The following is a 45036-nucleotide window of genomic DNA, read 5'->3' as shown; positions in this document are numbered from 1 at the left end:
ATAGGTATTCCTTTTGGTTTATTTGTAGCAATTATAAATTATAAGGAATACCATCTTTTTTTTAAACTAAAAGTGTGCAATATCTATGGCTCTTAAACATATGTATTAAAAATATATTGAAAAAAAATATATATATGTTAATATTAGGTTAAGGCTGTATCTTATTTTTAGGTATTTTTAATGTATAGAAGTATTATCAAATCCATAATGGAAAATCGTATTGGAGTGATAAAAAAAGACTCTAATCTATTAGAGCTAGTCTCCATTGCATCTAAATCTTCTAACAAAATACTAGCAGTTGTAAATGATTCTGATAAAATTGTAGGTGTTATAAATTGTGATAATATTTTGCTAAATGTTATCAAAGATATATCAAAAAAGAGTTCTAAAAATGCTGTAATTAATAAAGAAGTATCAGCTTTTATGAATAAAAATCTTATAATAGCACATCCTGAAGATGATATACTTATGACTTTTGATATTATGAAAGATAATAAAATAGATTATTTAGTTATCATAAACTCAGACAATTATCCTATAGGCGTTGTAAATATTTACGATTTATTTGAAAATGTAATAAAAATAAAAATGCGTAATATGAGTTTCAGCGTAAATGAAATCGAAAAAAAATCTTCAATAGAAAAAGACAAAGTTATAAAAAAACTTATGAAGGAAATAGATACTCTTCATGCACAGTCTACAATAGATCCTCTGACTGGACTATTTAATGTACGTTATTTTAATAAAATAATAGAAGAAGAAGTTGACAGAGCAAAAAGATACAAATACAGCATTTCTATAATATTTATGGATTTGGATCATTTTAAAGATATTAATGATATATACGGACATGACTGCGGAAATGTGGTTCTTCATGAGATTGGTAAACTTTTAAGCAATGCTTCTGATAATAATATTCATATGCTTAGAAAAAGCGATGTTGCTATACGTTACGGCGGAGAAGAGTTTATAGTAATATGCCCTAATACAAAAAAAGAACAGGCATATATAGTAGCTGAAAGAATACGTAAAACTGTAGAAAAAAAGAGATTTAATTATGAATCTACTATAATAAATGTTACAGTAAGTGTAGGAATAGCAGAACATAAGGGTACATCGAAAAAGCCTATAGCAGACACCATAAAAAATGCTGATTCAGCTATGTATGAAGCTAAACATCTTGGAAGAAATAAGGTTATAATGCATTAATTTTTCAGATATATAAAATTCACTAATTCGACTCTTAATCTTTTCATATTTTTTATATCAATAATAGTAAGATAATGATTAATTTAAGTATTTAAAATGAATACGCACAATTACAAAAAACACAATAAAGAATATTTATCGGCAGAGTTTTAAAATAACTCTAATAATCTTAAATTTACAAAAAAGCCCCAATATTATTAAAATATCAAGACTTTTTATAATTAAAATAAAATTTATTACATAGATTGTAAAGAAGTCAATACTGCCAAATCAGCTATATCCTGAGCAGAACAGCCTCTTGAAAGGTCATTAGCAGGTTTAGCAATACCTTGAAGCATAGGACCTATAGCAGTACATTTACCTACTCTTTGAGCTATTTTATATCCGATATTTCCAGCATTTAATTCTGGGAATACAAGTACATTAGCATTACCTTTAATAGGAGAACCAGGAGCTTTCTGAGCACCTACTTTTTCTACTATAGCAGCGTCAAACTGCATTTCGCCGTCATAAGCAAAATTTACATTACGTGAATCTAATATTTTTTTAGCTTCTATTACTTTATCAACACTTTCATGTTTAGCAGAGCCTTTAGTAGAGAAAGAAAGCAAAGCAACTTTTGGTTCTAAACCAGTCATAATTCTGTAAGATTCAGCAGTAGATTCAGCAATATCAGCAAGCTGTTCAGAAGTAGGATCAGGTATAACAGCACAGTCAGCAAAACAAGCTATACCATTTGTAAATAAAGATTTGTCCGGACTTTCAATAAAGAATGTAGAAGATAAAGTTTTAATACCTTTTTTAAGACCAATTAAAAATAAAGCAGCTCTTAGCATTTCACCAGTAGCATATACTGCTCCTCCTACCATACCGTCAGCATCGTTGGAAGCAAGCATAGCAGCACCAGTATAAACGGAATTGTTAATAATTAAATCTTTAGCCTGATCTTTAGTCATACCTTTTTTTTCTCTGGCTTTAAAAAGCATTTCAATATAGTTTTCTGTTTTAGCATCTTTATTAGGGTCAAAAATTTTAGCAAAATTACCATCTAACTCTAATGCATTTTCTTTTGCCAAAGCTTCTATTTTAGAAGTATCTCCAACTAATATAACTCCTTTAACTAACTGTTCTTTCTTTAAAATAACTGCAGCTTTAACATGTCTTTCATCATATCCTTCAGCCAATATAATAGTTTTAGGATTAGATTTTACTTTTTCTCTCAAATTATCCATAAATGATGCCATAATAAAAAACCTCTTTAAAAATAAAATTACTATCTATATAGTTTAATACATAAATAATATTTTTGCAAACATATACCATGCATGTGTATAATTTTTGTATAATATATATATAATTTTAAATTAATTTTTTCAATATTTAAAACAAATTCATATAAGAATAAAAAAACTATTTATATTTTAATAATTAAAATTTATCATATTTTTAATTATATATAATAAAGGGAGCATTCAATGCCCCCTAGTAAAATTATCAAAAATTATAATTTATAAATCAGCTCCATTTTTTATATGTAACCAAAGTAGGATCTTCAACTTGTTTAGGGAAATAATCCTCACAAGAACCTTCTCTGTAAACATCGGCAGTAGCACAATGCAAACCGCCTCCAAATGGATAAGCATCTCTAAATGGTACTGGTATAACATTCATTCCAAGTTTGTCCATTTGTTCCAACTGATGTACTTCGCTTGCTTCTACCAATACTGTTTTATGGTCTAATACCAAACAGTTCATAGAAAGCCAAACGCTTGAATAACAAAGAGGAGGAGGAGTTTCATGAGCAGGCTGTGCAGCATCTACTATTTCCCAGCCATTAGCTTCAAATATTTTTCTTTGTTCTTCTGGAAGTTTTCTAGTAGGGTTATTAATTATTAAACCAGGTCTTAATGGTACGAATGTAGCGTCAATGTGAATTGGATAAGGGTCTCCAGGGAAGTTTACAGCATGTACTCTGAAATCTGGATACTGTCTTCTTAACCATTCCATAGCTTTTCTGTTTGTTGTTAGTCCATGCTGACAGAATAAATCTTTACCTAATCTCATAACATCAGCAGCATCAAAAAGTATTTCATGTTCAGTAGTTACCATATGAAGTTTAGCAGTTCTTTCAAGTAATACTTCTTCTGTTACATCTCCGTCAAAATAATGCATATCATAACTAGCATCTCCAAGTTCCGGACGAGGTGCTGCTATCCATCTGAAATCAGGGTCTTCATCAAAATATTTTCTAAGTATTGGAGAATAAGCTAAATATTCAAAATATCTTGATCTGAATGACATAGGTGCTGCTATTATATCATTACCTATAGTGAGAAGTACATCTCTAGGAGGCATACATCCGAACATACTTCCAGTCATAAAATGAGGTGTTACAACAGCCTGATTCCATTGAAGAGGAGTTGGTCTGTCAACTTTTACTCCATGCTGCTCCAATATTTTACAAAGATTATCCAACTGAGCATTTGCTTTTTCTACTGTATCCAAAGGTCTTGGACCTGTCATACCTCTCATAGGACTGTTTAAAGGTACTTTAGCTTTAGATGCAGGTTCAGAAGGAGCTATACAGCAGTTATCAGCTCTTCCTACTATAACATGTTTTAATGGGTCAAAATCATTCCACGAATTAACGATTTTCATATTGAGAAATCTCCTTATATTTATTACAGTTTTTTGTTTATTAAACTAATAATATTTAACAAAATAATATTATTATGATACTTGCTTTAGAAAATTAATCGAAATTGTAAAAAGATAAAATCACCTCAATAGAGATGAAATAGGATAAGAAAACTTTTTTGCTTTTAGTTTAAGATTTTTCATTATCAGTACTCCTATTGATTATCAGAAATAAGATATTAAAGAATAATCAATAATTAGAAACATATAAACACATAATATTTATACTGAGGGATTATATATTTTTTATTATTTTTGTCAATAAATAATATAATATTAGTCAGTTTTTTTTATACTGCTTCCAATCTCACATATAAATATAGCGGATATCATACATATACCCCCTATCACAAAATTTATAGTAAGGGGGTCTTTCATAAAAATAATACCGCCCAAAGCTCCTAAAAATGATTCCAAACTCAAAATAATACCAGCCTTATTTGGATTAACATATTTCTGCGATACTGTCTGAAGAAGATATGCTATTCCAGTAGCTCCTATTGCAAGATAAATAATAGAATATATACTTTCTCTTGATACTGCATTTATATCGAATGGTGTTGAAGTGATAATTCCTGCAGATAATGATATTATACCTGCTATGATAAGCTGCAATGAAGCCATTATTATGCCGTCTACATATTCAAGCATTTTATCTATAAGCATTAAATGAACAGCAAATACAACCGCACAAAGCAAAGCAAATAAATCTCCAGCCTTAATACTGCCTAATCCGTCAAATGATGTTAATAAATATAATCCTATAACTGTAATCACAACTGCTATAAATGCTGCAATATGAGGTCTTTTTTTATATAATGCCCAAGCAAGAAACGGTATAAATATAACATAAGAGCCAGTAAAAAATGCCACCTTTGAAGCTGTTATAAATTTAGAACTCATAGTTTGAAGAAAGAAACCCAAAAATAAAGCAGCACCTACAGGTATTGAAAGAAGTATATCTCTCTTTGTTATTTTTTTCATTCTTTTAAAGAAAATTAAAGAAAGAAAAATACCGCCTGCTAAATTCCTAAATCCCACAAGATAAAAAGGTTCTATTTCCTGCACAACAACCTTTACTGCTACAAAACTATATCCCCAAATTAATGCCGTTAAAAATATACCTATAGTACCTAATCTTTCTTTATTATCCATAATGGTGTCCAGAACATAAAAAATATGATGATAGATAATATAATATTTATATTAAAATGTCAAAATGTATTTTACAAAATAAAGGACTATTTATGATTTTAATTTATTTTGAAATAAATCAGCTATGCTGTTATATCCTTTTTCTTTAGCAATGAAATATTCTCTTTCAAATACATTATTAGGATAATTTATTGTATAATATTCAACTAATTTTTCACATATTTCAAAATATCCGTTTGAAGAAGCTATATATAATGCTGTATCTCCATTAGCATTTCTATCTTTTACAGAAGCATTATTTTTAAGTAAATATTCTACAATATCAAGCTTTCCGTTATCAGCTGCAATTATCAAAGGTGTTTCATCAAGTTTGCTTTTTTTATTAATAATATCAGGAGATAACTGAAAAATATATTTTACAATATCAATATAGCCTTTGGCACATGCAAACATAAAAGAATTCCAACCATTAATATCATTTTCTTCTATATCTTCGCCCTTCTCTACTAAATATTTTACAGATTTCAAATTATCATATATAACAGCCCACATTAAGGGGGTAATAGCACCTTCTGCACTATTCAAAGACATTCCATGCATAAGAAGAAGCTCTACTATATCTATATTACCAGCTATAATAGCATGTACTACTGCATTTCTGTCTATGCTGTCATAAACATTGACATCGGCATTATTGTCAAGTAAAGTTTTTACTATCTCAATATTTCCAATATAGCATGCATACATTAAAGGAGTTACGTCATCATCATCAGCCTTATTAACATCAGCACCATACTTAATTAATAAATCTATAATTTCCTTGTTTTCTATTTCTATGGCAGATATTAAAGCAGATTTGCCGTTATCTGTAACACCGTCTAATGGAACTTTATTCATAAGAAAATAATTTACTATATCTTTATGACCTGCTGAAGCGGCTATTGCCAATGCTTTAGGAGCTTTTTTCCTAGAATTATCAAAAAAATATCTCACTACATCTAAATGTCCATTATAAGCTGCTGATATAAATGCACTTGAAAACACATTATGTTTATTTACGCCTAATTTTGAATGTATATAATGAACTAAAGATAAATTACCGCTTATAGCTGCTATTGTAAGAGAGTATTTAGGTATCTCTATATCATTTGTATTAAGTATATATTCTACTATATCAATATTACCGCTTGATATGGCATAAGATAATACAGTCTCTTCGTATATGTCTGTATCATTAATATTGGCATTACTATCTATAAGAAATTTTACCGCATCAAAATTAGATTTCTGACAGGCATACATAAGAGGTGTTACATTAGTATCAGTCTTTGCATTAACATCAGCACCATTTTCTACAAGTATTTTTATAATATCAAAATGATTCTCTGAACAAGCATAATGCAAAGGGGTTTCGCTGTTGCAGTTGCTTAAATTTACTAACGCTCCTCTCTTTATAAGCAAATTTACTATATCTGTATGACCATTGGCACATGCATTCATAAGAGGAGTTATATATAATTGATCCGCCTTATTTACATCAGCACCTGCATCCAAAAGAAGTTCAACTATTTCCTTATATCCTGCTCGGCAGGCATGAGTTAATGGGGTTAGCCCCAATATATTGCTTAAATTTACATCTATATCTTTATTTTTTAGTAAAATTTCTACTGCTAATATATTATTTTTTGCTGAAGCTTCATGCAATTCTATTTCAATTTCTCTCATAAATATTAAACCCCATTATATATTTATAATTTAATATAAAACCTCAAATAGTCAAATATATTTTTATTTGTTAATAAAAATTATTTGTCATTATAAATTATAATATTAATTTAGCAATTTTTTTTAAAAAAAATTTATAAATTAATAAAAAAAATATTACTTAATTAACATTATTTAGTATTATAAAAGCCAAAGTTGCTATAGAACAGTATATTGCTGTACCTATTATATCACATATAGATGTAAGCATAGGAGCACCGCTGATAGCAGGATCTATGTTTAATTTTGTTAATATAAAAGGCAGACAAAGACCTATAATGCTCCCTATAAACACTATGCTAAACATTGATATGCCTACAATGGCAGCTATCTCAAACCCTCCTCGTATAATACCCAATATGTAAGCACCAACAGCCATGCTAAGTCCAAGCATAGAAGATACTATTAATTCTTTTGAAAGCATATAAAACCAATCTTTAAGTACAACATCACCTATGGCAAGAGAACGTATAACTAGTGTAGCAGACTGACTCCCAGCATTACCTCCGCTTCCTATAAGCAGCGGCAGAAATACTACCAATACTATATGTTTTTGAAGCGTATTCTGAAATATACCTATAACTCCGCCTGAAAATATATTAATAAATACTAATATTAATAACCATAATATTCTTTGTTTGTACAAAGTTGCTATAGGTGTGATTTTTAAATTATCATCAAACTGATCCTCACTTGAAGTAATACCAGCCATTTTATGAAAATCATCAGTATATTCTTCTTCAGCTATATCAAGTATATCATCAACTGTAACAATACCAAGCATAGCATGCCTGTCATCAATAACCGCAAGAGAATGAAGATTATACTTTTTTATCACTTCAATAGCATTTTCCTGCTCCTCATAAACTAATATATAAGGACAGCTGCTTGTTATTTCTGATATAAGAGTATTTTTATCAGTAAAAAATAATTTTCTTAGAGGAATAGAACCTATTAATGTACGCCTTTCATCTATAACATATATAGTTGTATAAGTTTCAGCATCTTCTATATTGCTTCTTATATATTCAAAAGCCTCACCCACTGTCCAATCAGGCTTAATACTTATATATTCAGGCGTCATCAAACGTCCTATACTGCCTTCTGGATATGCCAAAAGCCAAGAAGCTATTTCACGGTCCTCACTTCCTAGAAGCTTTAATATATTTTCAGACATTTCCTCTGGTATAGACTCCAAAAAATATGTCCTATCATCTGGATTCATATTCTCCAAAAGCTCTTTAATATCAGCTTCCTGCATGTTTTCTATTATTCTTTGCTGATCTATAGGAACTAACTCTGGAAATACACCCCAATAATAATCTTTGGGAAGTATGCTAAAAACTTTATATTTATCTTCATTTTTTAAAGAAGTTATTAAATTAGCTGTTTCAACTTCCTGCCATAATGGAAGTATATCTCTTAATGCATCCCAGTCTTTTTCTTCTATCAAATCTTCAATTTCAGGCTGTAAAAGTTCTTTAAGCATACACCGCTCCCGCTAAAATATTATAAGCTAATTAAACAAAAATTAGTATCTAGTTCCTACCAAATAAGTACCTATCTGTATACCGAAATCAAATGAATGTATATTATACTTTGAATAATTAGGGTTTTTATAATTCATAGCAAAATCATAATTAAAATAAAGTCCTGCTGCAATAGCTGCAAAACTGCTTAAATTATACTTAAAATCTATGGTAAATTTCAAATACGGTATCACTGCCGTTTCAAATGAGCTTTCTATTTCACTCCTATTTAATTTAACTCCGTAATCAGCGTCCTGAATATCAGCAGCTAATGGTATTTTCACACCAGTTCCTATACCTAATGATAATACCAAAGCTGTAACTCTGAACATAATTCCCGTATTTAAACTGTCAAATGTATATGAAACAACATTTGCATCTTTTGTATTTATATATTTATAAGAACTTCTGTAATATCCGATATCTGCCAAAACATCAAAACCTAATAATCCGCCGAAATCATAAAAATATCCTGGCTGAACTAATACTCCGAAATCAAAAGCACTGCTCGTTTTTAATATATTTAGTTTACTTCCGTCAAGACCTCTTACATCAGCAAAGGCAAAACTTCCAGTCAATGGCACAAATAATGCCACGCCTCCGCCATGTTGGGCAAATAAACCAAAACTAGAAACAATTAAAAATAATAATGATAATACAATTTTTTTCATATGATTCCTACTTTATATTTTTATATATTTTCTATAATATAAAAAAATAATAGAATGTCAATTATTTATTTTAAGCTATATTTATAAAATTAATAAATTTGAAATTTGTATTAAAAATGATAAAATGCCTTATATTATAATTAGCTGGAAAATAAAATGATACTAAATTTAAATAAATTCGGAAAGTTTAAAAATAAATCCTTTGAAATATCTGATAAACTAACCCTATTTTACGGAGAAAATGAATCTGGTAAAACCACAATATTTGATTCTCTTATGCTTTTATTCTCAGAAAATAAAAAAACTTCAGCATTTGCAAAACAAATAAAATCAAGATACGGCGATGATATAGATATTAATATTATACCAGAAATAGACCCTTCAAAAAAAATGCATCCTCAGTCTTATAATAATTTATATTCAATAAGACAAAGCGAAATAATATTTGAAATGTCAGACAGCAAAAAAGATTCCAAAGATTGGGAAAGCGAAATAAAAAAGAAATTATTTGCCTCAGATATAGATGTTGGTAAAATAATATCCGAAGTAAAAGCAGAATACTCTGGAAAATCTCAGTCAGCAATACCTGCTCAATTAAAAAATTTAAAATACAGAAACGAAGAGATAAAAGAAAAGCTTGATAATCTATATAATAAAGCTAACACAGAAGTTAATAAAAAAGATAAATTAAAAGAATTAAACGAACTTCTAAAAGAAAGCGACAATATCATAAAAGAAAAAGTTAATGAATACAATAAATTAAACAGCTTAAGAGAAGAAAAAAATAAATCAAAAGAAAAAAATGCAGCATTAAATATACTTACTATGATAAATGATTTTTATAAAAAAGATAAATTTATAAAAGAAAATCTCTATCTGCAAAATGATCATTCAAAAACAATAAATGATATGGAAAGAAAAATAGATGAATGCAAAAATAATATAGCATATATTAAAGGAAAAATAGAACCTCTTCAAAAATCTGCAGAAGAAAAGAAAAAAACTGATTATGAAAGCATAAGATTAAGAATAGATAAGGCTGTAAAAAAAATAGACGTATTAAGAGAGAAAAATAATAGAATACCAAAGATAGTTTTTTTATCTGCCGTAATTTTAATATCATCACTTTTAAGTTTATATTTTAAAAATCCGTATTGGTTTTTAATAATTCTTCCTTCTATACCTTTTATGTTTATAAAAGAAGGTAAAAACGAAAAATTTATAAATGATATATTGGACTCCCTTCCTGAACTTGATATTAATACTGACAATTTAGAACTATCATCTCTTAAAGATATTCTAAATAAAGAATTAGCTAGAATAGAAATTATACTTTCAAACAATGATGAAGAAGAACTAAACAATTATAAAAAACAGCTTGAAGAAACTATTATTAATTTGGAAAATTATAATAATGAATTAAAAATTTTTTTTAATAAGCTGAACGTAAAAAATAAAGAAAACTACTATGAAATAAAAACTAATTTTGATAATGTTTATAAAAATACAGAAGAATTATTTGCTAAACTCATCACAGAAGCAAAAAAGTTCGGACTTAGAGATATACCTACACTAGAGGCAAACTGCAGCAGAATATTAAAAGAACTTGATGATAAAGGTATTAATCCAGACAGCTTTAATGAAATGGAAATGAAAGCAATAGAAAACAAATTAAAAGAACTAGAAAGAGAAATAAACACTATAAAAGAAAATATGAATAAAGTTATATCAAATGCTTCGTATATTAAGGGTGAACTTAACAGTACAGATAATATACATGACAGCATAATAAATTTTGAAAGTGAGCTTGCAGAAAATAATGAAGAGATAAAAAACTTAAATAAAAGAAAAAAGGCTTTGGAATTATTAGAAAATATGCTCTCAGAAATAAATAAAAAAAATGATGATATATTTAATTCTCTCTCTAATGAAGCTAAAGTATTATACAATCATATCACTGGAAAAAGTTTATCCGATAACGGAATAGAAATGTCTGGATTTGACAAATCAAAAATTATGGTAAAAGATAAACAAAATGAAAGCAGAAACGTAGAATTATTATCCTCAGCTACAAAGGATGCAGTTTATATAGCTATGCGTCTTTCTATACTTACAAAAATACATGAAGCTGGAAGGTTAATACTATTAGATGATCCTTTTATAACATTTGACAATAACAGAACAAAAGAGGCATTATCATTTATAAGAGAATATACCAATAAATATAATATTCCTATAGCAATATTTACTAAAGATGTATTTATACGCGATATAATGAAAGACTATAAAGAAGCTGTAATACATGAACTATCATAAAAATTACATATTGTTTAAATAACACAAATTATCTTTAATAGTATTGTATTTTTATTAATTTTTTATACAATATATCTATATAATCAATAATTAAATAATAGTGATGGCATTATGAAAAAAATAGGTATATATATAGACTTAGAAAATATAAGATATTTAGATTTTCATGTAAATCTTAAATCAATGCTCAAAAATATTTTAGACTATTACAAAGAGCAATTAAAAGATGAAGATATTGTATTTTCTATAAAAAAGGCTTATGGAGATTCAAAATCCATAAAGAAATATGCAAAACATTTAAGAGATTTGCATATTGATATCATTCATTCTGTGCCTTTTAAAAAAGCAAAAAATATGGCAGACATGAAATCATCATTAGATGCCTTTGAAGATTTTATCATATATAAAAAAATAGATATTATAGTATTTGTAACAAAAGATGTTGATTACAGCATTGTTATGGATAAATTAATGAGGCATGGCTGCATAGTATCTATGGTTACAACATCAGACAATTTTGAAAAGAAAATATTTCAAAATGCATGCTGCCATGATCCATTTAAAATAGAAAAATACAGAGATAATGCAGTTAAAGAAAATAATTCAGATAATAAAAATAAGAATAAAAAGACAGTTAATGAAAATAATAACAATGAAATAATCAGAGAAAATATAATTGAGAATAATAAAAAAAATAAGGAAACTAAAAAACGTAAAAAAAATAATGAGAATAAACATAAACAAAATAAAGAAATTGAAAACAATGTTAATAATTTAGAAAATAAACCTGAAAATATTGAACAAAATAATTATAATAATGATAAAGAAAATAAAATAGAAGAAAAAGAGTTTTGGCAATGCTTCTCAGATGAGATAAAAGATTTTTATGATAAAAATAAAAATTTAGAAATATCGAAATCTTATATATGCAATAAAATAAATGATAAGCTCTGCCAAAAAGGAGAAAGTGCCCTAAAATTGGCAGGATATCAAAATATAAATGAAGTTATTGATTTTTTAAATAAAAATGAAATTAAAACAACATCAAATAATTCTTCTTTCACTATAGAAGAAACTATAAAATCATTTGAAAATAAAATGAATGATAATATTTTAAATAAAAATGAAATTAATTATACTGATGAAATAAACGATAAAAACTTTATATATGTATTAAAAAAAGTGCTTTCAGAAGATAAAGAAAATAAGGCTATAACATTATCATCTGTAATGAAAAAAATTAATAAAGAGTTTAATATGGCAAGCGGACAAAGTGCTATAAAACATACAAAGTTTAAAAACATAAAAGAGATAATATTAAAGCTAGGAAAATATACTGAACTAACTGAACAAGGTCGAAAATTTATTATAAAAGATAAAGATAAGACATTAGAAACACTTGACGATATCGCAAAAGAGTTATAAAAATACTAAATATTATTTTAAGGAAAGTTTATGTCTAATATAACAGTAATTGGAATGGGATTAATGGGAGGTTCTTTAATTAAGGCATTAAAGGCAAGTAATGAAAACTACAATATATATGCAGTAGATACCAATAAAGAAAATATAGAATTTGCTTTAAAAGACGGATACATTGAAAAAGGTGCTTCTAATTATGACAATATAGAGGAATATATTGAATGGTCAGATATTATCATGATATGCACTTTGCCTTCTATAGCGATAGATATTATTGATAAGTATAAGCACTTAATAGATAATAAAAAGATACTATCTGATTTTTGCGGTGTAAAAACTGATATTTTTAATAATACTAAAGATAAAAAATATGTAGGTCTTCATACTATGGCTGGAAAAGAAAAAGGAGGATATCAAAACTCATCTGAAAATCTATTTAAAAACTCTAATGCCATTATAGTAAACAATGACAATGCCAATGAAAATGATATAAAAATAATAGAAAAATTAGCTTATGATATAGGTTCAGGAAAAGTTATAATATCAACGTCTAAAAAACATGATGAAATGATAGCTTTTACAAGTCAGCTAATGCATATAATAGCATGCGGTATTGTTAATCATGATCATTTTTTAGCTTCTCTTGGTTTTGAAGGCAACAGTTTATCAGACCATACCAGAGTAGGAACAATAGATGCTAACATGTGGAGCGAATTATTTTTATACAATAGCGAATATCTGTATGAATCATTAGATAAATACATAAAATGCTTGGAAGATTTTAAAAATGCTTTGCATAATAAAGATAGAGAAGCCTTAAAAAACTTGATGAATAATTCCAACAATATAAAAAATGAATGGATTAAAAGAAAAAATTATAAATAATAATATTAATTAGATATTGACAAAACTTTATAATATGTTAGAATATACTAACAAATATTAATAAGAGCTAATAACTTTGTATCTTTTGATACTATTTTTATAACCTTCATTTAATTAAACTTTTTACCCCCATGACTATATGGGGGTATCAAAAATAAATGCTTTCTATAATAAAGAACCGCATTAATGTTAATATGTAAAAAAATCTTATGTTTGACATTATAAATAATACTGCTATAATGAAACTAATATCAAAAAATTAATTAATATAGTCTAGTATAAAACACAGGTAAATTAAAAAACTATGAAAGTAATAAAATTATTAAAAAGAATAAACAAAGAAAAAGAATTAGATATTTCTGCTTATAAAAACAAATATGTAGAAACTAAAAAAGATAAATTACGCTTTGAAAAAATGCTTCAAAAATCTGTATCAATGGGACTGGTAATGAAGAAATCTAATATGCTAAAACTTACAAATGAGGGAAAAGTATATTTAGAAAGAGAATTAAGAAAATCATCTGAAAAAGGAAATACGGCATCAGAAAGTAAAAGAGACAGAAGAAATGCAAAAAATAAAAAATCTGATAGAGAAAATAAAAAGACAAGCATACCAAAACCAGAAATAAAAGTAGATATTAACAATGCCAAAAAAGATGCTGAGATAATAGCAAAAGCATATAATGTACCTACTGATTTCCCAAAAAAATGTTTGGAAGAGGCTAAACTTTTACCAGACAGTATGGAGAATGTAGAACTAGAGTTTGACAGAATAGATTTAAGAAATATAAGAACTGTAACAATAGACGGAGCAGATTCAAAAGATTTTGATGATGCCATAAGTATAGAAAAATTAAATGACGGATATAAATTAGGCATTCATATTGCTGATGTAAGTCATTTCGTAGTAATGGGAAGTGCTTTAGATAGAGAAGCCAGAAAAAGAGGAAACAGTGTTTATTTGATAGATACAGTTTATCCAATGTTTCCGCATGAACTTTCAAACGGCATATGTTCTTTAAATGAAGGTGTAAGCAGATTTACTATGACTGTTTTTGTAACTATAGATAATAATGGGAATGTTAAAGAAAGCACTTTTCATAAAAGCGTCATAAAGCCGAGCAGAAGATTAACATATGACTATGCCCAAGATGTTTTGGACGGTATAGAGCAAGATGAAGATTGGCTTGTAGAATTATTAAAAAATGCTGATGATGTAAAAAAAATACTTCTTCAAAAAAGAATAGAAAACGGCAGTATAGAGTTTAATCTCAATGAGACACAGATAATATTGGATAAAGGCGGCAATCCAAAAGACTTTTTTATTGGTGAGAGAAAAGAAACTCATAAAATAATAGAAGAATTAATGCTTATTGCCAACTGCGAAGTAGCTAAAAAATTAAAAAATATAAAAGGTTCTATTTACAGAGTACATGACAGTCCAGACATGGAAAAGCTTGATACTTTTACAAGGATAGCATTTAACAGAGGATACAGATTAACTAAAGATGCAGACGGTAATTTAGATTTTCATTCATTTATACAATCTATAATGGGAAAGCCAGACGAAAAATTACTTCTTACCCTACTCCTTCGTTCTATGAAACAGGCTATATATGATGTTAATAATATAGGGCATTTTGGGCTTGGTTTTGAATACTACACTCATTTTACTTCACCTATAAGAAGATATACTGACCTGCTTACTCATAGACTTTTAAAACTTTCATTAGAAAGTATAAATAATTTAAAACCTACTATGCAGCAGTTTTATACCAATTCTGCACAGTGGTGCTCAAAAACAGAAAGAGTTGCAGTTGAATGTGAGAGAAGTTTGGCAAAAGTAAAAGCTGCAAGATTTATGAAGGACAAAGTAGGAAATGAATATAACGGAATAATAAGCGGAATTACAAACTTCGGTATATTCGTTGAAATAGAAGACAGAGGAATAGAAGGCTTAATAAGATATGCTGTATTAAAATCGCATTACAGATATGATGAAAATGAACAGGCAGCATATAGCGAAAAAGATGCCAAATGGTACACATTGGGCGACAGAATAAGAATAGTAGTTTATAAAGTAGATATTAAAGAATTATTCATTGACTTTATACCTGCAAGCGAATTTGATAATAGTTTTGATGACAGAGATATAATAGACAGCAGAGATTTCTTAAAGAAGAAGAAAAACAAAAAAGAAATATATTCAAAGAAATCTCATAAATCATCTAAAGATAGAAAAAGAGGTTCAAAAGATAGAAGAGATAGAAAAGAAAGAAAAAAATCTAAAAAGAGAAGATAATATAAAAATATATACTAAAAATTTTTAAATTTGTCAATTTTTAGCTTTTAATTTTATTGTTTGTATCGGCTTTGCTGCGAGGCACACAGCCGTGCCACACCCCCAGTTCTTTTTGTGACCAAAAGAACCAAAAAGACTGCATTTTAAGCAAAACATAGTTGTTATAATACATTTTAAACCTATTTTATTAATACATAATAGACTTGTTTCAAAACTCAATTTATTAATATTTATAGTTTTTTAATTTAATATTTTTTTGATTATAGTTGGGGCTTTGCTGCGAAGCACACAGCCGTACCAAACCCCACTTCTTTTGTGACGCCTGTCCGTGCCGTAGGCAGGTGTGGCACAAAGAAGCAAAAAGACTGCATATTTATATATTAACAAAGAAGCAAAAAGACTGCATATTTATATATTAAAATGATAAATCATACAACATGTAAAACATATGATTTATTTAATAATTAATATTATATAATATAGTATAAAATAACAAATTCATAAAATTATTTGTCAAGTAGTTTTGAAACAAGTCTAATAATATTTCATACTATTTATAAACTTATAATTGCATTTATTAATAACTAAAAATTGGCAAGCTATATTTGTTTAGGTATATACTGGAACAACTTTATTTTGTCAAGTGATGCACTTTATACAGAATTATCAACTTTTTTGCCGCACACACCATACTTAATGCTACTTGGTCTCAGGCGGGCTTAGCCAAAAGTTTTTATCCTTCGGATACGCTTCATGAAAAACGCAGCTGCTAGAACTTTATATTTAAAAAATACGTATTAAATGTAGACAACCTAAATTTGAGTATACCTTGCCAAAGGCACGCAGAATGAGACATACAGCATATAAAATAACTTGTGGGTATAAAGTAAGGCTAGTCCCAACAAATAATTACAATTTGAAAATATATTTTTTACGAACTTAAAATTTCAGTATAAAATTATTTTATTTATAAAAATGCTGTCCTATATGTTGTATAATTAACTATCTACTCTTTAACTAAAAAATATCATTTAATTTATAGAGTAAAATCTTTAGGATTTTCAAAGTATTTAATTAAACTAAATATCATAAGGCTTTTAAGAGTTGGCGATATAGATTCATCTACATTAGTCATAAATAGCTTAACTTTTAGAGACTGAAGACTTTTGTATAATTTAAGCATTTTAGCTATTCCAGCACTATTTATTTCTTTAACATTTTTCATATCAAGAACAACTAAAGGCATTCTGATATTGCATGCTTCTTCTGAGTCTTCAATGAACTGTTTAATTTCTTCAGGAGCAGAAAGATTAGCTTCCATAACTATAGATATATATTCGTTATTAAATTCTATAGCCAAAATTAAGACCTCTTAATTTAAGAAAAGTATTCGTAAAAAAGAATGTGGGCAGGGAGGGATTCGCACCCCCGTAGACTCACGTCGGCAGATTTACAGTCTGCTGCCATTGACTGCTCGGCCACCTACCCATATTAATTTGAAAACGTATAAAGAATAATAGCATGCATACAGAAAAATGTCAATAGCAAATATGATTTTTTTAATATATTTTTATTTATATTGGTATCTTTTTATTAGATAATGATGTATAATGATTCTATAGTTCATTAATAATGAGGTATGATATAATGAGAAACGCTACTGCTGTTATGATATTATTATTTATTCTTTTTTCGTGCAATGCTCAGAAATATAAACTTGAAAAAAAGTCTTATAATAATAAATCTTTTGACAGTGCTCAAAAAATAAATAAAGACGGGATTATAGGGCAGTTTGAAGGGCTTAATACTGATTACTATTATTTTACTATAGATGATAATACAAAAACAGCGAATTTTTATATATCCAATTCTACATACTCTCCAATTATTATGACTTTGTATGATTATAATACCAATATTATAAAAGTGATAAATGAACCAGAGATTAATTATACTAATGAAAATACAAATGCCTCCCCTGATACAAATGAAAATATATATTCCTATCAGGTTATGAGAGACATATATCTGCCTTACTCTCAAAACAATGAAGAAAATAAATATTATATATCTGTATCTCCTAAAGAAACAGTAAAAGAAAATATTGATTATACATTGATAGTAGAAAAAAGAGATTATAAAGAATCAGATGAAAAAGAGCCTAATGATAAAATTTCTGCAGCACAAATAATAGATGTTAATAGCGACAATAGACTTTATACTATAGACGGATATTACAGTCAAACTTTTAACCCTACTCTAAAAACAGGCGATTTAAAAAATATGGAGATAGACGCATATAAGATAACAAATAGTTCGTTTAATACATATTCTATTTCTATAGAGCTTTCAGGTGTTCCAGCCATTGATGCTAGTATAAGGCTTTATGATCAAAAAGGAAACTGGATAACAATGAAAGATATCAATAATACTGGAGACGGTGAAACAGTTGATAAATTAATACTATATCCTTATATGTCATATTATTTTATATTGGCAGCTACAAATGCCGTTATAAATATACCATACAGAGTAAGCATTATAGCCAAACCATTCGATAAATATACAGAGCATGAACCTAATAATAAACCATCAGAAGCACAGACTATAGAGTTTAATCAAACTTATAAAGGTGCAATTGACTATTCATATGACAGAGATTATTATAATTTCAGCGTACCTATCAAATCAAGCGTAAAACTTTCATATTTCCTTATAGATTCTCAGGCTATTAATATAAGTATTTCAAATGATACCTTAGGTAAAATAGCTTCTATGCCCCAAACAGATGATGAACAGATTATAAGTCTGCCTCAAGGAAGATATTATCTTATATTTGAAAGAGATTTAACTAAAGAAAAATGGATTAAAGGCTCTTCAAAGGCTAGAAATTATGAGTTTAGTATGAGCATTTCAAATGAGATAAGCGGCGATTATAATTACGGATATTATGATGATCTATATAATAATACAAATGCTTATGAAACTGATTATTATAATTACAGTAATAATTACTATGAAAATAATATTCCAGAAGAACAATTTGAAGAAAGTCTTGAAAGCAATTTTAATAATACAAACAATATTATAATAATAAGACCTGAAGATTATAATTCTGATTATTACTATTACAGCAACGAAGAAAACACTAATGATTATATTGAGCATAATGAATACAATAATAGTGAATATTATTATGAAAATTAATTTAGGTATTGATAAAGAATATATTATATAATATACTACTTTATAAGTGTAAATTTGTTTTATATACATGTAAAATTTTATTTAAAAGATGGTTTTTATATGATAAAAAAATTTTTTAAGAAGAAAGAAAAATCTGAAGTTTTGCCTGAAAATGATTCTGATAATAAGAAGAAAAAAAGGAAGTTCAAAAAAATATATATACCTTTAATAATTCTTATTATACTTATTGTTGGTGTTATAGGAGCTAGAATATATTTTAATAATGAAAGAGTAAAGAATCTTATTCAGGATATAGTTTATTCTTCTACAGATAGAAAATTAGAAATAGGTGATTTTAGTTATGCTCTGCTTTTTCCTAAAATAGAGCTTAGCGATGTTATACTTTATAATTCATCTAATTTTAATAATGAAGAAAATATAAAAATAGATAATTTAAGATTAAAATTCTCATTGTTTTCTTTGTTCTTATTAAAACTTCATATAAAAGAGTTTAGTATTGATAACTTGTATGTATATATGTTTACAGATGAAAGCGGTAATTGGAATCTTCCAGACCTGCCGCCTTCAGAACCAAAGAAAGAAGAAGATACCAATAAAGAGCCTTTTGATATAAGTAAATTAGATTTTCTTAAATTAAAAGCTAATATAGAAAATATCAGAATAAATAACCTTGCTTTTAAAGCCGACAGCAAATCATTTTTAACCAACAAACCTAATAACGGATTAATAGCAAGTTTAAGTAATTATAATCTTCATTTAGATTTACACAGTAAAAGATTTTCATTGTCTCAGGTTATGGGTGTTAATGCCCCAGAAGTTTTGAAAGATATTTATTTAAAAAGTTTTATAAGCAATAGCTTGGCGTATAATGACAGCAGTATTTTCTTTAATGATAACCCTTTATTTAACTTAGATGTATCATACCCTAAAAAAGAAGAAGGATATAATGAAGATGAAATAATAATAACATTTGATTTTGAAATAGACGAGCCTAATTTTACTTATAACGGCAAAAAAAGAGATGATATTCAGGCAGCTGCCCATCTTTTTGCCAGATATAATGTAAAAACTCAAAGTGTGTATTTAGAAAATCTTTCATCAGAACTTTTAAATGATGAAATATTAAAAGTTATAGCATCAGCCAATCAAATATTTTCAAGCAATATAGGCGTTAATTTAGACACATTGTATGCTAGGATAAATTTAGATAAAGTTAATACTTTAGTTCCTATGGTTGTTCCTAATTTGGGTATAAATGTAGGAGGAATGGTTAATGTTGATGCTGATAAAACTATAGGCACTATTAATGATTTAACCAACACTATAAATATATCTTTGGATAAAATAAAACTCTCTATGGGAGATACCATTTCTGTAGATAATCTTAATTCAAAAACAAAATTAGGTTTCAGATTTAATCCGGATAATATATCAAGAGAAGATATAAAACTTGAGCATAATACAACTATAGAAAAAGTAACAGCATTAAAAAGGTATAGAGTAAATAATACGGATATATCGTTTAGAGTTTTATCATCTTTAAACGGTGCTTTAGGAGTTGCTTCTGCCATAAGCGATCCTAACAAAAAAAGCGATACTGTGCTTTATATAGATAATATATCAACTAAATATATTAATTCTGACATTATAGTAAACGGAGCTGTAAAATTTGATGATCCTACAGATGTTAACATAATAGTAAAATCTCTTCCTATAGCTAATTTTTCAGGAGGGCTAGCAAGAGGCTCTTTAAATTTAGATGTTAATGTTTTCGGAAAGATGATAAATGATATAAATGCTTCAGTTAATGGAATTATAAATAACTTCTCTTATAACTTAGCTGGAGAGGTTTCATCTACTGCTACAGCCAAAATTAATGTACTTGCGAATGCCGATTTGCTTACACAGAAAATAAATGTTTCAGCTCTTAATTTGGATTTGGATAATTTTCTTAATTTCAGGTCTAATCTTGATTTAAAAGGCATGGGATTAGAGGGAGGTTTTGTTAATATATCTACATTTAGAATAGCTCCTTATTCTATGAAAAACTGGCTTTCTACAAAGTTTGCAGAAGCATTGGATAGTCTTCCTTTTGAAGATGATTTGAAAATGACAAGTGCTTTGGGTTATGATTTATCATTAGAAGATACTTTTGTTACAGTTACAAATTTCAGCACATTTTATGCCACAGAAAAACAGTATAAACTTCAGGACGTTACCATGAAAATAGATGCTGATGTCAATTTCGGAGAGAATTTATACGTTGATATAAGAGAGTTCAATTTACAAAGCCCTACTAACAAATTAAAAGTGTATGCAGACGGATATTTTACACCAGTAATAAAAAATTCTGATTTGAATTATGAAGTAGGACTTGATACAGACAGTTTATATCTTCCTTTCGGTATAGAAATAGGAGGATTATTTAATGTTAAAGGTAATTTAAAAAGAAATATTGCTGACGGTATTTTCAAAACTGATAAATTCTTTGCCAATATGGATTCTCCAGATAAAATGTCTGTGGTATTAAAAGGATTAACTTCTAATATAGACTATCACTTTGATTTGACTCCTACAGAAAACAAGCCTGAAGCAACGGCAGCAAGATATACTCCTCTTATTACTCAGGTACCAAATTTATTTTTTGAGCAGTTAAGAGTATATTTAAAAATTCCTCCTTTTGTAGATGACAGTATAAGAATAAGAGATTTTTCTTCATTTGTTAAGATACAAGGTCATGGACTTACTATTCAGGATCTAAAATCTTCTCTTTATATAGGCGGAGAAAAATTTGATGATAATTTATTTTTAGCTTCTATATCTAATAATACAGCCCCTAGAAGAGGTGCTATACATTTGCCTTGGCTTAATGTAGATTTGGGAAGTTTTAATACAAGCAGTATTAAATATGATATGCGTGTTTTGGCAAGCGATATAAACTTCAAATATTTGCTTGCTCCTGAAAACAGAGAAAAAATTAATGATGAAAAGCTGCTTGTTAATCTTACAGCTGACATTGCAGGAGTAGGAGTAAGTCCTTTAAATAATATAAGACCTACTACATTTTTTGTGGGTATAAGTAAGATGTCTACAGAGTTTTCTAAATTCTTAATAGAGATGATACGTCCTATGAACCCCGGTATATCTACTGTAGAAAATATAGTTCAGTTCGGGTATGATCCTAATTCAGTAGAGTTTAGTATATCTGCCAACAAGGTATTTACTACATTCTATTTCAGAGATCAAAATTTAGATAAAGAAAGTCAGCAGAAGCAGCAGTTAATAGCATTTGAGGGTAATAAATTCGGTCTTGAGCCTATGCCGTTTTCTGATGTAATATCATATTTAGAAGGTAATTAATTTATAGGGAGTAGAGAAGATGAGAGTTTATAGTATAATATTTATTTCTTTTGTTGTGATGGTTTTTACAAGCTGTTCTAAACTTATATTAGTTCAGGAGCCAGAGATGCGTGTACTTGGAGGTAAAACCTTGATAGAGGCTCAGGTTTTGGGAAGATACAGACAGATAGATGAGAGTGCTTATCAAATATCTACTCTTTCAAGCGATGAGGACTTGAATCTTATTATGGTAAGTACAAATGTTTCCGATGAACTTGCAATAGAATATAAAGAAGCTCTTATAAGAAGTATGTTTAATCAAGATGAAATAAATCTCTATAAAACTAATTATTATATAGGAGAAAATAACGGAGGATATTTATCTTATATAGCCTTTGATGTTTCTAAACCAAAAACTGTATACAGTGAAGAGAGAGTAAAATATATAAAAGAGATAATGGAAAAAGAAAACACCGACAGAAGAACCATAGCGGAATATTTAATACTTTCAGACCCAAAACTTACTATGGCAAATATTAAAGAAGTAGAAACTGCTCTATATAGAAGAAATGTACAAAAACTTATAGAAAATAGTTATTATCAGCTTCCGGATAATACTTGGAGCATTTATACTAATGAAGACAGTACAACATAAGCCTAAAAATAAAGAAGAGCTAAAAAAATTAACAGATGATGATAATATATATCTTGGATACATTGATACAAGTTTAATAACTGATATGAGCTTTCTGTTTAAAGACAGCAGAAGGAAAAATTTTGACGGCATAAAAAATTGGAATGTGCCTAATGTTGCCGATATGACTTATATGTTCAAAAATGCTTTGTTTTTTGATGAAGATTTAAATAATTGGGATACTTCTAATCTTAAAAAAATCCTTTCATGTTTTTTGATGCTTTAAGTTTTGATAAATATCCTTTGATAATTATATAAAATTAAAATAAAATCATTTTTATAAAAACATATATTTTTATTTAATTATGATACACATGCTATATTTTAAAGAATTAATGGACAAAATATATGCAGCTAGCATAAATTTTATTTTTGACCTCTGTTTATATCATAATCTCCTCTCATTCCAGTGAGAATATATCCGATATTTTTCATATTATTTTTTAAACTTTCAACTCCTTCGGCAGATTCAGTTCCAGTAGCTATTTTATCATTATACAATAAATATTTTTTTCTAACGTCCATAGGAGACAAATTCGGCATAACAACATTAGAACCATGAAGTATTCCAAGCTCTCTGCCGCCTTCTTTTATAGTGCCTAGTGCTGTAGTAGCGGGTATCAATGCCAAAGGAAAAATTAAGCGAAGTATACTTATTAGTATTAAAGTAAGTTCCAACTCCCCTTTTTTCTCATCAGCAAAAGGAGTATCTTTATGTGGCAAAAATGGTCCTATACCTATCATCTCAGGTTTAATTTCCTGCATAAATACCAAATCATCAGCAATATTTTCTAAAGTTTGATACGGGCTTCCAACCATTATCCCTGTTCCTGTCTGAAAACCTAATTTTTTTAAATTCCTTAAACATTCTTTTCTATTTTCTAAACTCATATCAGATGGATGAAGTTTTGAATAGTGAATATTATCAGATGTTTCATGCCTTAATAAAAATCTGTCAGCACCTTTTTCTTTTAATATTTTATAATACTCTTCTTCTTTCTCTCCTATTGATAATGTTAAAGCACAGTCTGGAAATTTATTTTTAATAGATTCCACTATATCAGACATTATATTTATATTATAATAAGGATCTTCTCCGCCCTGCAAAACAAAGGTTCTAAATCCTATTTCATAACCAAGTTCGCAGCAGTATAAAATATCTTCTTTGTTCAATCTGTAGCGTTCAGCATTTCTATTGCTCTTTCTTATTCCGCAGTATATACAGTCATTTTTGCAGTAATTGGTAAACTCTATAAGACCTCTCATAAAAACGTATTTTCCGAATATTTTATCAGCCTTTTCCCTAGCCTTTAATCTAAGATATTCTTTTAGATCTTTTATATTATCTTCTTCCTCTTGAGTTAATTGTTTTTTATTAATATTATTATCATACTCAAAAGACGATAATAACACTAAAGCATCATCATAATATATGCTCTCTTCTTTATCTATTTTGTTAATAATTTCTTTAGCTTTATTTATATCAATCAATTTTGTATTCCTTTATATAATCTATATATATTTAACACCATTAATTTTAGCTATAGTCATACCATAATTAGTTATAGGAACATTCTGCTCTTCGCATATTCTTATTCTATTTAAAATATGCTTTCTAGTACCCATACACCCTCCGCAGTGTATTACCAAATCATATTTAGATAAATCATCTGGAAAATCATTTCCTACTGCATAGTCAATATCAAAGTCAAAACCGAATTTCTTTTTTAAAAGATTAGGTATTTTTACTCTTCCAATATCACCCTCCAAAGGAACATGAGTACAGCTTTCTGCAATTAATAATTTGCTTTCTTTTGTGAGTTTATCTATAAAATCAGCACCTCTTTTATATACCTCTTCATTTCCTTTATATCTTGCAAAAAGTACAGAAAATGAAGTTAAAAGACTTTCTTCTGGTTTTAATTTTTCCACTTCTTTAAATACTTGAGAATCTGTTATTATAACTTTCGGAGGCTTGCTTAATGCCTTAAGAGCTTTTTCAAACTTATCAAAAGTAGAAGCCATAATCACAGCCTTATTGTCTAAAATATCTCTTATAGTCTGAACCTGAGGAAGTATAAGACGTCCCTTTGGTGCCTGAATATCCTGAGGCATAACAAGCATCACTATATCATCTTCTTTAATTATATGTCCTGTTATACTAATTTCTTCTATTTTTGGAATGGCTGATTTTATAGCTTCTATTAACTTATCAATATTAAGTCCATTTTTTGCACTAATCGAAATAACATCTAAATCGAACATTTCTCTTATATTCTGCTCCATATTTTTATACTTATCATTTAAATCTATTTTGTTTAATACAGCTATAACAGGTATCTCTAAACCAACAAGCTCATTTTTCCATTTTAATTCAAGCAAATAATCATTATTAACAAAAGAAGCATCAAATGCAAGCAGAGCAATATCAGCAGATTCCATAATTTTTCTAGTTTTATGTATTCTTAAAGCTCCAAGCTCCCCTTCATCATCAAAGCCAGCCGTATCAACTACAGCACATGCTCCTATTCCATTTATCTCTATAGCTTTTTTAACAGGGTCTGTAGTAGTTCCAGCAGTATCCGAAACTATTGCCACATCCTGATTTGCAATTGCATTTATAATACTAGATTTTCCTGCATTTCTTTTTCCGAATATTGCAATATGTGTTCTGTTTGAATTTGGTGTAGTATTCATTTTTTATTCCATAACTTAATTTTATTAATTATAAACAATAAATATATCTTCTAAAAAAGAAAATTATATTTTTAAATATATGAACGCTATTTATACTTTGATTAATTATATCAATTCCTAGTCCTTTTTCAATATATTTAATAATAAAATTATTGATGTTAAATAAATTTTATTCTGATATTAATATTAGACTTGTTTTAAAACTATTTTATTTATAATTACATGGACTAACCCTGCAAAACACACAGTCGTGCCGACGAAGTCCAGCGAAAGGCTATATTTCAGGCTAAATTTAATAATTTATTCTACATGTAATATATAATTAGTACTATTTAGTATTATTTTTAGATTTGCACTTTTTGCAACTTTTTGCGTCGGGAAAAAGTTGCAATAAAAAAATTGACAAACTCAAAAATTTTTAGTATATACCTAAACAATTACAATTTGTCAAAATTAATTTTTTTAATTTAAAATATTTGCGGGGCTTTGCCCTGCGAAGTACACAGTCGTACCCGATCTGCGTACTTTCGGTAACCCCCACTTCTTTTGTGACGCCTGTCCGTGCCGTAGGCAGTAAGCAAAAGGACTATATTTTTTAACTAAAATATAGTTATTATAATACATTTTTAACTTATTTTATTAATACTCAATAATACTTTATACTATCTATAAGTTATAATTACATAAATAGATAAAGTTTTACAAACTATATTTATTTAGATATATACTCTATGATATAGACTAAAAATTTTTAAGAGAGAATACTCAAAAAATATAAATGCTTATTATTTAATATTATGCCAAAGATAATGCAACTTCCATCATATTGGTAAAAGTTTTCTCTCTCTGCTCAGCAGTTGTTGCCTCGCCTGTAACAAGAGAATCAGAAATAGTAACCATGCAAAGAGCATTAACTCCAGCATAAGCAGCATTCATATATAAAGCAGCGGCCTCCATTTCAACAGCCAATACTCCCATTTTAGCCCATTTTGGAGTTGCATTATTAGCTCCATAAAATACATCAGATGAAACTATATTTCCTACATGATAATTTATCTTCATATCATCAGCTTTTTTTACAGCATTCTTTAAAAGCTCATAACTAGCTATAGGAGCAAAAGTTCCCGGAAGTTCATACTGGGATGCATAATTAGAATCAGTACAAGCCCCCATTCCTATAACCAAATCGCCTATATGAAGTTTATCAGATAAAGCACCTGCTGTACCAATACGTATTAAGTTCTTACAGCCGTAAAAATGAATAAGCTCATAAGAATATATACTGCAGGACGGCATTCCCATACCTGTACCCTGAACAGAAACTTTTTTTCCTTTATAAGTTCCAGTAAAACCAAACATATTTCTTATAGAATTATACTGAACAGGGTTTTCCAAAAAATTTTCAGCTATAAATTTTGCCCTTAAAGGATCTCCAGGTAAAAGTATAGTTTCTGCAATATCGCCTTTATTTGCTCCTATATGAGGTGTAGCCATAGTATTTACTCCTTTTATTTTTATATTTATTTCTTTTATTATAAATATTAATCTTTTTTATATCAAGTAAAAATGATATTCAATTTTTTATTATAAATTATAGAAATATAAATAAAAATAATGTAATATAATTGTATGAGTAAAGTATTAAAACAATCAAAAGCTGTTCTTATTACAGCATTAATGTATAATGATATTAATATATATAATTCAGCATTAGAAAAACTTATAAATAATTTTGGCGATGTAGAAGTTATAAGTGATGAGTATTTATTTTCTCATTCTATTTACTATAAAGAAGAAATGGGAGATTCTCTAAATAAAAGATTTATAGTATTTAAAAATATGATAGAGAGAGATTATATAAGCGATGTAAAGAGGATTACTGACAATATAGAAAAAGAATATGCTGATGATAAAAATAACCGTAAAATAAATATAGACCCTGCCATATTAACATTAGAAAACTTTATTTTAGTTACAAATAAAAACTTCACGCATAGAATATATTTAAAAGACGGAGTATTTGCAGATTTAACACTTATCTATAAAAAGAAAAAAGGATATACAGAACTTCCTTGGACTTATGCCGATTATTCAAGCGATGAAACAAAAAAGTTTTTAAATAAAATAAGAGAGCTGTTCTATAACAGACTTATAGAAAGCTCCCCTTTTGGTTCTAATTGGAAATAATTTTTAAGAATCTTTTATTCCAGCGATTCTTACAAACTCTTTATCCCATACACCTATATGTTCTATCAATAGTTTTGCTAAAAGCTCTGAAAAATCAGTTGCAACTTTCTTCCAATCGCTGCTGGATTTGAATGCTTTATACTGATCATCAATAGCTTTTTCAAATCTTCTATGCTCTTCAAAATGTTCTTTAATTTTATGGTATTTATCTTTATTTGCCACCTGTATTTTCTGTTCTTCTGAAAAATGGTATTTAGTATAATTAATAGCACCTTTAAATGCTTCATCAACATCTGCTTTCACACCATTATATAAAGCTGAATGAACTTTGTTGGCATATTCAATAATCTGAACATGCTGACTGTCTATAGTTTTATTATGTGTATAATACTGATCCAGCCATTCTAATTGTCTTGCCCCCACTTTAAAGAAACTCATAGCATCTGCTAATTCTTCCATTTGCTGTTCAAGTTCTTTGGAAGATTCATTCATAGATGATACTAATGAGCTATTTCCCTGAGTTTGAGCATCCATATTTGACATAGCATTATTAATACTATCTATACCTATTAACTGCTCTTTAGTAGTATTAGCCATATCAGCAATAACTTTAGTAGTTTCTTCTATCTTGCTTTCAATATCCTCAAATAAAGTTCTTGACATATTAGCAGAATCCGTTGCCTTTTTAACTTTTTCATTACTTTCGCCAATGAAAGAAGTAATATTATTAACAGAACTTTGAGTAGTTTGAGCTAGGTTTCTAACTTCAGAAGCAACAACAGCAAAACCTCTTCCCTGATCTCCAGCCCTAGCAGCCTCTACTGAAGCATTAAGAGCTAATATATTAGTTTGAAAAGCAATATCTTCAATGAATTTAACTAAACCGCTAATTTTCTGACTGTATTCAAAAGCCTGACTAGTATTCTGAGCTGTTTCAGCAATAATACTTCCAGCTTCTTCAACTGCATTTCTAGCATTTATCATCATATCATTAATTATAGCAGCATTTTCAGCAGTTTTCTTTATTGTACTTGAAATCTCTTCTGTAGCTTCCGCAGTTTTTTCCAAATCAGCTGCCTGACTTAATGTTCTTGAAGCCAAGTCTTTATTGGAATAAGAAAGTGAATATGCAGTTCTTTTTGTTAAAGCTACATTAGAATTAGCAATATTAATTATATTTTTTATAGATGTCTTCATATGGTCAAAACTCATTATAAGTTCGCCTATTTCATCTTTTCTTGCAAGATATTTTTCTCTGATATCAAAAGTTAAATCACCTGTAGAAATTAAATTAGCAAGTCTCAATGCTTCCTTTAAAGGTGAAGTTAATCTTCTTGTAAATCCTGTTATTATTACAGCAACAATTATAATTATAATAAGCGAGAATAATATAGCAAATAATACTGTTTTACCCAATGAAGCATATAATTCGCTTTCTAATATACTTATAATAATATACCAATTTGTATTATCTATATTATAATAAGACATTAAATATCCCTGTTTAGCAGCATCTTTATAATGAAGCATTCCATTACCATTTTTTATAACTTCATCATAATGAGGAGCATTATTTTCAACAGTTAATATTCTATTTTTATCCTGATGAGCCAATATCATTTTATTGCTGTCTATAATAGATATTCTTCCGCTTTCACCTATTCTGGCATTTAGAATGTATCTGTCAATCAAATCACCCCAATCAACATTTCCAGCTAATATTCCTACTACCCTTCCAGTATTATCTTTAATACCTCTCCATATTCTATAAGTAGGATTACCAGTAGCTACAGATTTAGTAATAGTTGTCTCTCCGCCTGAATTATATCCTCCAGATACAAACTTTTTCCAACCTTCATCATTTACATTCATAGAAACATTATTTAATATCCCATTTTCAGAGTCTATTATAGCTCTTCCATTCAAATCTAATAAAATAAAATTAATAAATGAACTTCTGGAACTTTTAAAATATTTTAAAGCATCTTCTGCTCTAAGTCTCAAATTTGGGTCTTCTTGATTCTGAAGGAAACTTATCAGTGCTTCAGTAGTAACAAAGTTCGCCATAGAACTATTATTGTCATCTAACCATAAATTTATAAGATTCTTATAAGAAATAGATGTAGATTCAAACCCGCTTTCAATGGTATTATCTATAACTTTTGTACTTAAAAATAATACAGTACCTATACTCAAAAACATTGACAAAACTATAGCTGTTATAAATAGTACGGGTATTTTAAATCTTAAACTATATATTTTCATAATTTTATCCCCATTCATATATTGTTTATTAAATAATAACACCTATAAGAAATAATTTCAATACAGAAGAAAACCTTATAAGTAACTATTATCAATAATATATTCTCAATTATCTATTAAAATATAAGAATTTTTTACAACATATCGGTAATATTTTTTCAATTTTATAAGTTTTTATAGAAAAAAATACTTTAATGGTCGTATATGCCAGCAATTTTTACAAATTCTTTATCCCATACTCCAATATGCTGAATAAGCCATTTACTCAAAATATCAGCCATATCAGACGCTGTTTTTTTCCAATCATTAGAAGCATTTAATTCTTCAATTTTTCGGCCGACTAAAGCCTCAAAATTTCTATGCTGTTCAAAATGTTCTTTTATTTTTTTATATTTATCGGCATTTTCTTTCTGAAATTTCTCTTCATCAGAAAAATGATATTTAGTATAATCCAAAGTCATATTAAAAATATTTTTTACCCTATCCAAATCATCTTCATATATAGCTGAATATATATCATTGATAAAATTGATAAGGTTCATATGCTGTTCATCTATATGAGAATTATTAGTATTATAATTATCCATCCATTCCAAACGATGAACTCCAGTTTTAAAGAAACTCATAGCACTAAAGAAATCATTAGTCTGTTTTTCTAATTCAGAAGAGGAAGTTTTCATAATATCAACAAGATTAGAATTTTCTTTGGTTTTAGAATCTATATTAAGCATAGAAGTATTAATCTTACGTACATCTTCTTCCTGCTTATGCATAGTATCAACCATATTCTCCATAATTGTAGTAGTATTATCAATTTTTTTCTCTATATTAGCAAATAGCTTTTGAGACATATTAGCCGACTCTGTAGCTTTTTTTATTTTATCATTGCTGTCTTCTATTAAAACAGTAATATTTTTAGCAGATTCTGAAGTACTTTGTGCCAAATTTCTAACTTCACTAGCTACGACTGCAAAGCCTCTTGCATGATCTCCTGCACGTGCCGCCTCCACTGAAGCATTTAAAGCCAGTATATTTGTTTGAAAGGCTATGTCTTCTATTATTTTTATAATATCTCCGATTTTTTTACTGGATTCAAAAACCAAAGATGTATTTCTTGCCGTATCATCTATTATAGAGCCTGCATCCGATATATCATTTCTGGCATCAATCATACTATCACTTATAGACCTTATATTAGTGGTAGATTCCTCTATAGCTGAAGAAATATTTTTCATAAAAATACTTGTCTGATTTATATCTGCTGCCTGAGATACTGTTCTGTCGGATAAATCCTTATTAGAATAATATAAACTATAAGCTGTTCTTTTAGTTTGAGATATATTTGAGTTTACAACCTTAATAATATCTTTTATTACTCTTTTCATCTTATTAAAACTATTCAATATCTCGCCTATTTCATCTTTTCTATTTAAATACTTTTCTGATATAACAGCTGTTAAATCTCCGTTTGCAATATTTTCTGCCTCTTTAACTGCTTCATTTATAGGAGATATTACATGTTTAGAAAAACACCAAATTATTATAATAGATAATACAGTTAAAATTGCCCCTACTATTATAGGTAATATAAGCATAAATTTTACAGGATTATAAAGCTCACTTTCTGCTATAGTTACAATTATATACCAATGAGGATAAATTATAGTATTAAAATAAAGCATATAAAGTTTTCCGTCATCGCCTTTGAAATGCTTAATTCCAGTCTTTAATTCTGTGATATCTTTTAAAACTTCAGAATCTTTCATATTTGTAAATACTTTACTCTCATCTTTATGGGCAACTATATTTTTATCTTCATCAATTATCATAATACTGCCTGTATCGCCAAATTTATAATTAGATATAGAATGACGTATAAAATCTTCCCAGTCAATATGATAAGACAATACACCTATTTTCGTTCCATCAGGGGCATTTATACAGGGGCATTTATATCCGAATACATTTTAAATACAGGCTTTCCTGTTACAGATGACTTTGAAATCCACATTTTTTCATCTTTTACATTATTTTTATAAAGATTAAAGTCAGGATCTACGCCTTGATTAATACGTATCAAATTTCCGCCTTCAGAATCAAGTAAAATATTACCTTCCGTATCTAAAATTACAAAATGAAGAGAAGATTTTCTATAATTTTTGAAAGCAGTCAAACTATTTTCTGCAGATGAAATATTTTCCTCTGTTCTGTTTAATAAGTAATTGACTATACTCTCATTTGTAGAAAAAGCATCTACTATCGATTGTTGTTGTTCTATCCATAGATTAGCCGTGCTTTCATAAGCAATGGCTGTAGTTTCAAATCCATTTTGAGCCGCTATATCAACGGACTTCAATGATATTAAAAACATTATAACAGTTATTACAAATATTGATAATGTAATAGAAAGTCCCATAATAAGCGGTATTTTAAATGTTAAACTGTGAAGTTTCATTTTTTAAACCCTTATTATAAAATTTCTCTACATTATAACATATATAAATAATTAAATCAAATATGAAATCATAATACATTATTTATTATTTAATTATCAATAAAATTACTATATTGTTCATATACTTTACAATTTATAATTATTAAGTTATAATCTATATTCAAAATACCTATAAGGGGTTATAAAAATGTCTGAAAATAAGTTAATGAATTCAAGCAGTAAAAAAATATTATATTTTCTATTAGTATTTATATTAATGATAATTTCTTCTATTCCTGCGAATGTATATATTTTATTCGCTGATACTACATACGATGCTGAAAAATTAATTTACAATATGATTTTTAATAGTTTTTATTTTCAAGTGTTTTACTTTTTCTGCTATTCATTTTTATTTAGTATAAACAGTAATTTTGAAAATGTTAATAAAAAGACAATACTAATTACATTTTTATCATTTCTACTTGTATTTTTGCTTAGCATATTTACTTCAGCACCATTAAAAGATGAAATACCTAATATGCTTGAATTTTTTATGTCTAATATTATGATTAATAAAAGTATATTATTTTATATAATGTTTTTTATTATAATACTTTTAGCTGATAACAATTTTCATAATAATACATATAATAGTTTTACTAAGCTAGGAGATATAATTTTCTTTTCTATAATAGCTGCAATTATTGCATTTGTATTTTGGGTATTTTTTGTTTTTTTATATGATAAATTTATTTTTAGAGCTGATATATTATCTGATTTAGAACCATTAATTGAAAAACTTATTTTTATGTCTATTGTATTTGTTTTTTCTCTAATACCTTTTATATTTTTCTTTGTGCAAAAGAGATTCAAAACTGTTTTGTCAATATATATTTCAAGAGCATTATTATTTTTATATTCATTTTTAATATTTGCTTTATTTTTTGCATTACTATATGAACCAATAAGACCTTTTTACAATACCAAGTCTTTTATAATTTATAATGCATTATTAATTTTATCTGTTTTTACTTTATACTTTATAAGAGCTGACTATAAAGCTGGAATAATAACAAAAGCAATGTATATAATATTTCCTATACTAGCATTGTTATTTAATATATTAGTATTAAGTGCAAGTATTTACAGAGTAACTATTTCAGAAAATAAAATAAATGAAATTTCTATAACAGTTCTTAATATAATAATAGCTGTTAATTTAGTATATATAACAATACAAAATACAAAGTCCATAGTAAAAATATTAAAGAACAATATCAATATAAATGATGCTGTTATTGGAAATAATAAAATATACAGCTTTATTTATATTTATGGTATTTACTCATTTATTTTTTCTTTTATAGCCCCTATAATAATTAAATTTTTATAAAAAATATACAAATTCTATAAAACTTTACTTTTATAATGATTTTTTGTATAATAATATTATGAAAGAAATTAACAGACTTAATGATTTATTTGTACGATATTTAATTGGTACTGAAGGGGATGAGGATATATTAGAAAATATTGTGAATTCTGTTTTAAATGATGCTGGTTTTGGGTCTGTATGCAATCTCGAAATTATCAATCCTTACAATTTACCTGAAAATGAAAATTTAAAAGAATCAATACTTGACGTTAAAGCAAAAACTAAAGATGGTAAAAAAATAATTATTGAAATACAGTTAATAGGAAATAATAATTTTGTAAAAAGAATATTCTATTACATAGCAAAAAATATTGTGTCGGAATTAAGAGAAAATGATGCTTATATTAATGTTAGCCAGATGATAAGTATTAGTTTTATAAATTTTAATTTGAATATAGGAACTGAAAATGATATAAAAAAAGAACATAAATGTTTTACCTTTGCTGAAATAAATAATCCTACTATAAAATTAGATATGGTTCAAGTACATTTTATAGAAATAAAAAGGTTTGCAGATATATTAAAAAGCATAAATACATATGATTATAATAAAAATAAACTTTTGTCTTGGATTGATTTTTTTACGACTAAAGATTTAGAAAAAGATATTAATAAACTTATAGGAGGAAATAAAATTATGAGCAAGGTTATAGATAAATATAAAAGATTTGTAGCCGATGAAAAAGAAATGTCAGCCTATAATGAAAGGGATACTTTTCTCTACGGACAAGCAGTTATGCTTGAATATGAGAGAGAAGAAGGAAGGAAAGAAGGTATTAGAGAAAATCAAATATTAACTGCTAAAAATATGAAAAATAAAAATATGGATATTAATCTCATAAGCGAATTAACAGGATTGGGTGTAGAAGAAATAAAAAACTTGTGAACATCTATCAAGTTCACTTGATAGATATTGTTAGTGAACAAGTTTTTTATAAACTATGGAAGAAATAAAAAACTTGTGAACATCTATCAAGTTCACTTGATAGATATTGTTAGTGAACAAGTTTTTTATAAACTATGGAAGAAATAAAAAAATTATAGAAAAAAAATAAAAATTTTGAAGTTATTTATTTTAAATAAAAGTGTATGCATTATATATGTATGCACTTTTTTATTAATATATTGAAATTTTAATCATTTTAATTTATTATACAAAACCATAATACATATGGGGGCTATATGAAAAAGTTTATTATATTATTTAGTATGTTTTTATTTAGTCTGTGCTTATACAGTCAAAATGAAGATAATAATAAAAGCAAAGTTTCTGAAAAATTAATAGATTATGTTAATGAAGGTAACGTTAAAGAAGCTGAAAATATTCTTAAAAAATATAATGATTATGTAAATAATCGCAATTATGAAGGTTTTACATTACTATCACTTGCAGTTATGGATAATAATATAGAAATGGCTGAACTTCTTTTGAAATATAAAGCAGATGTTAATGCTGCGGTATATCTTACGGATAGTGTATTAATACTTGCAGTTGATAATAAAAATATGGAAATGGTTAAACTACTTTTAAGTTATGGTGCTGATATTGATTATCAGGGATTTAGAGGAAGGACAGCATTATTTTCTTCTTTAAACAAAGGCGGTGAGAATAAAGAAAATATTGAAATGGTAAAACTCTTAATAAAAAATAAAGCAGATGTTAATATAGCTTATGATGGAGATTATGGAAATGAAGAAACACCTTTAATGTATGCTGCTATGAAAGGCTATAAAGAAACGGTAAAAATATTAATTGAAAATAAAGCCGATATAAATAAAAGAAATATTTATAATGCAAATGCTTTGCTCTATGCTTATATGTATGGACATGAGGATATAGCAGATATTTTACTTCAAAATGGTTCTGATTCTTTGGATAAAAGTTTGAAAGTTTGTAATCTTAATAAAGAAACTTTGCTTAGTTATGATGTTCCATTAATAACTGCTGCACACTATTCTACTAATGAAGTTTTTTTACAAAAGCTTATTGATAATGGTGCAAATGTAAATTATAAAAATTATGATGAAAAAACCGCATTGATAGAAGCAGCTGATTATAATAATATTAATGCTGTAAAAGTGCTTCTTAAAAATAATGCTGATGTTAATGTTCAAAATAAGTATGGTATGACAGCATTGATGTGGGCTTGCCGTAGCGGAAATTTAGAAATGACAAAAATGCTTTTAGATGCTGGTGCTGATAAAAGTATAAAAAGAGGTAATTATGATGCATTGTATTATGCTAGAGAATATGGAAAAAATGAAGAGATAATAAAATTTCTTACAAAATAAAAAATATTTGTATAGGAGCCATACATACTGCATTTAAGTATTCTTTAATTTTTTAAAGTATAGATGTTTAGGAGTGTAAATTTTTATACATTTTTATATATAAAAAAGCAGTATTTTTGTTATAATATTTTTGCACATAAAACAAATAAAAGTATACTTTCAAAATTTAAATTATTTATAGTTCAGTAAGCATTAAAAACTAAAAATATTAAAATATTTCTAAAAAAATATTCTACAGCTAGATATACTTTTTATAATTGTTATAACAAATATAAAACCACTGGAAATATTTTTTAATAATCAGAAAATCATTGATTTAATTCTTAAGCTTTATACTAAAGAATATAACAATTGCTGAAAAGAATAAAAAATATTGCAGCAATAAAACTACAATATCTATATCTCTTAAACAATTAATCCTTAATCTTTTTATTTGTAAATATTTAAAAATAGTTTATAATATCAAAATTATTATAATATTTAAGGATATTAAATTATGGCAAAACCAATAACAAAAGAAGGATATGACAAAGTAAAGGCAAAACTAGCTGAACTTAAAGCAGAGTTTGAAACTTTACCAGCTATTATTGCAGAAGCAAGAGAAAAAGGCGATTTAAAGGAAAATGCTGAATATCATGCTGCAAAAGAAAGACAAGGATTATTAAATGCTCAGATATCAAAGCTCGAAGGGGATTTAGCAGGCTGCGAAATAATAGACCCTTCTTCTTTAGATAAAAATACTGTAACTTTCGGCAAAAAAGTAAAGGTAAAAGATAAAAACAGAAATGCTGTTTTTGAATACAGAATAGTAGGCGAATTAGAAGCAGATATGAGCAAAAATGAAATAACTATAGTAACTCCGATTGCTAAAGGGCTATTAGCAAAAAAAGTTGGCGATGTAGTTACTATAAAAGTGCCTGCAGGAGATAAAGTTTTAGAGATATTAGAAATTAATATATAATTTTATTATAAATATTTATTTTTGATAAAGAATTCTATTGATTTTTAATAAATTGATAGAATTCTTTTATTTTTATCAAACTTTTAGTGTAATAACACTCTAACAATAATAATTTTACTTGAAGTTTTTAAATAAAGTTATATATTTAAAATATATTCCAAAGTTTAGGAGTTTATTATGTCAAAAATGAGAGTTATGATAGCATCTTCTGAAGCTGCACCATTTATAAAAACAGGAGGACTTGCCGATGTTGTTGGTTCTTTACCTATATATCTAAAAAAATTAGGTGTAGAAGCATGCGTAGTACTTCCGAAATACAGAGATATTAATTTTCAGGACTGCTACCTAGAAAATGTCCTTCCTACTATGGGAGTATGGATGGGTAACGGAGAGGAATGGTGCTCTGTGTTTAAAACAGTAAAAGATGGAATAGATTTTTATTTTATAGAACATCATAGTTTCTTCAGCAGAGAAGGACTTTATCATGATGCTTCTTTTAATGATTATCAAGATAATGCTTGGAGATTCGGATTTTTCTCAAGAGCAGCTTTACAGTTATGCAAAGATTTGCAGCTTAATGTAGATGTTGTACATGCTAATGACTGGCAGACTGCAGCAATTCCAGCTTATATAAAAACTTGGCACTGGAATGATCCAGTAGGACATGCAGCAAGTCTTCTTACAATACATAATGCAAATTATCAAGGTATATACAGTGCAAATACAACTTACGACTATTTAGGTTTAGGCTGGAACAATTTCAGTCCGGACACTTTTGAAGATCATGGCAATATCAATTTCCTTAAAGGCGGTATATTCTTTGCAGATGTAGTTACAACAGTAAGCCCTACTTATGCTAAAGAAATTTCTTCTCCTTATGGCGGTCATGGTATGGCTCCTTATTTACAGAATAAAACTACAAGTTTCTTTGGAATACTTAATGGTATTGATGAAGATGTTTGGTCGCCTGAAAAAGACAGATTTATACCTGCTAATTATTCTGCTGATAAAATGGAAGGTAAGAAAATATGCAAGAAAGAACTTCAAAAAAGATTCCTTCTTGAGGAAGATGATGATGTTGTATTAATAGGGGCTATTGGAAGATTTGTTGATCAAAAAGGATATCACTTTATAGCTTCTATAATAGATCCATTAATTAATAATATGAAAGTTCAGTTCTGCATACTAGGTACTGGAGACAAGGGATTAGAAGGTTTCTTCGGTGATTTACCTAAAAGATATCCGGGCAGAGTTGGATCTTATATAGGATACAGTAATGAATTATCACACTTAATAGAAGCAGGCTGTGATCTGTTTGTAATGCCTTCTTTATTTGAGCCTTGCGGACTTAATCAGATGTATTCTTTAAGATATGGTACTTTACCTATTGTACATGCTACTGGAGGTCTTGAGGATACAGTTGAAAATTATAATGAACAGACTGGAGAAGGTACTGGTTTTAAATTCTATGATTCTAACCCATCAGCATTGTATAATACTATAGGCTGGGCTGTAAGTGTTTATTATGATCATAGAGACAGATTTAATCAAATGCAGCAAAGAGGAATGAAAATAGATAACTCTTGGGAAAAAAGTGCTAAAGAATATGTTAAAGCATATGAACTTGCTATTTTAAATAAAAATAACTACGATAAAAATTGCGGATTATAAAAATTATATTAATAACTGGAGAAATTAATTAATGGGAAAAACTAATAATATTTTATATGTAATGTCTGGTCAGAATTTTCAGGACGAAGAATATTTTGAAAGCAAGAAAGTTTTTGAAAGTGCAGGATATAGAACAGAAGTATCATCTACATTTATTGGTACTGCTCAGGGTAAATTAGGCGGTATAACTAATATAGACTTACTTTTTAGTGAGGTTGATGCTGTTGAATTTGATGCTGTTGTATTTATAGGGGGTATAGGCTGTATTACTTTATGGGACGATTGGCGTACTCAAGGACTTGCTAAGCTATTTTTAGATAATCAAAAAATAGTTGCAGGTATAGGAAGCGGTGTTGTTATTATGGCAAATGCCAAAATACTGGAAGGTATTAATGTTACCTGTCTATCTGCTGATGAATCGCATGTAAGACATGGCAATGCTAATATAATGTCTGAAAATGTTGTAGTATCTGGAAATATAGTTACTGCAAATGGTCCTGCCTCATCTAAAGATTTTGCTAATGCTGTTGTGGGAGTATTAAACAGTTTATCTTAAATAATATTCTGTCACTTTTTATAAAAGACCTAAATAATTTTAGGTCTTTTATTTTATAATAAATTTTATTTTAATAATCAAAAAAAATAATTGTTAAATAAATTTAATATATTTTATTGCCAAAAAATATTTGAAAAACTTTTTCTCTTGTATTATAATATTTCTCAAAAAAATAATATAATGGGTTATTACGATGATAAAAGCAGTATTTTTTGATATAGACGGTACTTTAGTTAGTTTTAATACGCATAAAATGTCTGAATTATCTAAAAAAGCTATCAGAGAACTTAGAGAAAAAGGCATAAAAGTTTTTATAGCAAGCGGCAGGGCTTTGTTTCAAATAGATAATTTAAAAGGTTTAGAGTTTGACGGATTTATATTACTTAACGGATGCAGCTGTATTATTAAAGATAATGACAGTATGAAAGAAATATACAAGGTTTCAATAAATAAAGATGATTTATTTTCTCTAATGAACTATCTTAATAATGACAGATTTCCCTGCACTGTTATAACTACTAATAATATATTTCTCAATTATGCTGATGATGTTATAAATATGCTTTATGGTATGGCTAATGTAAAAGTTCCAGATACTATAGATTTTAATGACTATATAAAAAACAATTATGAAGAAATTGTTCAGCTTAATATATTTGTAGATGAGAATAAAGAAAAATATTTAATGGAAAACATACTAAAAAACAGCATATCAAGCAGATGGCATTTTTCATTTGCCGATGTTAATCCTAAAGGCGGAGGAAAAGATATAGGAATAGATAAGATTATAGAGCATTATAAAATAGACTTATCGGAAACTATGGCTTTCGGAGACGGAGGTAATGATTTAGGAATGATTAAACATGCTGCTGTAGGAGTTGCTATGGGAAATGCTAATGATAATGTAAAAGAAGCGGCTGACTATATTACAGAAAGTGTTGATGATGAAGGGGTATATAAAGCACTTAAGCATTTTAATTTAATAGATTAGTTTTAAGGATTTTTTATTATGATAAAAGCAGTATTTTTTGACATAGACGGTACTTTAGTTAGTTTTAATACTCATAAAGTTTCGGATTCTTCAAAAGAGGCTATTAAGCAATTAAGAGATAAAGGAATAAAACTATTTATAGCAACTGGAAGAATAAAAAAGCATATAAATAATTTGGATAATTTAGAATTTGACGGCTATATAACTGCAAATGGCTTTGACTGCTATATAGGCGAAAAGTCCATTTACAGACATTCTATAGCAAGGGAAGAAATTTATTCTTTAATGGACTATCTTAAAAATAAAGAAAAGTTTCCCTGCTCTATTATGACAAATAACGGAATATTTATTAATTATGTTACTAAAGAAGTAGAAGAAGTTTCAAAATCAATAAATCTCCCAATACCTAAAGTAGATAACTATTATGAGTTTTTAGAACAAAATATAGATGATATTCTGCAGATAAATTTATTTGTAGATGAAAAAAAAGAAAAAGAACTTATGAAAAATATATTCAAAAACTGTGAATCCAGCAGATGGCATCCAGCATTTACTGATGTCAATACCAAAGGAGGCGGAAAACATATAGGAATAGATAAGATTATAGAACATTATAAAATAGATATATCAGAAACTATGGCTTTTGGAGACGGAGGAAACGATGTTACTATGATAGAACATTCTGCTATAGGTGTAGCTATGGGTAATGCCAATAAAGAAGTAAAACTAGCTGCTGACTACATTACTGATGATGTTGATAATGACGGTATTTATAATGCACTAAAACATTTTAATATATTGTAAATTCTTGAAAAGTTATATTTTTTTTACTATACTTATAATATATGAATTTTTAGTATAAAACAAATATTGGAGTTTTTTATGAGAGCATTTAATACTGTTGCCTTGATACTTGGCGGAGGAAGGGGAACAAGACTTTATCCATTAGTAAAAGCACGCTCTAAGCCTGCAGTATCTTTAGGCGGTCAATACAGAATGATAGACATACCTGTATCTAATTGTATTAACAGCGGATTTAGAAATATTTATGTAATTACACAATTTAACAGTGCTTCTTTAAACAATCACATATATAATGCTTATAGATTTGATAACTTCTCAGGCGGTCATGTAAGTATACTTGCAGCTGAACAGACTGATACTAATATAGACTGGTATCAAGGTACTGCTGATGCTGTTAGAAAAAATCTTTCGCACTTTGATAATGAATTTGTTAATAATGTTGTAATACTTTCAGGTGACCAAGTTTACCGTATGAATTATAATGTTATGCTTCAGCATATGCTTGAAACTGGTGCTGATATAGTAGTAGGTACTGTTCCAGTAGTAAGAGAAGACGCTAAAGGATTTGGTGTTATGCTCGTTAATAAAAGAGGTCAAATCACCAATTTCCATGAAAAACCTAAAGAAGATGAAGCCCTTGACGCTTTAAAATTAAGCGAAGAACAAAAGAAAATGTTTAATATAGAAGACCCTAATAAAGAATATTTAGCTTCTATGGGTATTTATGTATTCAGACATAGCGTACTTAAGGAGATTTTAGCTGATGTATCTATGATAGATTTCGGTAAAGATATAATACCAGAAGCTATAAAAAGATACAAAGTGTACAGCTATGCATTCCAAGGATATTGGGAAGATGTAGGAACTATCAAAGCATATTTTGAGGCTAATATATCTTTTGGAAGTAAAAATCCTCCATTTGATTTCTATGATGAAAATGCCCCTATATATACACATGTCAGATACTTATCACCTTCAAAAGTTGAAAAAGCAAATGTAACTTCAAGCATAATAGCTGACGGATGCAGAATAGAAAATGCTACTATTAAAGAATGCGTAATAGGTGTACGTTCTGTTGTTCAAAGCGGATCTACTTTGGAAAGAGTTGTTATGATGGGAAGCGACTATTATGAAGATAATGATGATATTGAAAGACTTAATGTGAAACATATTCCTAAAATAGGTATAGGTAAAAAATGCACTCTTAAAAATGTAATAATAGATAAAAATGTTAGAATAGGAAATGATGTTGTTATTACCAATAAAAAGAAAATACAGCATCAGGATAGTGAATTTTACTGTATAAGAGACGGTATAGTAATAATTCCAAAAAATACAATAGTTAAAAGCGGTACAATAATATAAAAGTTTGTTTAAAGTTTGTTGCTGCGGGCGGGGGGTAATTCTAGCTTCTGCCCCTTTTTATAATGTTTTGACAGAATATTATTTTTTAAGTATAATAAATAATATGAAAAAAGCTAAAAATAAATTACATTTAAACACAGAGGATATATACCAAAAATCTGTTGTGAGAAAATGCCGTATAGAAGAAAATATTGATGAGTGTATAAGGTTAGATAAATATATGGGAGATAGATTTTCTTATTATTCAAGAAATAAATGGCAGGATTTAATAGGACAAGGTTTGGTACTTTTAAACGGAAGAAAAGTAAAATATACTAGAACTGTAAATAAAGGCGATGAAATAGAGTACCATATTATAGGAATGAAAGAACCTGAAGTTGATAAAAATGTAACTATTGTATATGATGACGGAGATTTGATAATAGCAAATAAGCCTGCTAATCTTCCTGTTATACCTTCTGGTAAATATTATCATAATACGCTTCATACTATTGTAAAACAAATGCTTAACTGCAATATAAATATGTTAAACAGAATAGACAGAGAAACTAGCGGCTGTGTTGTTATGTCAAGAGGACATGAAACGGCATCTAAATTTTGTGCTATGATTGCAAGGAGAAAAAATACTAAAAAGAAAATAAAGAAAACTTATATTGCTGTAGTGGAAAATGCTCAAAATATTGAAGATAATTTTATAGTAGAAGGATATATGCTTGAAAGCGGGCATAAATATTACAGACGTTTTCAAACTTTACATAAAGAAAATATAGAAGGTTCAAAATATTCAAAAACAGCATTCAAAACGATTAAACGTTTTGGTGATTATGCTGTTGTTATGGCGAGATTATATACTGGAAGAATGCATCAAATTAGAGTTCATCTTTACTCAAAAAATCTTTATATGGTTGGGGATAAAATATACGGAAAATACGGACCTAAGGTCTTTGATGATTTTATAGAAAAAAATATTATACCTGAAGATTTTTTTCATAGACAGGCTTTGCATGCTTATAGTTTGGAGTTTAATCACCCTATTACTGATAAATTAATGAAAGTAAAAGCTCCTTTATCAAAGGATTTAAGAGAGTTTATAAAAAAGATAAAAAATATATAACAAAAATAAAATTTTATGTAAAAAAATAGTAAAATAATTGTAAATAAACTTGACAATTATTTAAAAAATGCTATACTTATAATTGTAAAGATAATTTACAAACAATAAATAACAAATTAAGGAGAGTAACTCATGAAAAAATTATCTATTTTATTTTTATCATTAGTGGTATTATCAGCTTCAAGTCTTTTTGCTGATGATTGGGTAGTTCCGCCTTCTGCTTTACCTGCAAATGCTACATCATTTATACAGAGAGTATTTCCGGGTGTTCAGATATGGAAAGTGGAAAGAGATGGAAGAAAATTTGATGTTAAATTATCAAACGGAGTATCTATAGACTTTTTAGGAAATGGTGATTGGGAAAATATAGATAGTGAATATGCTCCTATACCAGATGCTGCTTTTCCTCCTGCTGTTGTACAGGCTGTAAAAAATGCTTATCCTCAGGCTGCTATAATAGATGCTGAAAAAGAATGGGGAAACTATAAAATCAAATTAAATAATATGATGGAAGTTATGGTAACAGGCAACGGTCAGATTATGGGACAAAAATTCGACGACTAATTTTAAGCCATTATAATTAATAAGCGGCAAAGATTATTAATTAATCTTTACCGCTTTTTTAATAACTCTTTATAGGATATATTATAAAAGTAAACACATAATAAATAGCAATAAATATTTATTTTTTAATTAGAGCTTTTAATAGCATGTTTAAACCAATCTTTTCCTTCAACTATTCTTGAAACTAACATACCAGCCACATTATCACCAACAGAATTAACCATAGTAGCAGGAGGGTCAACTAGTATGCCAATAGTAGCTATTAGAGGGAAAGCCTCTGGAGGAAAACCATATATAGAAACTATTAACATTTCACTGATAAGTCCTCCGCCCGGTATTGCACCATTAGCCATACCTGCAAGTACTACAAATACTATAGAACCAAGCCAAACTTCAATACCTGTAAAATTCATTCCAAATACTCCGTAAAGAAAAGCTATTTTTAATATTCCGCTTAAACAAGTTCCATCCATATGAGCAGTTGCACCTATAGGTAAAACTATATTT

35 protein-coding genes and 1 tRNA gene (1 of these 36 cut by a window edge) are annotated in these 45036 nt (G+C 27.8%); 21 read left to right on the top strand and 15 right to left on the bottom strand.

Annotated elements, in window-relative coordinates; all coding sequences use genetic code 11:
- The first annotated feature begins 180 nt into the window (after positions 1 to 180).
- Positions 181 to 1209, top strand: a complete 1029-nt coding sequence (locus Q1X91_RS02360; protein WP_300753044.1) for a diguanylate cyclase — start codon at positions 181 to 183, stop codon at positions 1207 to 1209.
- A 236-nt stretch (positions 1210 to 1445) separates the two neighbouring features.
- On the opposite strand, the gene pta is transcribed toward Q1X91_RS02360, so the two are convergent.
- The 6 genes from pta to Q1X91_RS02330 all read right to left on the bottom strand — a co-directional run bounded on the left by pta (position 1446) and on the right by Q1X91_RS02330 (position 9025).
- Complete coding sequence (gene pta / locus Q1X91_RS02355; protein WP_300753042.1) at positions 1446 to 2453, bottom strand: phosphate acetyltransferase; 1008 nt, start codon at positions 2451 to 2453, stop codon at positions 1446 to 1448.
- A gap of 271 nt (positions 2454 to 2724) precedes the next feature.
- Positions 2725 to 3867, bottom strand: coding sequence for a serine/threonine protein kinase (locus tag Q1X91_RS02350; protein WP_300753040.1), 1143 nt, complete (start codon positions 3865 to 3867; stop codon positions 2725 to 2727).
- Positions 3868 to 4182: 315 nt separating this feature from the next.
- Entirely contained in the window at positions 4183 to 5061 is an 879-nt protein-coding gene (locus Q1X91_RS02345) for a DMT family transporter (protein ID WP_300753039.1), read from the bottom strand.
- A 90-nt stretch (positions 5062 to 5151) separates the two neighbouring features.
- Positions 5152 to 6786, bottom strand: a complete 1635-nt coding sequence (locus tag Q1X91_RS02340; protein WP_300753038.1) for an ankyrin repeat domain-containing protein — start codon at positions 6784 to 6786, stop codon at positions 5152 to 5154.
- A 160-nt stretch (positions 6787 to 6946) separates the two neighbouring features.
- Complete coding sequence (mgtE, locus tag Q1X91_RS02335) at positions 6947 to 8314, bottom strand: magnesium transporter (protein ID WP_300753037.1); 1368 nt, start codon at positions 8312 to 8314, stop codon at positions 6947 to 6949.
- Positions 8315 to 8356: 42 nt separating this feature from the next.
- Complete coding sequence (locus Q1X91_RS02330) at positions 8357 to 9025, bottom strand: hypothetical protein (protein WP_300753036.1); 669 nt, start codon at positions 9023 to 9025, stop codon at positions 8357 to 8359.
- Positions 9026 to 9181: 156 nt separating this feature from the next.
- Between Q1X91_RS02330 and Q1X91_RS02325 the strand changes: the two genes are divergently transcribed.
- From Q1X91_RS02325 to Q1X91_RS02310, 4 genes are all read left to right on the top strand, one after another.
- Positions 9182 to 11341 carry an AAA family ATPase gene (locus Q1X91_RS02325; RefSeq protein ID WP_300753035.1) on the top strand — a complete coding sequence of 720 codons (2160 nt, stop codon included), beginning with the start codon at positions 9182 to 9184 and terminating at the stop codon, positions 11339 to 11341.
- A 111-nt stretch (positions 11342 to 11452) separates the two neighbouring features.
- Positions 11453 to 12766: an NYN domain-containing protein gene (locus tag Q1X91_RS02320; RefSeq protein WP_300753034.1), complete on the top strand. Its 1314-nt coding sequence runs from the start codon at positions 11453 to 11455 to the stop codon at positions 12764 to 12766.
- Positions 12767 to 12796: 30 nt separating this feature from the next.
- Positions 12797 to 13648, top strand: a complete 852-nt coding sequence (locus tag Q1X91_RS02315) for a prephenate dehydrogenase (protein WP_300753033.1) — start codon at positions 12797 to 12799, stop codon at positions 13646 to 13648.
- Between the two features lie 304 nt (positions 13649 to 13952).
- Positions 13953 to 15950 (top strand): ribonuclease R family protein, encoded by a 1998-nt coding sequence (locus Q1X91_RS02310; RefSeq protein ID WP_300753032.1) that lies wholly within the window; start codon positions 13953 to 13955, stop codon positions 15948 to 15950.
- 1036 nt (positions 15951 to 16986) lie between these two features.
- Here the strand turns inward: Q1X91_RS02310 and Q1X91_RS02305 are convergent.
- Both Q1X91_RS02305 and Q1X91_RS02300 read right to left on the bottom strand, forming a co-directional pair.
- Positions 16987 to 17310: an STAS domain-containing protein gene (locus Q1X91_RS02305; RefSeq protein WP_300753031.1), complete on the bottom strand. Its 324-nt coding sequence runs from the start codon at positions 17308 to 17310 to the stop codon at positions 16987 to 16989.
- Positions 17311 to 17355: 45 nt separating this feature from the next.
- Positions 17356 to 17438 (bottom strand) — tRNA-Tyr (locus Q1X91_RS02300).
- Between the two features lie 159 nt (positions 17439 to 17597).
- Here Q1X91_RS02300 and Q1X91_RS02295 point away from each other — a divergent pair.
- The 4 genes from Q1X91_RS02295 to Q1X91_RS02280 all read left to right on the top strand — a co-directional run bounded on the left by Q1X91_RS02295 (position 17598) and on the right by Q1X91_RS02280 (position 23416).
- Entirely contained in the window at positions 17598 to 19157 is a 1560-nt protein-coding gene (locus Q1X91_RS02295) for a peptidase (protein WP_300753030.1), read from the top strand.
- A gap of 99 nt (positions 19158 to 19256) precedes the next feature.
- Entirely contained in the window at positions 19257 to 22517 is a 3261-nt protein-coding gene (locus tag Q1X91_RS02290; RefSeq protein ID WP_300753029.1) for an AsmA family protein, read from the top strand.
- A 19-nt stretch (positions 22518 to 22536) separates the two neighbouring features.
- On the top strand, positions 22537 to 23151 hold the full coding sequence (locus Q1X91_RS02285; RefSeq protein WP_300753028.1) for a DUF1318 domain-containing protein: 615 nt from the start codon (positions 22537 to 22539) through the stop codon (positions 23149 to 23151).
- On the top strand, positions 23132 to 23416 hold the full coding sequence (locus tag Q1X91_RS02280) for a BspA family leucine-rich repeat surface protein (protein WP_300753027.1): 285 nt from the start codon (positions 23132 to 23134) through the stop codon (positions 23414 to 23416). Before Q1X91_RS02285 ends, Q1X91_RS02280 begins: the two co-directional genes overlap by 20 nt.
- Before the next feature lie 140 nt (positions 23417 to 23556).
- On the opposite strand, the gene hydE is transcribed toward Q1X91_RS02280, so the two are convergent.
- The 3 genes from hydE to deoD form a co-directional block, all read right to left on the bottom strand.
- Positions 23557 to 24681: a [FeFe] hydrogenase H-cluster radical SAM maturase HydE gene (hydE, locus tag Q1X91_RS02275; RefSeq protein WP_300753024.1), complete on the bottom strand. Its 1125-nt coding sequence runs from the start codon at positions 24679 to 24681 to the stop codon at positions 23557 to 23559.
- Positions 24682 to 24702: 21 nt separating this feature from the next.
- Positions 24703 to 25887, bottom strand: coding sequence for a [FeFe] hydrogenase H-cluster maturation GTPase HydF (gene hydF / locus Q1X91_RS02270; RefSeq protein WP_300753021.1), 1185 nt, complete (start codon positions 25885 to 25887; stop codon positions 24703 to 24705).
- Between the two features lie 795 nt (positions 25888 to 26682).
- Positions 26683 to 27381 carry a purine-nucleoside phosphorylase gene (gene deoD, locus Q1X91_RS02265; RefSeq protein WP_300753018.1) on the bottom strand — a complete coding sequence of 233 codons (699 nt, stop codon included), beginning with the start codon at positions 27379 to 27381 and terminating at the stop codon, positions 26683 to 26685.
- A 135-nt stretch (positions 27382 to 27516) separates the two neighbouring features.
- Between deoD and Q1X91_RS02260 the strand changes: the two genes are divergently transcribed.
- Complete coding sequence (locus Q1X91_RS02260) at positions 27517 to 28074, top strand: DUF4416 family protein (RefSeq protein ID WP_300753015.1); 558 nt, start codon at positions 27517 to 27519, stop codon at positions 28072 to 28074.
- A gap of 3 nt (positions 28075 to 28077) precedes the next feature.
- Here the strand turns inward: Q1X91_RS02260 and Q1X91_RS02255 are convergent, their stop codons facing one another.
- The 3 genes from Q1X91_RS02255 to Q1X91_RS02245 all read right to left on the bottom strand — a co-directional run bounded on the left by Q1X91_RS02255 (position 28078) and on the right by Q1X91_RS02245 (position 32794).
- Complete coding sequence (locus Q1X91_RS02255; RefSeq protein ID WP_300753013.1) at positions 28078 to 30339, bottom strand: methyl-accepting chemotaxis protein; 2262 nt, start codon at positions 30337 to 30339, stop codon at positions 28078 to 28080.
- Between the two features lie 191 nt (positions 30340 to 30530).
- Complete coding sequence (locus tag Q1X91_RS02250; protein WP_300753011.1) at positions 30531 to 32246, bottom strand: methyl-accepting chemotaxis protein; 1716 nt, start codon at positions 32244 to 32246, stop codon at positions 30531 to 30533.
- A 29-nt stretch (positions 32247 to 32275) separates the two neighbouring features.
- Complete coding sequence (locus Q1X91_RS02245) at positions 32276 to 32794, bottom strand: hypothetical protein (protein ID WP_300753009.1); 519 nt, start codon at positions 32792 to 32794, stop codon at positions 32276 to 32278.
- 187 nt (positions 32795 to 32981) lie between these two features.
- Here Q1X91_RS02245 and Q1X91_RS02240 point away from each other — a divergent pair, with 187 nt between their 5' ends.
- From Q1X91_RS02240 to Q1X91_RS02190, 11 genes are all read left to right on the top strand, one after another.
- Positions 32982 to 34169 carry a hypothetical protein gene (locus tag Q1X91_RS02240; protein WP_300753006.1) on the top strand — a complete coding sequence of 396 codons (1188 nt, stop codon included), beginning with the start codon at positions 32982 to 32984 and terminating at the stop codon, positions 34167 to 34169.
- Positions 34170 to 34227: 58 nt separating this feature from the next.
- Positions 34228 to 35097 (top strand): Rpn family recombination-promoting nuclease/putative transposase, encoded by an 870-nt coding sequence (locus tag Q1X91_RS02235; RefSeq protein ID WP_300753003.1) that lies wholly within the window; start codon positions 34228 to 34230, stop codon positions 35095 to 35097.
- A gap of 296 nt (positions 35098 to 35393) precedes the next feature.
- Positions 35394 to 36503, top strand: coding sequence for an ankyrin repeat domain-containing protein (locus Q1X91_RS02230; protein ID WP_300753001.1), 1110 nt, complete (start codon positions 35394 to 35396; stop codon positions 36501 to 36503).
- A 496-nt stretch (positions 36504 to 36999) separates the two neighbouring features.
- Entirely contained in the window at positions 37000 to 37464 is a 465-nt protein-coding gene (gene greA, locus Q1X91_RS02225; protein WP_300752998.1) for a transcription elongation factor GreA, read from the top strand.
- A gap of 177 nt (positions 37465 to 37641) precedes the next feature.
- The gene (gene glgA, locus Q1X91_RS02220; RefSeq protein WP_300752996.1) at positions 37642 to 39135 is read left to right on the top strand and encodes a glycogen synthase GlgA; all 1494 of its coding nucleotides are present in this window, start codon (positions 37642 to 37644) and stop codon (positions 39133 to 39135) included.
- Positions 39136 to 39166: 31 nt separating this feature from the next.
- Entirely contained in the window at positions 39167 to 39691 is a 525-nt protein-coding gene (locus Q1X91_RS02215; protein WP_300752994.1) for a DJ-1/PfpI family protein, read from the top strand.
- 193 nt (positions 39692 to 39884) lie between these two features.
- On the top strand, positions 39885 to 40682 hold the full coding sequence (locus Q1X91_RS02210) for a Cof-type HAD-IIB family hydrolase (RefSeq protein ID WP_300752992.1): 798 nt from the start codon (positions 39885 to 39887) through the stop codon (positions 40680 to 40682).
- Between the two features lie 18 nt (positions 40683 to 40700).
- The gene (locus Q1X91_RS02205; protein ID WP_300752989.1) at positions 40701 to 41486 is read left to right on the top strand and encodes a Cof-type HAD-IIB family hydrolase; all 786 of its coding nucleotides are present in this window, start codon (positions 40701 to 40703) and stop codon (positions 41484 to 41486) included.
- 78 nt (positions 41487 to 41564) lie between these two features.
- Positions 41565 to 42851, top strand: coding sequence for a glucose-1-phosphate adenylyltransferase (locus Q1X91_RS02200; protein WP_300752987.1), 1287 nt, complete (start codon positions 41565 to 41567; stop codon positions 42849 to 42851).
- Between the two features lie 103 nt (positions 42852 to 42954).
- Complete coding sequence (locus Q1X91_RS02195) at positions 42955 to 43965, top strand: RluA family pseudouridine synthase (protein ID WP_300752985.1); 1011 nt, start codon at positions 42955 to 42957, stop codon at positions 43963 to 43965.
- Between the two features lie 132 nt (positions 43966 to 44097).
- Positions 44098 to 44529, top strand: coding sequence for a PepSY-like domain-containing protein (locus Q1X91_RS02190; protein WP_300752982.1), 432 nt, complete (start codon positions 44098 to 44100; stop codon positions 44527 to 44529).
- 125 nt (positions 44530 to 44654) lie between these two features.
- Here Q1X91_RS02190 and Q1X91_RS02185 read toward each other — a convergent pair whose 3' ends face one another.
- A protein-coding gene (locus Q1X91_RS02185; RefSeq protein WP_300752978.1) for a dicarboxylate/amino acid:cation symporter crosses the window boundary here: on the bottom strand, positions 44655 to 45036 show its 3' portion. The gene runs 854 nt beyond the window's last position; only the last 382 of its 1236 coding nucleotides appear in the window; the start codon falls outside the window, past its right edge; its stop codon occupies positions 44655 to 44657.

Origin of the sequence: uncultured Brachyspira sp. (genome assembly GCF_949287625.1) — a bacterium.
Lineage (GTDB): Bacteria > Spirochaetota > Brachyspiria > Brachyspirales > Brachyspiraceae > Brachyspira.
Note: the sequence above shows the minus strand (reverse complement) of the source record. Positions and strands in the feature narration are given on the sequence as shown.

What these genes read in the sequence shown, in the direction of transcription:
- Q1X91_RS02215 (WP_300752994.1), top strand. Translation starts at nt 39,167, where the DNA reads ATGGGAAAAACTAATAATATTTTATATGTAATGTCTGGTCAGAATTTT.
- Q1X91_RS02360 (WP_300753044.1), top strand. Translation starts at nt 181, where the DNA reads ATGTATAGAAGTATTATCAAATCCATAATGGAAAATCGTATTGGAGTG.
- Q1X91_RS02240 (WP_300753006.1), top strand. Translation starts at nt 32,982, where the DNA reads ATGTCTGAAAATAAGTTAATGAATTCAAGCAGTAAAAAAATATTATAT.
- greA (WP_300752998.1), top strand. Translation starts at nt 37,000, where the DNA reads ATGGCAAAACCAATAACAAAAGAAGGATATGACAAAGTAAAGGCAAAA.
- Q1X91_RS02315 (WP_300753033.1), top strand. Translation starts at nt 12,797, where the DNA reads ATGTCTAATATAACAGTAATTGGAATGGGATTAATGGGAGGTTCTTTA.
- Q1X91_RS02230 (WP_300753001.1), top strand. Translation starts at nt 35,394, where the DNA reads ATGAAAAAGTTTATTATATTATTTAGTATGTTTTTATTTAGTCTGTGC.
- Q1X91_RS02190 (WP_300752982.1), top strand. Translation starts at nt 44,098, where the DNA reads ATGAAAAAATTATCTATTTTATTTTTATCATTAGTGGTATTATCAGCT.
- deoD (WP_300753018.1), bottom strand. Translation starts at nt 27,381, where the DNA reads ATGGCTACACCTCATATAGGAGCAAATAAAGGCGATATTGCAGAAACT.
- Q1X91_RS02325 (WP_300753035.1), top strand. Translation starts at nt 9,182, where the DNA reads ATGATACTAAATTTAAATAAATTCGGAAAGTTTAAAAATAAATCCTTT.
- Q1X91_RS02310 (WP_300753032.1), top strand. Translation starts at nt 13,953, where the DNA reads ATGAAAGTAATAAAATTATTAAAAAGAATAAACAAAGAAAAAGAATTA.
- hydF (WP_300753021.1), bottom strand. Translation starts at nt 25,887, where the DNA reads ATGAATACTACACCAAATTCAAACAGAACACATATTGCAATATTCGGA.
- Q1X91_RS02280 (WP_300753027.1), top strand. Translation starts at nt 23,132, where the DNA reads ATGAAGACAGTACAACATAAGCCTAAAAATAAAGAAGAGCTAAAAAAA.
- mgtE (WP_300753037.1), bottom strand. Translation starts at nt 8,314, where the DNA reads ATGCTTAAAGAACTTTTACAGCCTGAAATTGAAGATTTGATAGAAGAA.
- Q1X91_RS02290 (WP_300753029.1), top strand. Translation starts at nt 19,257, where the DNA reads ATGATAAAAAAATTTTTTAAGAAGAAAGAAAAATCTGAAGTTTTGCCT.
- Q1X91_RS02340 (WP_300753038.1), bottom strand. Translation starts at nt 6,786, where the DNA reads ATGAGAGAAATTGAAATAGAATTGCATGAAGCTTCAGCAAAAAATAAT.
- Q1X91_RS02235 (WP_300753003.1), top strand. Translation starts at nt 34,228, where the DNA reads ATGAAAGAAATTAACAGACTTAATGATTTATTTGTACGATATTTAATT.
- glgA (WP_300752996.1), top strand. Translation starts at nt 37,642, where the DNA reads ATGTCAAAAATGAGAGTTATGATAGCATCTTCTGAAGCTGCACCATTT.
- Q1X91_RS02195 (WP_300752985.1), top strand. Translation starts at nt 42,955, where the DNA reads ATGAAAAAAGCTAAAAATAAATTACATTTAAACACAGAGGATATATAC.
- Q1X91_RS02255 (WP_300753013.1), bottom strand. Translation starts at nt 30,339, where the DNA reads ATGAAAATATATAGTTTAAGATTTAAAATACCCGTACTATTTATAACA.
- Q1X91_RS02245 (WP_300753009.1), bottom strand. Translation starts at nt 32,794, where the DNA reads ATGAAACTTCACAGTTTAACATTTAAAATACCGCTTATTATGGGACTT.
- Q1X91_RS02330 (WP_300753036.1), bottom strand. Translation starts at nt 9,025, where the DNA reads ATGAAAAAAATTGTATTATCATTATTATTTTTAATTGTTTCTAGTTTT.
- pta (WP_300753042.1), bottom strand. Translation starts at nt 2,453, where the DNA reads ATGGCATCATTTATGGATAATTTGAGAGAAAAAGTAAAATCTAATCCT.
- Q1X91_RS02350 (WP_300753040.1), bottom strand. Translation starts at nt 3,867, where the DNA reads ATGAAAATCGTTAATTCGTGGAATGATTTTGACCCATTAAAACATGTT.
- Q1X91_RS02320 (WP_300753034.1), top strand. Translation starts at nt 11,453, where the DNA reads ATGAAAAAAATAGGTATATATATAGACTTAGAAAATATAAGATATTTA.
- Q1X91_RS02210 (WP_300752992.1), top strand. Translation starts at nt 39,885, where the DNA reads ATGATAAAAGCAGTATTTTTTGATATAGACGGTACTTTAGTTAGTTTT.
- Q1X91_RS02200 (WP_300752987.1), top strand. Translation starts at nt 41,565, where the DNA reads ATGAGAGCATTTAATACTGTTGCCTTGATACTTGGCGGAGGAAGGGGA.
- Q1X91_RS02260 (WP_300753015.1), top strand. Translation starts at nt 27,517, where the DNA reads ATGAGTAAAGTATTAAAACAATCAAAAGCTGTTCTTATTACAGCATTA.
- Q1X91_RS02205 (WP_300752989.1), top strand. Translation starts at nt 40,701, where the DNA reads ATGATAAAAGCAGTATTTTTTGACATAGACGGTACTTTAGTTAGTTTT.
- Q1X91_RS02295 (WP_300753030.1), top strand. Translation starts at nt 17,598, where the DNA reads ATGAGAAACGCTACTGCTGTTATGATATTATTATTTATTCTTTTTTCG.
- Q1X91_RS02345 (WP_300753039.1), bottom strand. Translation starts at nt 5,061, where the DNA reads ATGGATAATAAAGAAAGATTAGGTACTATAGGTATATTTTTAACGGCA.
- Q1X91_RS02285 (WP_300753028.1), top strand. Translation starts at nt 22,537, where the DNA reads ATGAGAGTTTATAGTATAATATTTATTTCTTTTGTTGTGATGGTTTTT.